This is a genomic window from Paraliobacillus zengyii, from assembly GCF_003268595.1.
Taxonomy (GTDB): Bacteria; Bacillota; Bacilli; order Bacillales; family Amphibacillaceae; genus Paraliobacillus_A; species Paraliobacillus_A zengyii.
The window spans coordinates 1,877,179-1,934,849 of record NZ_CP029797.1; the positions used below are offsets into that span (position 1 = coordinate 1,877,179).

At 34.3% G+C, this 57,671-nt stretch carries 56 protein-coding genes, 1 riboswitch and 1 other annotated feature (2 of these 58 only partly in view); of the genes, 48 read left to right on the forward strand and 8 right to left on the reverse strand.

Annotated features, from left to right (window positions below):
• Positions 1-488 carry the 5' portion of a glycerol-3-phosphate 1-O-acyltransferase PlsY gene (gene plsY, locus DM447_RS09495; RefSeq protein ID WP_112180997.1) on the reverse strand. Its footprint begins 97 nt before the window's first position, so 488 of the gene's 585 nt are visible here — the first part of the coding sequence; it begins with the start codon at positions 486-488; its stop codon lies beyond the left edge, outside the window.
• Between the two features lie 165 nt (positions 489-653).
• Between plsY and DM447_RS09500 the strand changes: the two genes are divergently transcribed.
• The 8 genes from DM447_RS09500 to DM447_RS18665 all read left to right on the forward strand — a co-directional run bounded on the left by DM447_RS09500 (position 654) and on the right by DM447_RS18665 (position 10,168).
• A complete protein-coding gene (locus DM447_RS09500) occupies positions 654-1,634 on the forward strand; it encodes an ABC transporter ATP-binding protein (protein ID WP_112180998.1) in 981 nt (326 codons plus the stop codon).
• Complete coding sequence (locus DM447_RS09505; RefSeq protein ID WP_112180999.1) at positions 1,634-3,160, forward strand: ABC transporter permease/substrate-binding protein; 1,527 nt, start codon at positions 1,634-1,636, stop codon at positions 3,158-3,160. The genes DM447_RS09500 and DM447_RS09505 overlap by 1 nt, the downstream gene beginning before the upstream one ends.
• A gap of 26 nt (positions 3,161-3,186) precedes the next feature.
• On the forward strand, positions 3,187-3,606 hold the full coding sequence (locus tag DM447_RS09510; protein WP_112182711.1) for a CoA-binding protein: 420 nt from the start codon (positions 3,187-3,189) through the stop codon (positions 3,604-3,606).
• A gap of 231 nt (positions 3,607-3,837) precedes the next feature.
• A complete protein-coding gene (gene parE, locus DM447_RS09515) occupies positions 3,838-5,790 on the forward strand; it encodes a DNA topoisomerase IV subunit B (protein WP_112181000.1) in 1,953 nt (650 codons plus the stop codon).
• A 15-nt stretch (positions 5,791-5,805) separates the two neighbouring features.
• A complete protein-coding gene (gene parC, locus DM447_RS09520; RefSeq protein WP_112181001.1) occupies positions 5,806-8,265 on the forward strand; it encodes a DNA topoisomerase IV subunit A in 2,460 nt (819 codons plus the stop codon).
• A gap of 170 nt (positions 8,266-8,435) precedes the next feature.
• Positions 8,436-8,897 (forward strand): flavin reductase family protein, encoded by a 462-nt coding sequence (locus DM447_RS09525; protein WP_112181002.1) that lies wholly within the window; start codon positions 8,436-8,438, stop codon positions 8,895-8,897.
• 19 nt (positions 8,898-8,916) lie between these two features.
• Positions 8,917-9,969, forward strand: coding sequence for a C45 family autoproteolytic acyltransferase/hydrolase (locus tag DM447_RS09530; RefSeq protein ID WP_112181003.1), 1,053 nt, complete (start codon positions 8,917-8,919; stop codon positions 9,967-9,969).
• Positions 9,970-10,039: 70 nt separating this feature from the next.
• Positions 10,040-10,168 carry a hypothetical protein gene (locus tag DM447_RS18665; RefSeq protein WP_255421347.1) on the forward strand — a complete coding sequence of 43 codons (129 nt, stop codon included), beginning with the start codon at positions 10,040-10,042 and terminating at the stop codon, positions 10,166-10,168.
• A 110-nt stretch (positions 10,169-10,278) separates the two neighbouring features.
• Here the strand turns inward: DM447_RS18665 and hisJ are convergent, their stop codons facing one another.
• Complete coding sequence (gene hisJ / locus DM447_RS09535) at positions 10,279-11,118, reverse strand: histidinol-phosphatase HisJ (RefSeq protein ID WP_112181004.1); 840 nt, start codon at positions 11,116-11,118, stop codon at positions 10,279-10,281.
• 159 nt (positions 11,119-11,277) lie between these two features.
• Here hisJ and DM447_RS09540 point away from each other — a divergent pair, with 159 nt between their 5' ends.
• The 22 genes from DM447_RS09540 to DM447_RS09640 all read left to right on the forward strand — a co-directional run bounded on the left by DM447_RS09540 (position 11,278) and on the right by DM447_RS09640 (position 27,300).
• Positions 11,278-12,405 (forward strand): ATP phosphoribosyltransferase regulatory subunit, encoded by a 1,128-nt coding sequence (locus DM447_RS09540; protein WP_112181005.1) that lies wholly within the window; start codon positions 11,278-11,280, stop codon positions 12,403-12,405.
• Positions 12,402-13,022 (forward strand): ATP phosphoribosyltransferase, encoded by a 621-nt coding sequence (gene hisG / locus DM447_RS09545; RefSeq protein WP_112181006.1) that lies wholly within the window; start codon positions 12,402-12,404, stop codon positions 13,020-13,022. Before DM447_RS09540 ends, hisG begins: the two co-directional genes overlap by 4 nt.
• Positions 13,019-14,302: a histidinol dehydrogenase gene (gene hisD / locus DM447_RS09550; RefSeq protein WP_112181007.1), complete on the forward strand. Its 1,284-nt coding sequence runs from the start codon at positions 13,019-13,021 to the stop codon at positions 14,300-14,302. The genes hisG and hisD overlap by 4 nt, the downstream gene beginning before the upstream one ends.
• Before the next feature lie 18 nt (positions 14,303-14,320).
• Positions 14,321-14,908 carry an imidazoleglycerol-phosphate dehydratase HisB gene (gene hisB, locus DM447_RS09555; RefSeq protein ID WP_112181008.1) on the forward strand — a complete coding sequence of 196 codons (588 nt, stop codon included), beginning with the start codon at positions 14,321-14,323 and terminating at the stop codon, positions 14,906-14,908.
• Complete coding sequence (hisH, locus tag DM447_RS09560; RefSeq protein ID WP_112181009.1) at positions 14,905-15,504, forward strand: imidazole glycerol phosphate synthase subunit HisH; 600 nt, start codon at positions 14,905-14,907, stop codon at positions 15,502-15,504. The genes hisB and hisH overlap by 4 nt, the downstream gene beginning before the upstream one ends.
• Complete coding sequence (hisA, locus tag DM447_RS09565; RefSeq protein ID WP_112181010.1) at positions 15,501-16,211, forward strand: 1-(5-phosphoribosyl)-5-[(5-phosphoribosylamino)methylideneamino]imidazole-4-carboxamide isomerase; 711 nt, start codon at positions 15,501-15,503, stop codon at positions 16,209-16,211. Before hisH ends, hisA begins: the two co-directional genes overlap by 4 nt.
• Positions 16,208-16,966 carry an imidazole glycerol phosphate synthase subunit HisF gene (gene hisF / locus DM447_RS09570; RefSeq protein ID WP_112181011.1) on the forward strand — a complete coding sequence of 253 codons (759 nt, stop codon included), beginning with the start codon at positions 16,208-16,210 and terminating at the stop codon, positions 16,964-16,966. Before hisA ends, hisF begins: the two co-directional genes overlap by 4 nt.
• Positions 16,956-17,615, forward strand: a complete 660-nt coding sequence (hisIE, locus tag DM447_RS09575) for a bifunctional phosphoribosyl-AMP cyclohydrolase/phosphoribosyl-ATP diphosphatase HisIE (protein WP_112181012.1) — start codon at positions 16,956-16,958, stop codon at positions 17,613-17,615. Before hisF ends, hisIE begins: the two co-directional genes overlap by 11 nt.
• Positions 17,616-17,776: 161 nt before the next feature.
• The gene (locus DM447_RS09580) at positions 17,777-18,601 is read left to right on the forward strand and encodes an amino acid ABC transporter substrate-binding protein (RefSeq protein WP_112181013.1); all 825 of its coding nucleotides are present in this window, start codon (positions 17,777-17,779) and stop codon (positions 18,599-18,601) included.
• Positions 18,585-19,289 carry an amino acid ABC transporter permease gene (locus DM447_RS09585; RefSeq protein WP_112181014.1) on the forward strand — a complete coding sequence of 235 codons (705 nt, stop codon included), beginning with the start codon at positions 18,585-18,587 and terminating at the stop codon, positions 19,287-19,289. Before DM447_RS09580 ends, DM447_RS09585 begins: the two co-directional genes overlap by 17 nt.
• Positions 19,290-19,302: 13 nt before the next feature.
• Positions 19,303-20,055: an amino acid ABC transporter ATP-binding protein gene (locus DM447_RS09590; RefSeq protein ID WP_112181015.1), complete on the forward strand. Its 753-nt coding sequence runs from the start codon at positions 19,303-19,305 to the stop codon at positions 20,053-20,055.
• A gap of 136 nt (positions 20,056-20,191) precedes the next feature.
• Entirely contained in the window at positions 20,192-21,187 is a 996-nt protein-coding gene (locus DM447_RS09595) for an LLM class flavin-dependent oxidoreductase (protein ID WP_112181016.1), read from the forward strand.
• A 53-nt stretch (positions 21,188-21,240) separates the two neighbouring features.
• Positions 21,241-21,498, forward strand: coding sequence for a hypothetical protein (locus tag DM447_RS09600; protein ID WP_112181017.1), 258 nt, complete (start codon positions 21,241-21,243; stop codon positions 21,496-21,498).
• A gap of 16 nt (positions 21,499-21,514) precedes the next feature.
• The gene (locus DM447_RS09605; protein WP_112181018.1) at positions 21,515-22,036 is read left to right on the forward strand and encodes a DinB family protein; all 522 of its coding nucleotides are present in this window, start codon (positions 21,515-21,517) and stop codon (positions 22,034-22,036) included.
• Positions 22,037-22,217: 181 nt separating this feature from the next.
• Positions 22,218-22,586: a nuclear transport factor 2 family protein gene (locus tag DM447_RS09610; RefSeq protein ID WP_112181019.1), complete on the forward strand. Its 369-nt coding sequence runs from the start codon at positions 22,218-22,220 to the stop codon at positions 22,584-22,586.
• Between the two features lie 163 nt (positions 22,587-22,749).
• Positions 22,750-23,313, forward strand: a complete 564-nt coding sequence (locus DM447_RS09615; RefSeq protein ID WP_112181020.1) for a hypothetical protein — start codon at positions 22,750-22,752, stop codon at positions 23,311-23,313.
• Between the two features lie 37 nt (positions 23,314-23,350).
• Complete coding sequence (locus tag DM447_RS09620) at positions 23,351-23,932, forward strand: copper resistance CopC family protein (protein ID WP_157967308.1); 582 nt, start codon at positions 23,351-23,353, stop codon at positions 23,930-23,932.
• A complete protein-coding gene (locus tag DM447_RS09625) occupies positions 23,929-25,014 on the forward strand; it encodes a copper resistance D family protein (RefSeq protein ID WP_112181022.1) in 1,086 nt (361 codons plus the stop codon). The genes DM447_RS09620 and DM447_RS09625 overlap by 4 nt, the downstream gene beginning before the upstream one ends.
• Before the next feature lie 34 nt (positions 25,015-25,048).
• Positions 25,049-25,411: a VOC family protein gene (locus DM447_RS09630; protein ID WP_112181023.1), complete on the forward strand. Its 363-nt coding sequence runs from the start codon at positions 25,049-25,051 to the stop codon at positions 25,409-25,411.
• 35 nt (positions 25,412-25,446) lie between these two features.
• Positions 25,447-25,581, forward strand: coding sequence for a hypothetical protein (locus DM447_RS18670; protein WP_255421346.1), 135 nt, complete (start codon positions 25,447-25,449; stop codon positions 25,579-25,581).
• Between the two features lie 230 nt (positions 25,582-25,811).
• Positions 25,812-27,002, forward strand: coding sequence for an MFS transporter (locus DM447_RS09635; protein ID WP_112182712.1), 1,191 nt, complete (start codon positions 25,812-25,814; stop codon positions 27,000-27,002).
• 16 nt (positions 27,003-27,018) lie between these two features.
• On the forward strand, positions 27,019-27,300 hold the full coding sequence (locus tag DM447_RS09640; protein ID WP_112181024.1) for a hypothetical protein: 282 nt from the start codon (positions 27,019-27,021) through the stop codon (positions 27,298-27,300).
• Positions 27,301-27,421: 121 nt separating this feature from the next.
• On the opposite strand, the gene DM447_RS09645 is transcribed toward DM447_RS09640, so the two are convergent.
• Positions 27,422-28,078 carry a YitT family protein gene (locus DM447_RS09645; RefSeq protein ID WP_112181025.1) on the reverse strand — a complete coding sequence of 219 codons (657 nt, stop codon included), beginning with the start codon at positions 28,076-28,078 and terminating at the stop codon, positions 27,422-27,424.
• Between the two features lie 184 nt (positions 28,079-28,262).
• A complete protein-coding gene (gene msrA / locus DM447_RS09650; RefSeq protein WP_112181026.1) occupies positions 28,263-28,790 on the reverse strand; it encodes a peptide-methionine (S)-S-oxide reductase MsrA in 528 nt (175 codons plus the stop codon).
• A 118-nt stretch (positions 28,791-28,908) separates the two neighbouring features.
• On the opposite strand from msrA, the gene DM447_RS09655 reads away from it, so the two are divergent.
• Entirely contained in the window at positions 28,909-29,049 is a 141-nt protein-coding gene (locus DM447_RS09655) for a small, acid-soluble spore protein L (RefSeq protein WP_369974615.1), read from the forward strand.
• 14 nt (positions 29,050-29,063) lie between these two features.
• On the opposite strand, the gene gltC is transcribed toward DM447_RS09655, so the two are convergent.
• Positions 29,064-29,957 (reverse strand): glutamate biosynthesis transcriptional regulator GltC, encoded by an 894-nt coding sequence (gene gltC, locus DM447_RS09660; RefSeq protein ID WP_112181027.1) that lies wholly within the window; start codon positions 29,955-29,957, stop codon positions 29,064-29,066.
• A 126-nt stretch (positions 29,958-30,083) separates the two neighbouring features.
• On the opposite strand from gltC, the gene gltB reads away from it, so the two are divergent.
• Positions 30,084-34,646, forward strand: coding sequence for a glutamate synthase large subunit (gene gltB / locus DM447_RS09665; protein WP_112181028.1), 4,563 nt, complete (start codon positions 30,084-30,086; stop codon positions 34,644-34,646).
• Positions 34,647-34,661: 15 nt separating this feature from the next.
• The gene (locus DM447_RS09670) at positions 34,662-36,158 is read left to right on the forward strand and encodes a glutamate synthase subunit beta (RefSeq protein WP_112181029.1); all 1,497 of its coding nucleotides are present in this window, start codon (positions 34,662-34,664) and stop codon (positions 36,156-36,158) included.
• A 53-nt stretch (positions 36,159-36,211) separates the two neighbouring features.
• Here DM447_RS09670 and DM447_RS09675 read toward each other — a convergent pair whose 3' ends face one another.
• Positions 36,212-36,616, reverse strand: coding sequence for a hypothetical protein (locus DM447_RS09675; protein WP_112181030.1), 405 nt, complete (start codon positions 36,614-36,616; stop codon positions 36,212-36,214).
• Between the two features lie 200 nt (positions 36,617-36,816).
• Here DM447_RS09675 and DM447_RS09680 point away from each other — a divergent pair, with 200 nt between their 5' ends.
• The 9 genes from DM447_RS09680 to DM447_RS09720 all read left to right on the forward strand — a co-directional run bounded on the left by DM447_RS09680 (position 36,817) and on the right by DM447_RS09720 (position 47,202).
• Positions 36,817-37,893 carry a branched-chain amino acid aminotransferase gene (locus DM447_RS09680; protein ID WP_112181031.1) on the forward strand — a complete coding sequence of 359 codons (1,077 nt, stop codon included), beginning with the start codon at positions 36,817-36,819 and terminating at the stop codon, positions 37,891-37,893.
• 48 nt (positions 37,894-37,941) lie between these two features.
• A complete protein-coding gene (locus DM447_RS09685; RefSeq protein WP_112181032.1) occupies positions 37,942-38,937 on the forward strand; it encodes an LLM class flavin-dependent oxidoreductase in 996 nt (331 codons plus the stop codon).
• Positions 38,938-39,014: 77 nt separating this feature from the next.
• Positions 39,015-39,230 (forward strand) — a binding site (T-box leader).
• A 60-nt stretch (positions 39,231-39,290) separates the two neighbouring features.
• Positions 39,291-40,406, forward strand: coding sequence for a glutamate 5-kinase (gene proB, locus DM447_RS09690; RefSeq protein ID WP_112181033.1), 1,116 nt, complete (start codon positions 39,291-39,293; stop codon positions 40,404-40,406).
• A 2-nt stretch (positions 40,407-40,408) separates the two neighbouring features.
• Positions 40,409-41,653: a glutamate-5-semialdehyde dehydrogenase gene (locus DM447_RS09695; protein ID WP_112181034.1), complete on the forward strand. Its 1,245-nt coding sequence runs from the start codon at positions 40,409-40,411 to the stop codon at positions 41,651-41,653.
• A gap of 90 nt (positions 41,654-41,743) precedes the next feature.
• Positions 41,744-42,670, forward strand: a complete 927-nt coding sequence (locus DM447_RS09700) for a manganese-dependent inorganic pyrophosphatase (RefSeq protein ID WP_112181035.1) — start codon at positions 41,744-41,746, stop codon at positions 42,668-42,670.
• 182 nt (positions 42,671-42,852) lie between these two features.
• Complete coding sequence (ilvA, locus tag DM447_RS09705; protein ID WP_112181036.1) at positions 42,853-44,112, forward strand: threonine ammonia-lyase IlvA; 1,260 nt, start codon at positions 42,853-42,855, stop codon at positions 44,110-44,112.
• A gap of 176 nt (positions 44,113-44,288) precedes the next feature.
• Positions 44,289-45,347, forward strand: coding sequence for an adenosine deaminase (add, locus tag DM447_RS09710; RefSeq protein WP_112181037.1), 1,059 nt, complete (start codon positions 44,289-44,291; stop codon positions 45,345-45,347).
• A 265-nt stretch (positions 45,348-45,612) separates the two neighbouring features.
• Positions 45,613-46,533, forward strand: a complete 921-nt coding sequence (cysK, locus tag DM447_RS09715; RefSeq protein ID WP_112181038.1) for a cysteine synthase A — start codon at positions 45,613-45,615, stop codon at positions 46,531-46,533.
• 15 nt (positions 46,534-46,548) lie between these two features.
• Positions 46,549-47,202 (forward strand): SDR family oxidoreductase, encoded by a 654-nt coding sequence (locus DM447_RS09720; RefSeq protein WP_112181039.1) that lies wholly within the window; start codon positions 46,549-46,551, stop codon positions 47,200-47,202.
• An 81-nt stretch (positions 47,203-47,283) separates the two neighbouring features.
• Here the strand turns inward: DM447_RS09720 and DM447_RS09725 are convergent, their stop codons facing one another.
• Entirely contained in the window at positions 47,284-47,721 is a 438-nt protein-coding gene (locus DM447_RS09725; RefSeq protein WP_112181040.1) for a YaiI/YqxD family protein, read from the reverse strand.
• 102 nt (positions 47,722-47,823) lie between these two features.
• Here DM447_RS09725 and DM447_RS09730 point away from each other — a divergent pair, with 102 nt between their 5' ends.
• Complete coding sequence (locus DM447_RS09730) at positions 47,824-48,690, forward strand: CvfB family protein (RefSeq protein WP_112181041.1); 867 nt, start codon at positions 47,824-47,826, stop codon at positions 48,688-48,690.
• A gap of 44 nt (positions 48,691-48,734) precedes the next feature.
• Here DM447_RS09730 and dapA read toward each other — a convergent pair whose 3' ends face one another.
• Positions 48,735-49,622: a 4-hydroxy-tetrahydrodipicolinate synthase gene (gene dapA, locus DM447_RS09735; RefSeq protein ID WP_112181042.1), complete on the reverse strand. Its 888-nt coding sequence runs from the start codon at positions 49,620-49,622 to the stop codon at positions 48,735-48,737.
• 149 nt (positions 49,623-49,771) lie between these two features.
• Positions 49,772-49,959: riboswitch (Lysine riboswitch) on the reverse strand.
• 230 nt (positions 49,960-50,189) lie between these two features.
• Between dapA and DM447_RS09740 the strand changes: the two genes are divergently transcribed.
• The 5 genes from DM447_RS09740 to DM447_RS09760 form a co-directional block, all read left to right on the forward strand.
• Positions 50,190-51,914, forward strand: coding sequence for a methyl-accepting chemotaxis protein (locus tag DM447_RS09740; protein WP_112181043.1), 1,725 nt, complete (start codon positions 50,190-50,192; stop codon positions 51,912-51,914).
• A 182-nt stretch (positions 51,915-52,096) separates the two neighbouring features.
• Positions 52,097-54,865 (forward strand): bifunctional diguanylate cyclase/phosphodiesterase, encoded by a 2,769-nt coding sequence (locus tag DM447_RS09745; RefSeq protein WP_112181044.1) that lies wholly within the window; start codon positions 52,097-52,099, stop codon positions 54,863-54,865.
• 147 nt (positions 54,866-55,012) lie between these two features.
• Positions 55,013-55,402, forward strand: a complete 390-nt coding sequence (locus DM447_RS09750; protein ID WP_112181045.1) for an IDEAL domain-containing protein — start codon at positions 55,013-55,015, stop codon at positions 55,400-55,402.
• Between the two features lie 147 nt (positions 55,403-55,549).
• A complete protein-coding gene (htpG, locus tag DM447_RS09755; RefSeq protein ID WP_112181046.1) occupies positions 55,550-57,430 on the forward strand; it encodes a molecular chaperone HtpG in 1,881 nt (626 codons plus the stop codon).
• Between the two features lie 179 nt (positions 57,431-57,609).
• Positions 57,610-57,671, forward strand: the 5' end (the start) of a protein-coding gene (locus DM447_RS09760) for a DEAD/DEAH box helicase (protein ID WP_112181047.1). 3,133 nt of this gene lie beyond the right edge of the window; the window shows 62 of its 3,195 coding nt (coding positions 1-62); it begins with the start codon at positions 57,610-57,612; the stop codon falls past the right edge of the window.

Here is a 57,671-nt window from a genome sequence, read left to right on the forward strand (position 1 = left end):
ATTACTAAACCATAATCTTCTATAAAAATAGAAGCCGTAATAGAAATTAGCCCTGTTATCATAGATGATAATGATACGTACTTACTTATGTACAATGTAAGAATAAAAGATAGTAATATAATACCGAATAATAATGGACTAAGTCCTAATAACATGCCTCCAGAGGTAGCAACAGCTTTGCCTCCTCTAAATCTAGCGAAAACAGGATACATATGTCCAATTACCGCAAAAACACCGATTATAAGAGGACTAATTTCGGTCAAATTAAAAATAATTGGTAATAAAGTAGCAATTGTTCCTTTAAAAATATCCCCAAGTGTCACGATAATGCCAGCCTTTTTACCTAATACGCGGAATGTATTTGTTCCACCTAAATTCCCACTTCCATGTTCACGTATATCGGTCTTGTAGCCAATTTTGCCAACTAATAGTCCGAATGGAACAGAGCCTATGAGATAAGCTAATATTGCCATTAATATATAAGTCATAATACTACTCCTTTTCCAATCAATCTATATACAGTATCGTTATTTTAACACGAATTCATGTATCCTTGTACAACTATTTAAATGCATATTCATGTAACTTTATTAAAAATGTTTGGTTTATCAAAAAAATGGGAATTGACTATATAATAATATGGAGGTGCACGTATGATTGAATTTGATCAGGTTACAAAAAGATTCCCTGATGGAACAGAAGCCGTAAAAGACTTCTCGCTATCTATTAAAGAAGGAGAATTATTAACATTAATAGGACCAAGTGGCTGTGGGAAAACAACCACTTTGAAGATGATTAACCGTTTGGTAAATGAAACAGAAGGTACGATAAAAATAGCAGGCAAGGATATTACTACATATGATTTACACCAGTTAAGATGGAATACTGGTTATGTAATACAACAAATTGCACTATTTCCTCACTTAACTATAGCAGAAAATATTGCAATAGTTCCAGAAATGAAAAAGTGGAAAAAAGACAGTATTTTATTACGAACCGAAGAACTTCTAAATATGGTCGGTTTAGATCCAAAGCAATTTATGAATCGAATGCCTTCTGAATTATCAGGTGGACAACAACAACGAATAGGTGTTGTACGTGCACTAGCTGCGGATCCAGATATTATTTTAATGGATGAACCGTTTAGTGCTTTAGACCCAATTAGTCGTGAACAATTGCAATTAGATATTCAATCATTACAACAAAAAATTAAAAAAACAATTGTATTTGTAACACATGACATGGATGAAGCATTAGCTATTTCTGACCGAATTTGTTTAATGAAAGATGGTAAAATTATTCAAATTGGTACGCCTAAAGATCTAATTCTACATCCAGCAAATGACTTTGCTAAAGAATTTATTGGTGATAAAAGATCGCCATGGCAAGAAATGATGGATACGGTTATCCAAACGATTAAATCGCTATCTGATCAATCCACTGTACAAACTGAAGGACTTGTTTCAATTAGACACGACCAACAAGTGATAGATGCAGTTAAACTGTTTGAGGAATCTGAGAGAACAGCGATTCAAGTTGTAAAAGAAAATGAAGTTATTGGAACAATAACCTATCAAGACATTTTTCGCTTTTTACGTGAACAAGTAAAAATGGAAAAAGGGGTGATTAAGTAATGGATAACTTTTTTGACGTATTTCAGGACAGAAAGGGAATGGTGTTCGAATTAATTCTTGAACATCTTCAGTTATCGATCGTATCTTTATTAATCGCCATTTTAGTTGCAGTTCCCTTAGGTTTATTATTAACACGCAAGCAAAAAATTGCTGAGCCAATTATAGGTGTAACAGCAGTATTACAAACAATCCCTAGTTTAGCAATCCTAGCATTTTTAATTCCTTTCCTAGGTATTGGACAAACCCCTGCTATCGTAGCACTCATTGTATATGGGTTACTACCTATTTTACGTAATACATATACGGGAATAAAAGAAGTTGATCCTGCTTTAAATGAAGCAGCTACAGGTATGGGTATGAGCTCATATAGACGCTTAATGAAAGTGGAATTACCAATTGCAATGCCCGTCATTATGGCAGGTATTCGCACATCAATGGTCTTAATCGTCGGAACAACTACAATAGCAGCATTAATTGGTGCCGGCGGGCTCGGTGAACTGATTCTACTAGGGATTGATCGTGGTGGAGATATAAACCTAATTATCTTAGGTGCTATCCCAGCTGCATTACTAGCAATTATTTTAGATTTAGTATTACGACTGTTTGAAAAAATATCAAAAAAATCAGCATTCACATCAATAATTATAATGGTCGTGCTTGCATTGGCATTAGTTTTTGTACCTTGGATTATAAATCAAGATCAAGAACCAGATTTAGTATTAGGTGGAAAGCTTGGTTCTGAACCATCCATCTTAATTAATATGTACGAGTTATTAATCGAAGACCAAACAGATTTAGATGTTGAACTAGAAACAGGACTAGGTAAAACGACATTTGTTTTTAGTGCATTACAAGAGGGAAGCATCGATATTTATCCAGAGTTCACTGGAACGTCGATTGTAACGCATTTAGAAGAGCAAGCAGTTAGTAACGATGCCGAAGAAGTATATGAACAGGCAAAAGAAGGTATGCTTTCAACATATAATATGGCTTATTTAGAACCAATGGCATTCAATAACACATACACATTATCAGCTAAGCAATCTTTCTTAGATGAAAATAATTTATCAACCATTGCAGATCTTCGTTCAATGGATGATGAAATAACAGCAGGTTTCACTTTGGAATTTAACGACCGTGAGGATGGTTATGTTGGAATTCAAGATGTCTATGATATCGAATTTGGTGAAGTGAAAACAATGGAACCTGGAGTACGACAAGAAGCAATACAAAATGATGAAGTAGATATAATAGACGCTTATTCTACATCATCCTATATGGTAGAATTAAATCTTGGATCTCTAGAAGATACAGAGAATTTATTCCCGCCTTATCAAGGCGCGCCTTTAATGCGACAAGAGACTTTAGAACAGTATCCGGAACTTGAAGAAATATTGAATCAATTAGCGGGCAAGATAACAGATGAAGAAATGAGAGAAATGAACTATCAAGTTGACTTTGAAGATAAAGCACCGGTTACAGTCGCTAGAGAGTATTTAGTAGCTGAAGGCTTATTAGCAGAGTAAAAACAGTGAAGAAAGTGAGTGGAAAAATGGATTATAAGCAGGCTGATAAAGAAACGATGAAAGACATTTTAGAGAATACAAAGACAATTGCAGTAGTTGGATTATCAGACAACCCAGAGAGAACATCATATCAGGTATCAAAGGCCATGCAAGCAAATGGCTATCGTATTATTCCGGTTAATCCAACTATTGAAGAATCACTAGGTGAAAAAGCTTATCCTTCTTTAGCTGATGTACCTGAACCATTTGATGTTATTAATGTATTTAGAAGATCTATATTTTTAAAAGATGTAGCAGATCAAGCGGTAAAAACAGATGCAAAAGTTTTCTGGGCACAGCAAGGTGTCTTCGATCAAGCCGCTTATGAAGACTTATCAAGTAAAGGTTTTACAGTTATTATGGATATGTGTATAAAAGTTGCGCATGCCATCACAATTGGTAAATAATATGAAAAAAATCTCTGTTTCGGCAGAGATTTTTTTCTGCTTTTTGATAAAAAAATCAATTGATTTTAAAAAAAACTAGATTTACATTATATAATCAATGCTATACTAGGAGAAATAAGCTTTACATAAACAAACGTCTGTTCTAAGATAATAGATGTATTATTCATTTGTGTTAGTGTATATGTTATAAACAAATTAGTTAGGAATGTAAGAGAAAGGGGCTTAATAAAAGTGAGTAAACAAACAACCTCTTATTCAGATGATTCGATTCAAGTATTAGAGGGACTAGAAGCTGTTCGAAAACGCCCAGGGATGTATATTGGTAGTACGGATGCAAGAGGGTTACACCACCTTGTATTTGAAATAGTAGACAATGCTGTAGATGAGGCATTAGCTGGTTTCGGTAACAAAATAATGGTTACGATACATAAGGATAATAGCATTTCTGTATTGGATGAAGGTCGTGGAATGCCGACGGGAACACATCGAAGTGGACGACCAACACCAGAAGTTATATTAACAGTCCTACATGCAGGTGGTAAGTTTGGTCAAGGTGGTTATAAAACATCTGGAGGATTGCACGGTGTAGGTGCATCGGTGGTTAATGCTTTATCAGAACGTTTAACTGTTACCATTTATCGTGATGGGCAAACATATAAACAAGAATTTAATAATGGCGGTATACCCACAAAGCCTTTACAAAACCAAGGGAAGACGAAAAAAACGGGAACATTAATTCACTTTAAACCTGATAAATCTATTTTTTCATCGACAACATATCAACAGGAAATGTTGGCAGAACGATTAAGAGAATCAGCCTTTTTGTTAAAAGGTTTGGAAATAGTTCTTCATGATGAGCGAAGTGAAAAAATTGAATCTTACTGCTATCCAGATGGATTAAAATCATTTGTAGAATATCTAAATGAAGAAAAAGATGTTTTACATCCGGTTGTATCATTCGAAGGTGAGAACCAAGATATGGAAGTAGATTTTGCTTTTCAATTCAATGATGGTTACGCTGAAAGTATGCTCTCATTTGTTAATAACGTAAGAACAAAAGATGGTGGAACACACGAATCAGGTGCTAGATCAGGTGTTACACGCGTATTTAATGAATATGCAAGAAAGACAAACTTGCTAAAAGAAAAAGATAAAAATTTAGAAGGAAACGATATAAGAGAAGGCTTTACTGCGATAATTTCGGTTCGGATCCAAGAAGCCAAATTACAATTTGAAGGACAAACAAAAGGCAAACTAGGAACATCAGAAGCTAGATCTGCAGTAGATGCAGTTGTATCTGAGAATATTTCTTATTTTATGGAGGAAAACCCTGATATAGCGCTAATGTTACTTAAAAAAGCTGTCCGAGCAAAAGAGGCTCGCGAAGCAGCGCGCAAAGCTAGGGAAGATGCACGTAGTGGTAAGAAAAAGAAACGAAGAGATTCATTACTAAGCGGTAAGTTAACACCAGCACAATCTAAAAATGCAGAAAAGAATGAACTGTATCTCGTAGAGGGTGATTCAGCTGGTGGATCCGCTAAACAAGGAAGAGACCGAAGATTCCAAGCTGTTCTGCCTCTTCGTGGAAAAGTAATTAATACTGAAAAAGCAAAACTTGCAGACGTACTGAAAAATGAAGAAATTTCAACCATTATTCATACAATAGGTGCTGGTGTAGGTGGCGATTTTAATATAGATGATGTACAGTACAATAAAATTGTAATCATGACCGATGCAGATACAGATGGTGCACATATTCAAGTATTACTACTTACATTCTTTTATCGATATATGCGACCTTTAATCGAATCTGGAAAAGTATTTATAGCTTTGCCACCGCTATATAAAGTTTCTAAAGGTAAAGGTAAGAAAGAAGTGGTTCATTATGCTTGGAACGAAGATGAAATGAAAAAAGTAATAAAAGAGTTGAAAACCGGTTATTTACTACAACGCTATAAAGGTTTAGGTGAGATGAATGCAGATCAACTATGGGAAACGACAATGCGTCCAGACACAAGAACGCTAATTCGTGTAACAATTGATGACTTAGCACGTGCAGAACGTCGTGTAACCACGTTAATGGGTGATAAAGTCGCACCTAGACGTAAATGGATTGAAACCAATGTTGCATTCGGTTTAGAAGAAGATTCAAATATAATGGATAATGAAAATATTCATTCCTAGTAGGGGGTAAGCTTTTTGGCTTCAACAGAGAAATTTCTTGATTTACCATTAGAAGATGTGATTGGAGACCGTTTTGGTCGATATAGTAAATATATTATTCAAGATCGTGCATTACCAGATGCACGAGATGGTTTAAAACCAGTTCAACGACGAATTTTGTTTGCTATGCATGAAGAGAAGAATACGTTTGATAAAGCTTTCCGGAAAGCGGCAAAAACAGTCGGTAACGTAATTGGTAATTATCATCCACATGGCGATAGTTCCGTTTATGAAGCAATGGTTAGATTAAGTCAAACTTGGAAGGTTAGAAACGTATTAGTAGAAATGCATGGTAACAACGGTAGTGTCGATGGTGATCCACCAGCCGCTATGCGTTATACCGAAGCAAGACTATCAAGTATTAGTTCTGAGTTATTACGTGATATAGATAAAGAAACCGTGGATTATATTCCGAACTTTGATGATACAATTGATGAACCTGTTGTATTACCAGCACGGTTTCCTAACCTATTAGTCAATGGTTCTACTGGGATATCAGCTGGTTATGCAACAGATATGCCACCACATAATCTAGATGAAGTAATTGATGCAGTTATTAAGAAAATTGAAAATCCAAACATTACAATAGAGCAAATAATGAAAATTATGAAAGGACCTGACTTTCCCACAGGTGGTATTATTCAAGGGGTAGAAGGTCTAAAATCTGCATATGAAACAGGTAAAGGTAAGATCATGGTTAGAGGTAGAGCAAAAGTTGAACCTTTACGTGGAAATAGAGAGCAAATCGTTATAGATGAGATACCTTATGAGGTAAACAAAGCAGTACTCGTAAAACGAATGGATGAATTACGACTTGATCGAAAAGTAGAAGGTATAGCAGAAGTTCGTGATGAGACAGACCGAACGGGGCTTCGAATCGTAATTGAACTGAAGAAAGATGCTGATAGCGAAGGAATTTTACATTTTTTATATAAGAGTACTGATTTACAAATTACGTATCATCTTAATATGGTTGCAATAAAAGATAAAACGCCAATGTTATTAAGTCTTACAGAATTACTTGACGCGTATATTGCGCATCAAAAAGAGGTTGTAACTAGACAATCCACATATGATTTAAGAAAAGCAAAAGAACGGGCACATATTGTAGAAGGTTTAATTAAAGCCATCTCCATTCTCGATGAATTAATTACTACGATTCGAGCTTCAAATGACAAACAAGATGCTAAAAGACGGATTCAGGATGCATACGGCTTTTCTAATGAGCAAGCAGAAGCAATTGTAAACTTACAATTATATCGTTTAACAAACACTGATATCACGTCTTTAGAAGAAGAAGCTGCAGTATTGCGTGCTAAAATTGAAGAACTAGAAGCAATTTTAGGAGATGAAAAGAAATTATTTTCTGTTATTAAAAATGATTTAAAACAAATTAAAAAGAAATATGCAACACCACGCATGACAAAGATTGAAAATAAGATTGAAGAGTTAAAGATTAATTTAGAAGTAATGGTTGCAAGTGAAGATGTATTAGTTTCCGTTACAAGAGACGGTTATTTAAAACGAACAAGCTTACGTTCCTATGCTGCTTCAAATGGGAAAGACTTGGCAATTAAAGATGAAGATCACTTGGTAGGTCTATTAGAGGTGAACACAACAGATACTGTCTTACTTTTCACTAATAAAGGAAGGTATATTTATGCGCCAGTTCACAAACTACCAGATATAAGATGGAAAGACCTTGGCCAACATATCTCAAATGTCGCAGCTATTGATAAAGGTGAAAATATAATAAGAGTCATACCAATTAGACAGTTTACTGAAGAAAGTTATTTAGTTTTCTTCACCAAAAACGGCATGATTAAACGTAGTGAATTGAGTTTATATGAGGCACAACGTTATTCAAAAGCCTTGGTAGCAATTAATTTAAAAGGTGATGACGAAGTGGTTAATGTTGCATTAACCACGGGAAATGACGAGGTATTTATTGCTACTGATCGTGGACTTGGATTATGGTACCCTGAATCAGAGGTAACGCCAGTCGGACAAAGAGCTGCAGGAGTAAAAGCTATCCAGCTTAAACAGGAGGAAAAAGTAGTCAATGGCGTTGTACTTGGTCAATCTAAGACAGGCATTAATATAGTAGTAATTACCCAAAGAGGTGCTGCAAAACGAATGACTTTAAATGATTTTGAATTGTCGTCACGCGCTAAACGCGGTCAAAGTATGTTACGCGAATTAAAGAAAAAGCCGCACCGCATCGTAGGATTTGTTTGTACGACCAAAGAAGATTCTGTACAATTCATGACCAATTCTGGTGTGAAACATCCATTATATCCAATGGAATTAAGTACAAGTGACCGATATAGCAATGGTTCATTTGTAATTGACACGGATATAGAAGGTGAAATTGTTGACGTGTGGAAACAAGCCAATTATGTAAAAGTGTTTGAAGCAGATGATTCAACTGATTAATCAGATATGATTTAAAGTTAGAAGCGAATTTAATCTATTTTTTCAGAAGCAAAACAACGTGAAATAACTGTTGTTTTGCTTTTTTATACTTATTAGGCAATTTAGTTTTTATTCAAGATAAGAAATGGTATGATTTTAACAGTTAGTATAGAGATAAAGGGGTTTTAAAAATGGAGAAACGATTATTTCGGGATGCAATGGGGAAATTTGCTACTGGTATTACAGTAGTATCAACAAATTACCAAAATGAAGTAAAAGGCATAACGGTTAATTCTTTCATGTCATTATCATTAGATCCAACATTAATAGCAATTTCTATTGATAAAACGGCATCAATGTATGACATTTTACAAGAGGCAAATACATTCGGTATTAGTGTTTTAAGTGAAAATCAAAAGGAAGAATCAATGATTTATGCAAATCAAAAAGAAGTAGACCAACCAGTTAAATTTACAGATCTAGCAGGAACTCCTGTATTAAATAATGCATTAGTTCAACTATCTTGTGAAAAAGAATCCGCTGTTGAAGCTGGTGACCACATGATTTTCATCGCAAAAGTCAATGATCTAAAAATAGCTGATGGGAATCCTTTATTGTATTTTAGTGGAAGCTATCAACAATTAGATAAGTAATACGAAGGAAAATAAACTTATGAGAAAATACTACGCAGATATAATTCAGTTTAGAGGTGACCACGAAGCATTTGGCTATGAACAAGGTAAATGGCTTCTTGGGTCACCCCTTTTTAAAATATACCAACAACAACATACTCGAACAAAAAGACCGCGTTTTGCCGTTAATACAGAAGAAGCAACGGACTGGTTAGCTGCTTTATTTCCTGCATTATTGAATGAATTAAAAGGAATATCCGCAGCAATTGGTTTTACAATAGAGCAAACAATAGAATTTTTTAGTGGTTATCAGCAAGAATGGAAACGATCAGGGTGTTCTATTTTAACAGGTCCCGACTTTTTAATTCGAAATTACGATTTTCATCCTAAAACATATGAAGGTCGTTTTGCTATCTATCAACCTCCTTCAGCAAAAGGATATGCAACGATTGGCGCGTCGCAACGTATAGTCGGTCGAGCCGATGGAATGAATGAAGTGGGTCTTACTGTTGGCTATAATTTTGTGAATCGTAGAAATCCTGGGAATGGTTTTATTCCAACAATTATTACAAGAATGTTATTGGAACAATGTGCTACTAACGAAGAAGCAATTTCTTTAATTAAAAAGGTTCCACATCGCCATTCCTTTAACTATGTAATCGCTGATAAATTAGGAAATTCACATGTTATAGAAGCTACTGCTCAAGCTATTCGTGTGAAGGAAAGCAAAATTAGTACGAATCATTTCGATATGTTACCAGAAGCAAATCGTTATCATTTGGCAGATTCAAGACGAAGATATGCAATACTTAAGAAACAACCTGTTTATTCAATTAGAAAAGAGCAAGCATTTCAGTTATTTAATAATATCGAAGAAGAGATTTTTTCTAAAAAATACAGTCAATCAGCTGGTACATTACACACATCACTTTATGATCAGAAGAATTTGGACGTTTATCTTGCTTTAGGTAATAACCGAAAGCCCACACCATTTTCATTTAAAAACTGGTTAGATGGTGAAAATACAACCATAAAAAAAGTTATAGGCGTAATCGATACGGATGAAAAAATGCCTTATATGGATGGTTTATAATCAACATAACCAATGTATAGTATCTTAACACCTTCGTATACTTACTATATGATATGGAGGTGTTATTATATTGCAAAAAGATATACAACAAATGAATGAATCAGACATAACTAACGAAGAGCAAGAAGGTATGAAAGAAACAGCAGAACAATTAAGAGATCAATTTATGGTTGGAACGATTGATCAAGTTAAATGGTGAAGAAAGATGCTTGACGAAGACCAAATCAAATAAGATTTGGTCTTTATTTCGCTCTCTATTAACAAATAGATCAAATTAGCCTATATATAAAACGCTAGCTGTTCGTTCAGCTAGCGTTTTCCTAATCTATTTGGAATGGATAATACAATATCTTTTGATAGAGCATCGAAACCTCTACCAATTGTTCTTGAAACATGGCTATCTGAACCTATTACAAAAGGAATGGATAGTTGATTAGCTTTTGTTATAACCGATTGATTTGGATAAATACGCATACAATGTTCTTTATAAAGACCTGCTGTATTCAAATCAAGTTGATATTCTTTTTCCTTGATTAAATATAATAGCTCGTCCGTTTGATAATCAAAAGAAGTTGTTGTAGGAAATAACTTCACAAATTTTTCAATTAAGGTTAGGTGCCCGATTCGTGTTGGTTTATATCTTCCCATGTCTTGTGTAATAGCTTGTTTTACGGTTTGATAATATTTTTTGTAAATTGCTTCAACTGAACCGAACAATCCAATAATACGAGCAAATTCTTCAACACTATAGTCGAGACAGACATATTTACCATTTGGGGCTTTTAACATATGGACAGATAGAATTGCGTCATCTATAAATGTGCCATATTGATTTAAGAATTTTTCTGTTTCTTCCTGATATCCTTCGATAAAATCAACTTCAAAGCCAATATAAATCGTGATTTTTTCTTGATATTTTAGTTTTAAACGATTTCCTTCTTTAAGATAACTTTTAACATCGTCAAGCTTCATCGCACTATCATTTGCCGGTGTTGGATCGGTAAAGTTAACCGGAAGTGGTGCATGTTCAGTAAAAGATATGTAATCGAGATCTTGCTCTATTGCTTTTAAAACATATTCCTCCATTAGATCCGAAGAACCATGGGGACAAAAGTTTGTATGTACATGAAAATCTCCGGTAACTTGCATTTGTCATTCCTCCCTTTCTTAATTCTATCTTAAATAGTATAGTTAAAAAAGAAAAGTTTTTTATTGACGAGAATAGGAACCACGTGATAGTGTATAAATAATCAGACACTTTACTTAAGTAAAGTGGTAACGCAATAAAGAAAATAGGATGTGTCTTATATGTTTTTACCAGCTGGAAGCCAAGATGAAATCGGAAAAAAGTTAGATAATCGATCAAAAGCGTATGAAATATTTCGAGATGTTGTAACGTCTCGAAATTATAAAGCAATTTCTACACCAGTTGTGGAATATGCAAATACGTTTACCAACGAACATGTTGGGATGAAGTTACATGCCATGTTGAAATGGTTTAATCGCGAAGGTGAAATAGAAGTACTCCGCGCTGATTGGACCACAGCAATCGCTCGAGCGCTAATCAATCAACATCCGAAACAATTAAAATGGTCGTATCAAGGATCAGTGTTCCGTAATGATAAAGATGGGATAGAAAGCAGACAAGCGGGTATTGAAATTATACGTACAACACCATTTCTAGGTGAGAGTGAAAGTTTATTTACTGCTGTTACTTATTTAAATGCATTAGAGATAAAGGATTATTTAATTGAACTAGGCCATACTGGCATATTTGATGAATTAACAACTCCCTTAGAATTAAACAAAGCAGAGGAAGATCAATTACGACAGGCAATGCATGATAAACGAAGAGATGTAGTCTATCAAATTGCAACAGATAAAGGACATCCAGTTATAGCTAATCAACTTACACAAGTGATTGAAGCATATGGTACGATTAATGAAATAGAGAAATATGAAACGATCTGGGCAAGTAACCCACGACTAGTAAAAATACTACATCATTTGAAGCAACTAGCTACAGTTCTCAAGGGACTAGGTATTGATGAAGTATTAGTAGATTTAGGCCGCGTTAAAAACTTACCGTATTACAGTGGTACGATGTTTAGAGGTTATTTAAAAGAGAATGGTGCTACATGTTTTTCTGGTGGTCGTTATGATAAGCTTTATGAACAATTTAATGAAAAAATTTCTGCAGTTGGTCTAGCATTTGATGTTGATGTGCTAGCAGACCAATTAAACAATGTAACGGAAAGAGAAAGCATCTGTATCATAGCATCAGAAGAATCACATGTATTTGCAGAGCGCTTACGAGCATCTTACTCAAATTACATTGTAGATATTCAATATACATTAATGGATGAACATGACTATGATAAAATTATAAGAATTATCACGGACAATAATAATGAATTTAGGGTGATAGAAGAATGAAACCATGTATTGCATTAACTAAAGGTCGATTAGAAGAGCAATTTCTCGCATTTTTTAAATCGCTAGATTATAATATTGAACCACTTGTTAATAAAGGCCGAAAATTGCGTGTGGAAACAGATGAATTTCAATTTATTTTTGCTAAAGGACCTGATGTAACAACATATGTGGAACACGGAATTGCTGATTTAGGCATTGTTGGTGGTGATATTTTAGCAGAATTTCAACCAGATGTTTTTGATTTATTACCATTACCATTTGGACAGTGTAGAATGGCAGTTGCTACGGAAAAAGGTAAAGTTTGGCCAGATCACAAGAAAAAAATCGCAAGTAAATATACTGGGATTACAAAAGAATATTTTCGTAATAAAGGTGAATCTGTAGAAATCATTAAATTAGAAGGTTCTGTTGAATTAGCTCCAATTTTAGGGTTGGCAGATGGAATTGTTGATATAGTAGAAACTGGAACGACATTAAAGGAAAATGGCTTAGTTGTTCAAGAAGAATTCTTTTCATTCAGTGCACGTTGCATTGCAAACCGCTCTTCATTAAAAATTAAAAGAGAGGCACTTGCTCCAATTATTCAAGCCTTCAAGCAAAAGGAGGAATTGGTATGATACCTATCTATCAGCCAACCAAATTCGAATCGGAATTTTTATCAAAAAAAGAAGAAAACGCAACAGATGAAAAAGTTTATCAAGTTGCAAAAGAAGTCATTGAAGAAATACGAGCAAATGGTGATGACGCTCTCAAAAAATATGTTGAAAAATTTGATCGTTCCGTACCAGAGCAGTGGGAAGTTACAAACGAGGAACGTGAAAATGCATGGAATAAAGTAGATCAAAAGACAATTGATGCACTTACAAGGGCAGCAGAAAATATTAGGGGCTTTCATTCGAAACAACTTCAATCCTCCAAATTTATGCAAGTAGATGGTGATATAATGTCTGGTCAATTATATCGAGCTATTGAACGAGTTGGTATTTATGTACCAGGTGGAACAGCGTGTTATCCGTCATCTGTACTAATGAATGCTATCCCGGCTGTGTTGGCAGGTGTAGAACAAGTTATCATGGTGACTCCTGCACGTGATGGGGAAGAAATCGCACCAATTTTATCTGTTGCGGCTGATATTGTAGGTGTGGATCGAATCTTTAAAATTGGTGGTATTCAAGCAATTGCTGCTTTGACATACGGAACGGAATCAATACCTACTGTAGATAAAATTGTCGGACCAGGTAATGCTTATGTAGCTGCTGCAAAATCACTCGTATATGGTGATGTAGGGATTGACATGATTGCTGGACCATCAGAGGTTGCGATTATTGCAGATGATACAGCAAATCCAGTTTATATCGCAGCTGATCTTATCGCACAATCAGAACATGATATTAATGCTCGATCATTTTTGTTCACAACGTCTAAAAATTTGTTAGAAGAGACAAACATAGAAGTGGAAAAACAATGTGCCGTTTTACCAAGAAAAGATATCGCATCTGCTTCTTTAAAAGAAAAAAGTGGATTAGTATTAGTTGATAATTTAGATCAAGCATTTCAATTATCGAATCGTTTAGCACCAGAGCATCTAGAAATCCAATTAGATAATCCACTTGAATATTTAGGCAAAATAAAAAATGCAGGTTCTGTATTTTTAGGTCATTATACACCTGAATCCCTTGGTGATTATTATGCTGGTCCAAATCATGTGCTTCCAACTTCAGGGACTGCAAGGTTCTCTTCTGGCTTATCTGTTGATGATTTTATCAAGAAAACAACATTCCTCTACTATTCAGAAAACGCATTAAAACAAGCATCAGAAGACGTGATGACGATTGCCAAAGAAGAATTTCTTGATGGTCATGCGAGAGCAGTTGAAAAAAGATTAAAGAAAAACTAGAAAAGGTCGGGATGCACAATGCGAACAGCTAGTAAACAACGAAAAACAAATGAAACAGTAATTGAAGTAGCTTGTAATTTAGATAATAGTCAAGAAGTAACTATATCTACTGGTGTTGGTTTCTTTGATCATATGCTAGAATTATTTGCCCGTCACGGTCGAATTGGACTTACTGTTAAAGCAAACGGTGATTTACATATTGACAGTCATCATACTGTTGAAGATGTCGGTATTGTACTAGGACAAGTGATTAAAGAGGCTTTAGGCGATAAGAAACAAATTAATCGATATGGTACAGCCTATGTGCCAATGGATGAAACACTCGGTTTTGTTTCGCTTGATATAAGTGGTAGGCCTTTTCTAGTCTTAGATGCGACATTTGAAAATCAAAAGCTAGGTAATTTTGATACGGAATTGGTGAGAGAATTCCTTCAAGCATTTGCATTTCAAGCAGGCATTACACTTCATGCGCGTATTTTATATGGGATAAATACGCATCACAAAGTAGAAGCACTATTTAAAGCACTCGGTAGAGCTTTAGCAGAAGCAATTCGAATTAATCCAGAAATCCTTGGCGTTAATTCTACAAAGGGGCTAATAGAATGATAGCTATAGTAGATTATGGGATGGGTAATATCGCGAGTGTTAAAACAGCATTGCACAATCTTGGTTATGATGTGATCGTTACGGATAATCCTACAGAGTTAGCTAAAAGTTCGCATATTATCCTACCTGGTGTTGGCTCCTTTCAAGCTGCTGTAGAAGAAATAGAGAAACGTAATCTAAAAGAAATACTGCAAACATTAGCAGAAAATAAGCCATTTCTTGGTATTTGTTTAGGTATGCAACTGTTATTTACAGAGGGATTAGAAGGCGGAAATACAAAGGGATTAGATTTAATTCCAGGTACAATAGAAAGAATAGACACGCCATACCTTTTACCTCATATCGGTTGGAACGCATTAGACATAATAAATGATCAACCTAATTTTCAATCTTTTCAAGATCAGCATGTTTACTTTGTTCATAGCTTTGCAGCAAAAACAGACAAACAATATATTGTTGCAACAGCAGAATATGGTCCAGATGTGACAGCAATTGTTAAGAGCGGTCTTACTTATGGGATTCAATTTCATCCAGAAAAAAGTGGAGAAGTTGGCGTGGCAATTTTAAAAGCATTTTTACAGGAGGTATCCCAATGAAAATATTACCAGCAATTGATTTAATAGATGGCAAGTGTGTTAGATTATACCAAGGTGACTTCAGTAAAACGACCGAAGTTGGATCTGATCCAATTACACAATTAAAAACGTTTATTACTAACGGTGCTGAGATTGTTCACATTGTTGATTTAGATGGAGCGCGTGATGGAGAAAAAGCGCGTCAATATCAATTAATAAGTGAATTATGTAAATTATCAACGATACCAATTCAAATAGGTGGCGGTATTAGAAGCATGGAAGCAATTGAAAAATTAATTGCTGCGGGAGCAGATCGATTAGTACTTGGTACAGCGGCAATTGAAGATCCGGATTTCTTAAAAGCTGCCTTAGCTAAATATGCTGAACATATCGTTGTTGGAATTGACGCGAAAGATGATAAAGTAGCGATTCATGGCTGGGAAACTGTATCAGAAATCGATTATCTTACATTTGCTAAACAAATGGAAAAGTTAGGTGTCCAAACGATTGTTTTTACTGATATTTCAAAAGATGGCACTATGACAGGACCTAATGTAAGAGCACTAGAAAAGTTACTCGCACATGTTTCCTGTAAGATCGTTGCATCAGGTGGTATAAGTAATAATCAAGACATCGAAGCTTTGGCCGCAATTGGCATAGAAGAAGCAATAGTTGGTAAGGCAATTTATCAAGGTACGGTTACGTTGAAAGGGGAAACGTCCGCATGATTGTAAAACGCATTATACCCTGTCTAGATGTCAAAGAAGGTAAAGTTGTGAAAGGTACAAATTTTGTATCCTTACGTGAATTAGGAGACCCAGTAGCAATGGCTGCTAGTTATTCCAAAGCGGGCGCTGATGAGATTATATTCCTTGATATTTCAGCAACGAACGAAGGACGTGATACAATGGTTGACATTGTGCGTCAAACAGCGCGAAATGTCTTTGTACCATTTACCGTTGGTGGTGGTGTGAGAACCATTGATGATGTTACCCGTTTATTAAAAGCAGGCGCTGATAAAGTTGGTATCAATTCAGCTGCAGTTAACAATCCTAATCTGATAACAACTGCTGGTGCTCGTTTTGGTGCGCAATGTATTGTCGTAGCAATTGACGCAAAGCTATTTGACGATGGATGGCATGTAATGACACACGGAGGAAGTAAAGATAGTGGTTTGGATGCAGTTGAATGGGCAAAAGAAGTGGAAAAACGTGGCGCTGGTGAAATATTGCTGACAAGTGTTGATACAGATGGTGTGAAGAACGGATTTGATTTGAAGCTGACAAAAGCAATTGTTGATGTTGTTCGTATCCCCGTTATTGCATCAGGTGGCGTTGGTCATCCAGATCATTTCCCAGAAGTATTCAAAGAAACAGATGTGTCGGCAGGTTTAGCTGCATCAATTTTTCATGAAAATACCTTTTCAATAGAAGAAGTGAAAGCTAGTTGTCAAGAAAAAGGAGTGCATATACGTGAAGCCTGACTTCTCTAAAGGATTAATTCCAGCTGTTATTACAGATAATCAAACAAAAGATGTGTTAATGCTCGCATTTATGAATGAAGAATCGTATCAAAAAACTTTGGAAACGAAAGAAACGTGGTTTTACTCTCGATCAAGACAATCATTATGGCACAAAGGGGCAACCTCTGGTAATACACAAACTGTTATTTCTATTAAACTTGATTGTGATCAAGACACACTCTTAATAGATGTTGTGCCAAATGGTCCAGCATGTCACACGGGGGAACGGACTTGTTTCTTTAACTCTATCTTTGAAGCTGAAAAAACAAATAAAAAACTAGTAGAGCCGTCTATTATTGATAAAGTAATGGCCGAAGTAGAAGAACGGAAAGAAACTCGCGTTGCTAACTCATACACGAACTATTTATTTGATAAAGGTATTGATAAAATAGCTAAAAAAGTAATTGAAGAAGCAGGAGAAGTGGTAATTGCAGCAAAAAATAGTGATAAAGAAGAAATTATTTTAGAAGTTAGTGATTTGTTGTACCACACCTTTGTTTTAATGAGTGATCAATCTGTTTCATTGGATGAAGTTAAAGAAGAATTAGAAAACCGTTTTTTCAAAAAAGGCAATAATAAAGGAGATCGTCCCGAAATTGAGAAGTGGTAAACACTTTTCAGTTTCTTTTTTTATATATAAGAAACGCATAATAAACTAAATTAAAGTAAAGATAGTAAAGACTATAACTGCAAAATCTTTTACTTTTTAATATGTATATGCTACGATTTCGTAGTAATATTATTCCGACAAAATAACTGGGGGTTAACAGCATGAGGAAATTAGTAACAGGAATAGTTATAATGAGTTTTATACTAGTATTAGCAGCATGTGGCACAAATGAAGAAGACACGTCAGATACTGATAATACTTCTACATCAGATGAGTCAGCAAGTCTATATGATGAAGTAATGGACAAGGGTGTTCTTACAGTAGGAACAGAGGGCACATACGCACCATTTACTTTTCATGATAACGATGGTGAATTAACGGGCTACGACGTTGAAGTCATTAGAGAAGTAGCTGAAAGAATGGGTGTTGAAGTAGAGTTCATGGAAACACAATGGGATTCTATGTTTGCTGGTTTGAATTCAGAACGTTTTGATTTAATTGCTAACCAAGTTGGTATTAATGAGGATCGCTTAGAGAGTTATGATTTTTCAAATCCTTATACGTATTCATCAGCTGTTGTTGTTGCACCAACAGATTCGGAGGATATAAATTCTTTTGAAGATTTAGAAGGATTAAGTTCAGCACAGTCGCTAACAAGTAACTTCGGTGAGATAGCTAAAGAAAATGGTGCTGAGATTGTAAGTGTGGAAGGTCTCGCACAATCAATTGAGTTATTGAAGACAGGACGTGCGGATGTTACAGTCAATGATAAACTTGCTGTTCTTGATTATTTAAATCAAGAAGGCGATGAAAGTGTTCAAATTGTTGCGGAAGAAGATAATGTTTCTGAAACGGCATTTGCGTTAAACCAAGGTAATGAGGAATTAGTTGAAGCGATTAATGAGCAATTAGAAGCGATGAGAGAAGACGGTACTTTAGCGGAGATTTCTGAAAGCTGGTTTGGTGAAGATGTTTCCTCTCAGTAATACATTGTTTACTATCACTGCAGATCTAGAAGGATGGGAGTTATTTCTAAACTCCCTTCTTCCTATGATTTTAGGTGCAATTAAATATACAATACCGCTTACGCTTATCTCGTTTTCAATAGGGTTGATATTAGCATTACTAACAGCAATTATGCGTCTATCTAAGTCATTTATTGTACGCAAACCAGCAGTTATATATGTTTCTGCAATCAGAGGAACGCCTTTACTTGTGCAATTATTTATAATCTTTTATGGGTTACCGAGTTTGAACTTAACAATTGATCCATATCCAAGTGCAATTATTGCATTTAGTTTAAACGTAGGTGCTTATGCATCAGAAATTATTCGTGCTTCTATTTTATCTATTTCAAAAGGGCAATGGGAAGCAGGTTACACCATAGGTATGACACAAAACACTGTGTTGAAACGGATTATTCTACCGCAAGCAACAAGGGTTTCCGTTCCTCCATTATCAAATACCTTTATTAGTTTAGTAAAAGATACATCACTTGCTTCACTAATACTTGTTACGGAACTTTTTCGAAGAGCGCAAGAAATCGCCGCAGTGACATATGATTTTATGTTGATCTATATTGAAGCTGCTATTCTTTATTGGGTAATTTGTTTTCTTTTATCCCTAGTTCAACAAGCAATAGAGAAACGTCTCGAACGTTATACAGCAACATAAAGGGGGGAAAGAAATGTTATTATCGGTTAAAGGTTTAGCTAAAGCGTTTGGTGAACTGGAAGTCTTGAAGGATATTGATGTAGAGATTAACAAGGGGAAGGTTATATCCATAATGGGTCCTTCTGGATCAGGAAAGACAACGATGTTACGTTGTCTAAATGGATTAGAACAACCCAATAGTGGTATCTTCACCTTTGATGATGGATTCACTCTTAATTTTAAGGATAAAATCAGCAACCAAGATGCATTGAAATTAAGACGTAAGTCCGGAATGGTATTCCAATCTTATAATCTTTTTCCACATAAAACAGCATTAGAAAATGTAACTGAGGGACCAATCATTGTTCAGAAGCGAAATAAGAAAGAAGTTAAGGAAATGGCAGAGGGTCTTTTAGAGAAGGTTGGTTTAAAGGAAAAGATGCACCTTTATCCACATCAACTTTCCGGTGGTCAACAACAACGTGTTGGCATAGCAAGAGCACTAGCAATTGAACCAGACTTAATGTTGTTTGATGAACCGACATCTGCACTAGACCCAGAATTAATTGGAGAAGTATTAACGGTTATTCGGGAGCTTGCAAATGAAAATTGGACAATGGTTATTGTAACACATGAAGTACAATTTGCTGAACAAGTTTCGGATGAAGTAATATTTATGGATGATGGCTATATTGTCGAACAAGGACCACCAAAAGAAGTTTTAAGAGCGCCAAAAGAAAAACGCACACAACAATTTTTAAACCGAATACTTAATCCTTCACAATAAGAAGAAGGAAAATGTCCAGAAATGGAGAAGTAATAGAATACTCCTCTAAGTCTGGATTTTTTATTAAACAAGCTATTTTGGTTTTGTAGTGTGTTCTTGTATACTAAAAGAAATTGAGCATGAAAGAAGGAAAACTATGCGATTAAGTGTGTTAGATCAAGTACCAATTTCACAAGACTCATCACCAGAAGAAGCATTAGATAATACAGTTAAGTTAGCAAAAATGACCGAAAATTTAGGCTATACACGATATTGGGTAGCTGAACACCATAACACAAACGGATTAGCAAGCTCTTCACCTGAAATATTGATGACACGTCTTGCTGGTGCGACTAGTTCTATTCGTATTGGTTCTGGTGGCGTTTTATTACCACAATATGCACCATTGAAAGTGGCGGAAAACTTTCGAATGTTAGAAGCTATGTATCCAAATAGAATTGATTTAGGTTTAGGCCGTTCACCAGGAGGTTCAAATGAAACACGATTAGCATTAACCGATCATATTAAAAAAAGTATGAGTTCATTTCCACGTCAATTAGAAGAGTTATACGGTTTTTTGCACGATGATTTACCTAAGAATCATCCATTTCACACTGTTAAAGCAAGTCCAAGAACGAAGACAAATCCGCCAATTTGGGTTCTAGGTTTATCTGAACGAGGAGCAACTAATGCTGCAAACATTGGTGCAGGGTTTACATATGGTCATTTCATTAATCCAACTAAAGGAAAAGAAACGATTGCAACTTATAAAGAAAAATTTAAACCGAATAAAAACTTTGATGAACCACATGTGGCTGTCTGTATCTTTGTGATTTGTTCACAGACAAAGGAAAAGGCAGAAGAGCTTGCCTTATCGCAAGATCTTTGGCTGTTGCGAGTAGAAAAAGGAATTGGAACGCGTGTGCCGTCAGTAGAAGAAGCAAAGAAAAAAGTTTATACAGAATCAGAACAAATGATAATTGATAAAAATAGAAAGAGATGTATCATTGGGACCCCTGAAACAGTTAAGAAACAATTAGAAGATATCCAAGTAAGTTATGGCTGCAATGAATTTATGATTATAACAAATATCTACTCATTTGAAGAAAAGGTGAATTCTTATCGGTTATTAGCCAAAACATTACTTAATTAACAATAAGATCATTATATAATAGATAAGATGAAAAAATAATGAGGAGGTGCAATATGACTAATATTAATAAATTTGGCCTGCTGTCTTTATTAATGGTTATTATCAATTTCATTTTCTTTATTTTTAATAGAGGACCAAATGCAAATATTACGCTTGCTATCAGTATATTTACGTTATTATCTGTTTTAGGTATAATTTTTGCTCTAATGTCTAAGAAGCGAATTGTAACAATTACAGGAATTCTCTTAAATGGATGTATATTTGTGTTTGCTATATTACTATTACTTGCTGTTGGAATAGGGTCACCTTAAGAAGTTGGGGGTAAACATGATTGATTACAGAATAGTTGAAAACGAAATTTATACTGGTAAAATTGGATCACTAGTTTCCATGCTTGAACATACGCGTGCTGTGACAATTGACGAAGTTACGAATCTAACCCAAAAGGAATTAGACTATTTGGTAGATAGTAGTTCGAATTCGATTGGTGCTCTTTTACATCATATTGCTGCGATTGAATTTGTACATCAAGTAATATCATTTGAAGAAAGAGATCTCAATGAAAGCGAATTTATGAAATGGAAGACTTCATTAGAACTTGGGGATAAAGCTAGAAGTGAAAAGAAAAACAAACCCGTTTCGTATTACCTTCATGAATTATCAGAGGTTAGAGAAAACACATTAAAACAGCTAAAATCAAAACATGATAGTTGGCTATTTGAAGAACATAAATGGCCGAATGACGTTCCTTATAATAATTATTATCTTTGGTTTCATGTTATGGAAGACGAAATAAATCATCGTGGTCAAATAAGATCTATTAAAAGATTGCTGTTGAATGATAAGTAGAATTGGACTTCAAAAAGGGAATTAATGTAATAATTCCCTTAGATGTTTCAAGATGCATTCTATTTCCAAAACATTAAATTTAGATAGTGCTGTCTAGAAGTCCTTTTTTCTTAATTTGATAGTTTCTTAATAAAAAATAGATGACTTTTTGAAAATATAGAGGTAGAAGGGATATGGTAAGATGACTAATAACTTAAAAGTGCAATTAAAAGCATTAGAGGAAAGTCATTTAAGTCTTGACGTTCGAAAAGATGTTAAAAAGCTAGATGAAATATTAGCTAATGATTTTATCGAAATAGGAAGTTCTGGTTATATGTTGGATAAAGCAGAATGCCTTAAAAATGGCGTCGTATTAGCAGAAATGTCCCTATATAATTATCAAGTTCATAGTTTAGCACCTGACGTTGTCCTAGCTACTTATTTAATACAAGATAATACAAGAAACCGAAATACACTTCGAAGTTCGATATGGAAGTATATAGATGGTAGATGGCAATTATATTTTCATCAAGGAACGATTACGGATCAAAAAACCTCAGATCAAGAATAAATCATTAAATTTAAATTGACTAAAAAAAGTGAAAAAGCTCTAAATTACTCATTAGTTATCATTCATTTCGCTATCATGTACAAATAAGAAATGGTAAGATAGAGATAATGACCTTTAATTGGTTAGGCTTAAATCAATAAGATAATTAAAAGTGAGGGGTTACATGAAAAATAATTTCTTAGACCAATTTTATACAGTTGATCCAGTTACGGGTGATTATATCATTGAGATTTCGATAAAGGATTATGATGAAGTATTTAATACTTGGGACTCCTCTGTTTATAATATAAGAGATCTAGATGCAAGCTTGAAAGCTTTCCTTGAAGAATTTTCGTTTGAGATTGACTCACGAAAAAATGTGAAGTTGAAGTTTGATATGTTAGATGAAAAAAAAGATGTTGAAATGGAAAAAAATATTATAAAAGGTATCCGAAACAATTTCAATTACAAGTATTATTTACTAAATAAACAGACAGTACAAAGTAGGAAAAAATCATTTATCTACATTATTGTTTCTGTTATGTTCACAATAGCATCAAGCTACATACAGTTTTCAGAAGAAAATAAGATTTTCCAAGATCTAGTTTCACTAAATTTAACAGTTGGTGGCTGGATATTTCTATGGGAAGCTTTTTCGATTCTCTTTATGCAAAGTGGTAATTTATCAAAGAGAAAAAAGCACTACAAAAGAATTATAGCTGCTCCAATTATCTTTAGATACCACTAAATATAAATAGAATTAAATTTAAAAAGGGGTGCGCAATTTGAAAGTCTATATTAATTTTTTAGCAGTAATTGTTTTATTATTAATTCCTGTCCAAGTGTTTGCTCACACGCATTTGGAAAGTTCTGATCCAGCTACAGATGAAGTGGTTTCTTCAGACAATCCAATAATTACATTAACATTTGATTCACCAGTCCAAGAACCAAATACAATTTCTATATCACAGAACAATGAAGAGATAACAATTACAGAAATCAATCATTCTCCTGAAAATGTAATAGAAGCAACATTACCTACTGATCTTGAAGACGGTGAGATCGTACTTTTTTATAGTATAATTGGTGAAGATGGGCATGTAATAGAAGATAGTCTTGTATTTACTTATGAAAAAGCAGACGATAATTCTAGTTCTACGGATGAAACACAATCTTCTGAAGAAGAGAGTATCGAGGCAGAAGAAGATGAAGTAGAAGAAAATAACATAGTGGAAGAGACAGAGCAGGCATCTATAGAAGAAACAGAAATTACTAATGAACAAAATGGATGGCTTTTGCCAGCTATTGCAGTAATTCTAATTGGGATTGCAATAAGTGTTTTTCTGATAAATAGGAAGAAAAAATGATTTATGCGGTAACAAATGGACTTTTATATGTGTGCTTTGCTATTTTGATTGGTGTGCATTTCCTATCCTTATTTCCTAAAGAAATGAGTATGAATATAAAAGTCAAAGATCGTCTTATGTTTGGTATAACACTTGTTATACCTATACTTGCAGTTATTCCTATTATTGATTTAGTAAACACGATTAGTAAATATCGAGACGATTACGGCTTCACCAGTTTTGTGTATGTTATAAAAGAAATAGAGATAGGAAGAGCATGGTTCATTTTGTTGCTCCTTTGTATTTTCCATCTTTTACTATTATTAATTCGAAAAAACGTACTTATATCTTCCGGAATCGGTATATTTCTACTGTTAGGTATAATCTTGACACAAAGTGTTGTTGGTCATGTAGCTAGTATGGCAAGCTATCCTGGTGCTCTAGCACACACGATCCATTTGCTTGCTGTTTGCTTTTGGGCAGGTACATTATTAGTTGTAAGTTGGTTAGCTAATGATGAAACAAATTGGCATGTTTTTATTAATTGGTTTTCCGCTATTGCTTTACTATGTCTTTTACTTGTTACGTTTACTGGCATATTTATGAGTTTCAGCTTAACAACAGGAACAATTGTTTCACCATGGCGTGTTTCATATGGTCAAGCTTTGCTAATCAAGCATTTATTATATGTCGCTTTATTACTGTTTGTTTTTATTAATGCTATACTTGTTCGCAAGAAAGCAAAGAAATCTGATTTTTCACCTAAACGATGGTGGCGAGCTGAAAGTGTGATTATTTTACTTATATTCTCTGTGACAGGCTTTATGAGTGAGCAAGAGCCACCGTTAAATACAGAGAAACTAGCTAATAGTGGTGATATCTCTATTTTATTTCGCATTTTTGCATCAGTTAATATGGGGGATAATGTATTATTTGCTCCTAATCTTATAAGTGTTTTTTTTATACTATTATCTGTTGTTTTTCTACTTTCAACAGTTTTAGTTTTTTGGTTCCATGAGAAAGTAATAAGTACTTTACTAATGAGTGGCCTTTCAGTATTCAGTATGTATGTTGGATTGATGTCCTCAGTTACAGTTCTCTAAATAATGATATACGTTAATAAGGAGGTAAATAGAAATGATTATAGGTTTAAATCATGTGCAAATTACTATACCAAAAAATGCAGAAGAATTAGGCAAGCATTTTTATTGTGATCTATTAGGGTTAAAAGAAAAAGAAAAGCCTGAATCACTAAAAGGCAGAGGTGGATTTTGGTTACAAGTCGGAAACATGGAATTACATGTTGGGACAGAAGATGGTATTGATAGATTAGCTACAAAAGCACATTTAGCATACCAAGTAGAGGATCTTGCACATTGGAGAAACATATTAGAAGAGAACAAAATTGATATCTCAGAATCCATCCCACTTCCTGGTTATGATCGATTTGAATTTCGAGATCCGTTTGGTAACCGGGTAGAGATGATACAAGCAATCTAAACAAAAAATCCCCTGATTTTAAGGAGTGAAATTGTTTGATAACTATACTATTATTATTTATAATCTTGGGTTTAGGTACAATTATTAGAAACTTAAATGAACAAACTAAACAAAACAAAAAGATCATACAAATTCTTGAAGATAAACAAAATCAGAATGAAAATATATAATAGAATAAACGATGAAGAATAAGCAGTTGAGCTATAGCTCAACTGCTTATTTTAGTTTTTTAATAGCTCTAGCTATTTGTTTAAATATTTCACTTAAAAGAATAAGTCTTATTCTTTTAGGAAAGATAATGGTGAAGTAGTATTACGACAGGCTAAATAGAGAGGAGCTTAAGTAATTGGCTAAATCGAATAAGTTAGTGATAGTAGCAATAAGCTCCATTCCATTAATTATGACACTTGGTAACTCAATGTTAATTCCAATTTTACCAAAAATGCAAGAGGAATTAGGTTTAAGTTCATTTCAAGTTAGCCTAACAATAACAATATTTTCTGTAACAGCCGCTATTTTCATTCCCATATTAGGTTATTTTTCCGATCGATTCTCCCGTAAAGCTATAATTGTTCCTTCTTTAATATTATATGGGTTAGGTGGTCTATTAGCGGGTGCTGCGGCAGCATGGTTTAGCGGTAGTGCTTTCATTTGGATTCTGATCGGAAGAGCAATGCAAGGGATAGGAGCTGCTGGAACGACACCGATAGCAATGGCTCTAACAGGCGACTTGTTTAAAGGCAATGAGCAAAGTAGAGTTTTAGGCTTAGTTGAAGCATCAAATGGACTTGGAAAAGTCTTGTCACCAATAGTGGGATCATTATTAGCTATATTAGTTTGGTATGCTCCTTTTTGGGGATTTCCGATCTTTTGTATTGTATCGGTCTTGCTAACCGCTATTTTTATTAAAGAAACAAAGAAAAAACAAGCTCCACCGACAATCGGTAATTATATAAAGGGATTATTTTCCGTTTTCAAAAAGGATGGTAGATGGCTATTTACATCTTATTTAGCAGGTGCAACTTGTTTGTTTACCTTATTTGGAATTCTCTTTTATATATCGGATATTCTAGAAACGAAGCATAATATTGATGGTGTTCTTAAAGGAGCAATATTAGCTATTCCATTGCTATTTATGATGACTACATCTTATATTACGGGTAGTAAAATAGGGAAAAATCTAAAAGTAATGAAACGTTTAATAATCTTTGGTTTATTATTCATGACGATTTCGTTTGCTACATTAACATTGGTTAAAAATTTAATCCCCTTTTTTTCTATACTTATTATAAGTAGTATTGGAACTGGCCTGGTTCTTCCTTGTTTAAATAGTTTAATTACTGGTTCAGTTGGTAAAGCGAGAAGAGGGTTTGTAACATCGCTTTATGGCTCGGTTCGATTTCTCGGAGTAGCGGCAGGACCACCAATATACGGTTGGTTAATGGGCATATCTAGAACGTGGATGTTTTTAAGTACCGCTAGTTTAACATTTATTGTTGCTTTTCTTTGTTTAATTTTCATTCATGTAAAGAATGCTACTAAAGATAAAAATTCTGAGTCATTGTTTCAAAAAGTGCACATAACAGAATAAAAAAGGAGTGCTTAGCATGCAAATATATTTCACACCAGAACTTTTAAAGGAAGATGCACAAGTATTAAATATTGTAGATGATAAAAAGAACGCAGTTGGTTATATGGCTTTTTTGATTGAGGAAAAGAAAATGTACATTTATGGTTTACTTGAATCAGAAGGTGTTGAAGAGGATTTCAAGGACTTAATTGAACCTTATATACAAGGACTTACTAAGTTAAAGCCTGACCTTGAAGTATTATCATATTTATCTGTTGGTGGGAAAAAGATAGAAATAGAACGAGAAGGAGAAGAATAATAAAAGTATTTAAATATAGGTAAATATCATATCCTAGCTAACTTTTATGACAGTTAGGATATATTTTATAATAGGAATATTTATGTTTTCCCTTAAATTAATAAGCTTAAAGTGAACAAAATTATTTTTTTCGCCAACTTAAAATTGGAGTGATACTTGGTATTGTTTTTAAATTATAAACAACATTAATGATTCCTGTAGAGATAAACTGTACAAATATGGCTTGGAATACAATAATAAAGTGGATAATTGATCCTGTTACAATAAAGATCAGCCCATTAAATAAAAGAAGTGTTGTTCCAGGAGAAAAGTCTCGATACGTAGCAAAAATTAAAGCAATGACACCAATACCTCCATTTGATACCTGTTGTCTCAAAAGAATCCCAATTCCTATACCTAACATACAGGAGCCTAATAGTAAATCAGCCCATATATTAGAATAATGTAAAAATATATCCGCACTAAATATTTGAACGGTTATAGATGTAATGATGATACCAAATATAGTTCCTGCTGTACTAGTATTTCCTAACCAATAAATAGCTAAAATGATTAATGAAAAGTTAACAAACCAAAGTGCAAAACTAATTGGTATGTTAAACCAATAATTTAATAGAACAGCAATACCTGCTGCACCTCCAGAGGGAATGGAGTGGGGGAATAGAAATATAGCCATCGCAATTCCTTGAATAAATGCTCCACAAGAAATAATTACATAATGAATTATATGATCTTTAAAATGTATTTCAGATGATTCACTGTTGCTTCTATTTACCATTATGTATAGGCCTTCTTTCTATTAAATACTTTTTTAAAAAGTACACTGTCTTTTTGATAGTATGTTTTGCTTGTCCTAATATAGTATTATTAAAAGGCTGAAATATGTGAATATAGATGTATATTAAATAAAAACAAAAAAGAGGCCAGAACAAGTTTTACCTTGTTCTGGCCCCTTAAATATATTATTTCCAGTTTTCTTCAATGAAATTGTCTCTTCCGGATTTAGCGCGATCTTCTAGGTATTCTTTTTCGTTCTTTTTATAAAAGTCTTGATGGTAACTTTCTGCAGTATAGAAGGATTTAGCTGGTAAAATTTCAGTTGCAATTGTTTTTTTGAACTTCCCACTAGTATTTAATTTTTCTTTTGAAGCTTCTGCTATTTTTTTTTGTTCACTATTGTGATAAAAGATTGCCGTTCGATATTGTGGTCCCCGATCGTGAAATTGTCCTTCAGGATCTGTTGGATCAATTTGTGGCCAATAAAGATCAACAATTTGTTGGTAATCAATCAAGGTAGGATCATAAGTTATTTGAACTGCTTCATAGTGACCAGTTTCTCCACCTTTAACATCTTCGTAACTAGGATTTTCTAGTGCGCCTCCGGTATAGCCTGAAATGACTTGATGAACACCATCCCATTGATCAAAAGGCTTTACCATACACCAGAAACATCCACCAGCAAAAGTTGCTATTTCTTGTCTATCTGTCATTCTAATTCCCCCAGTAAAAATCATGTGTGATCTAAATTTAGCTGATTTAGCTCTGAATGTCCATTATAAAGAATAACAATCATTTTTATAAGCAAAATAATTGTATGGAGGTGATTATTTGAAACGGCAAACTAAGCAAAAAGGTAATAATGGAATGAATTCAGGTATAAATCCACAAGGTTATTCCGAAGATAAGGCAGACCAAGAACCAAAATCACAACTTGAACAAAAAGCTAAACATTCACATACAAAAAGATAATAGTTTCAACCATTTTAATCTAATTTTTTAAAATGGTTAATAACAAATTGATAAAAAACTGTTTCAGAAGGAGCAAGATTACGATGTTTTGGTGTTATAATTCCAACTGTTCTGCACAATTGTGGATTACTTATTGCAATTTTAGATGTGAATGTAGTGTTCACTTCACTAAAAGCACTTTCCGGTAGGAGAGTAATCCCCATACCAGCAGCAACAAGTCCTTTGATAGCATCAAGATCTTCTCCTTCTGAAGTTACATTAGGTTCGAAACCTGCTTCTTTACAACCATCAATTGCCAATTTCTCGAAGATATATCCTTTTGGAAATAACACAAACGGGTCCTGTTTTAATTCTGTTAAATAAATACTTTTTCGATTTGCCATCGGATGATCTTTTGGAACTAAGGCATATAAATCCTCAGAAAACAAAATATCCCCTGTTATATCAGGATCATTAGTAGGTACTGGTCCAAGAAAAGCCACATCAATCTCTCTGCTTTTAACTGATTCTATCAGAAAATTATAAGACCCCTGACGAAGCTGAAAGGTAATCTTAGGATGTCTCTTTTTAAACACTGCTAACACATTAGGTAATAAATTACTTGCTAAACTTGTAGGGAATCCAATTTTAATCGAACCTCGTTCTGGATCGATATATTCATCCACCTGCTTTTTAGCATGGTCAATTGCTTTCATAGCTATTTTAGTGTGATGAAGAAAGGTTCTCCCGATTGGGGTTAGTTTAACATTACGACCTGTTCGATCAAAAAGTTGTACCGTTAATTCCGCCTCTAAATTAGCAATCTGTCTACTTATTGCAGATTGAGCAATGTGTAAGTGGAGGGCTGCTTCTGACACATGTTCTCTTTCAGCAACTTCCATAAAATAACGTAATTGGCGTAATTCCATTTGATTCCTCCTAACATATATCAAAATCAGATCGTTCTTATCTATATTATATATTGTTTGGATTGATAAATAAACCTACAATAGAAATAGACACTTTAAAAGAATTCGTAAATGGGGGCGAAAGATTTGAGTTATAGTAAAATGCCTGAAGCGCAAGGTTTATATCGTCCTGAGTTTGAACATGACGCATGTGGAATTGGGTTGTATGCGCACATTAAGGGAATGCGCACACATGAGATTGTCCAAAAAGGATTACAAATGTTATGCCAGTTAGACCACCGTGGTGGACAAGGTAGTGATCCTGACACAGGTGATGGCGCTGGGTTAATGGTACAAATACCAGATAATTATTTTCGAAAGGTTTGTGATTTCACTTTACCTGAAGAAGGTCGTTATGGTGTTGGGATGGTATTCTTCTCTAAAGATGATCAAGAAAGACAACACATTGAAACCAAAATTAATGAATTAATTGAACAAGAGGGTCAACTGTTGTTGGGTTGGAGAAGTGCACCAACAGATGTCAGAAAAATCGGAATAAATGCGCAAGATACAGCACCTGTTGTAAGACAAGTTTTTATAGGTGCAGCTTCAACAATTACTGATGATTTGGCTTTTGAACGTAAATTATTTATCATTCGCAAACAAGCGGAAAATTGGGCGAAAGAACAAGCGTACCGATTTTATTTTGCGAGTCTTTCAAATAGAACGATTGTATATAAAGGCCTGCTTACACCAAGTCAGGTAGATCAGTTTTATCTAGAGTTACAGGATGAAGATTTTGTTTCTGCATTCTCACTTGTACACTCACGTTTTAGTACAAATACGTTTCCAAGTTGGGAACGCGCGCATCCAAACCGTTATTTAATTCACAATGGTGAAATCAACACAATGCGTGGCAATATGAATTGGATGCGAGCACGTGAACAACAATTTGTTTCGGAAGCATTTGGTGATGATTTAGATAAATTATTACCGATATTGAATGCAGAGGGTAGTGATTCTTCTGTATTAGATAACGCATTAGAGTTTTTTACGTTAGCTGGACGAAAGCCTGCACATGCTGCAATGATGCTGATTCCAGAACCATGGAAAAAGAATCCACACATGCCTGCTGATAAGCGTGCATTTTATGAGTACCACAGTTGTTTAATGGAACAATGGGATGGTCCAACATCGATCACATTTACTAACGGTAAACAAATTGGTGCAATTTTAGACCGTAATGGTTTGAGACCTGCCCGTTACTATGTAACAAAAGATGATTATATTGTTTATTCATCAGAGGTTGGCGTAATTGACATTCCAGAAGAAAACGTTCTATATAAAGATAGATTAAGTCCTGGGAAAATGCTTTTAATTGATTTAGAAGAGGGACGTATTATTGCAGATGAAGAAATTAAAAATGAAATAGTAAGCGAACAGCCATATCAAAAATGGTTAGATGATAATCTTGTTACATTAAGTGGTGAATTGGTTGAGAAAGACGATAAACCAATTGATCAGTTAACTATACGCCAGAAAGCTTTTGGTTATACAACAGAAGATATTGAAAAGTATCTATTACCGATAATTACAGAAGGAAAAGATCCGATTGGTGCAATGGGTACGGATACACCACTTGCAGTTCTATCTAATCGTGCACAATCACTATTTAATTACTTTAAACAGTTATTTGCGCAGGTAACGAATCCGCCAATTGATGCATATCGGGAGCAAATTGTAACTTCAACGATGACGTTATTAGGGCCTGAAGGAAACATACTAGAGCCAACTGAAGCAAATAGCCATCGTATTCAATTGGAAACACCTGTATTGTCGAATAGTCAGCTAACGCAATTTAAAAATAATGTGTATCCAGATTTTAAGAGTAAGGTGATTGACTCATTATTTACAGATGATTTGCAAACTGGATTAGAGGCAGTTTTTGCAAAAGCAGACCAGGCTATTAAAGATGGCGTAAATATATTGATTCTATCAGACCGAAATATGGATGAAAAAAATATTGCAATACCTATTTTACTAGCAGCAAGTGGCTTACATCAGCATCTAGTTAGACAAGGTAGTAGAACAAAAACGAGTTTACTAGTTGAGTCTGGAGAAACTAGAGAAGTACATCATTTTGCAGCATTAATTGGTTTTGGTGTTGATGCGATAACACCATATTTAGCTTATGAAACGTACCGAAATGAAATTGCTAATGATAATCTAGCTGTTACGTACGAGGATGCAGTCGGCGGTTATATTAATAACGTAACTGAAGGCGTTATTAAAGTTATGTCTAAAATGGGGATATCTACTGTCCAAAGTTATCGTGGAGCTCAGATTTTTGAAGCGTTAGGTATTAGTAATAAAGTCATTGATCAACATTTTACTGGAACTGCATCACAAATTGATGGAATTGGTTTAGATACAATTGCTGAAGAAGCAAAAATCCGTCATCAAAATGGGTATGGTAAAGCAGTTGATGATACATTAGAGCCAGGTAGTGATTTTCAGTGGAGACAAACAGGTGAACATCACGCGTATAACCCGACAACGATTCATAAACTTCAATGGGCAACAAGACGTGGAGATTATCAATTGTTTAAGGAATTCTCTAAAGCAGCTGACGAGGAGCGTTTAGGTTTCTTGCGTAATCTGCTTACGTTTAAAACCGAAAATTCAATTTCTATCGATGAAGTTGAGTCAGTCGACTCTATTGTGAAACGCTTTAAAACTGGTGCCATGTCATTTGGTTCGATTAGTCAAGAAGCACATGAGTCTTTAGCTATTGCAATGAACCGTTTAGGTGGTAAGAGCAATAGTGGTGAAGGTGGCGAGGATGCAAACCGTTATATTGTTGATGAAAACGGAGACTTCCGTCGAAGTGCAATAAAGCAAATTGCTTCAGGTCGTTTTGGCGCAAAAAGTCACTATATGGTGAATGCTGATGAATTACAAATCAAAATGGCACAAGGTGCAAAACCTGGAGAAGGCGGGCAATTACCTGGTAAGAAAGTTTACCCATGGGTTGCAAATGTACGTGGTTCTACCCCAGGTGTTGATTTAATATCACCTCCACCACATCATGATATTTATTCGATTGAAGATTTAGCACAACTAATTCATGATTTAAAAAATGGAAATCGTGATGCTCGTATTAGTGTTAAACTTGTATCTCGTGCTGGTGTCGGTACAATTGCTGCTGGTGTAGCAAAAGGAAGCGCAGATGTTATATCAGTAGTTGGCTATGATGGTGGCACTGGTGCGTCTCCTAAAACAAGTATTAAGCATGCTGGATTACCTTGGGAGATTGGATTATCAGAAGCACATCAAACATTGATTTTAAATGGCTTACGTGAACGTATTGTTCTAGAAACAGATGGAAAATTATTAACTGGTAAAGATGTAGTAATGGCAGCGTTACTTGGTGCAGAAGAATATGGCTTTGCAACAGCACCTTTAGTTGTATTAGGTTGTGTTATGATGCGTGTTTGTCATATGGACACTTGCCCAGTTGGTGTTGCGACACAGAACCCAGAATTACGTAAAAAGTTCACTGGTGACCCAGATCATGTAGTAAACTTCATGCGATTCATTGCTGAAGAAGTGCGTGAAATCATGGCAACACTTGGGTTTAAAACTGTCAATGAAATGATTGGCCGTACTGATGTCCTAGAGATTAGTGAGCGTGCAAAAACACATTGGAAAGCAAAATATTTAGATTTATCTAGATTGCTTTATCAACCGAAAAATACTGGTAGTGCACGTTATAATAAAACAAAACAAGACCATAAAATTGATAAATCATTAGATATTACGAATATACTACCAGTTGTTCAAACTGCTATAGATACAGGCAAGAAAGTAAATGTTTCTTTCCCTATTAGAAATATTAATCGAGTAGCTGGAACAATAGTCGGTAGTGAGATTTCTAAAATGTATGGAGAAGAAGGTTTGCCTGACGACACGATAACGATTAACTTTACCGGTTCTGCTGGTCAAAGCTTTGGTGCATTTGTGCCAAGAGGTATGACACTTAATTTAACAGGTGATGCAAATGACTATGTTGGTAAAGGTTTATCTGGTGGAAAGCTTACAGTACGTGTACCAAAAGAATCTAGTATTACAGCAAGCCAAAATGTAATTGCTGGTAATGTTTGTTTCTATGGTGCAACAAGTGGCGAAGCATATATTAATGGCTATGCTGGTGAACGTTTTGCTGTTCGTAATAGTGGAGCAACAATTGTAGTTGAAGGTATCGGGGACCATGGTTGTGAATATATGACAGGTGGTAAAGTTGTTATTCTCGGTGAAGTAGGTAAGAACTTCGGCGCAGGTATGTCTGGTGGTATTGCGTATGTATTAGCTGATGATAAAGAGAAATTCGAACAATTAAGTAATATGGAATTAATAGAATTTGAAACACTTCAATCAGAAGAAGAGATTGATAACCTAAAAACAATTATTAATGACCAATATCTTTATACTAACAGCAGTCGAGCAAAAGAAGTATTAGATGATTGGGAAAATAGTGTACAGAAGTTTGTCAAAGTAATTCCAAAAGACTATAAATTAATGCTACAAACTATCCAATCTTATGTAGAATCAGGCGAATCAGATGACGATGCTAAGATGAGTGCATTTCTAGCTAAAAAGGAAAACCGTATTGTCTTAAATGACGAACGCAAAAAAATGATCGTTCAGTAGAAAGGAGATATGAATATGGGTAAAGCAACAGGTTTTATGGAAATAGAACGGGAAGAAGCAGTTGATCGTGATCCTGTAGAACGTGTAAAGGATTGGAAAGAATATTCTGCTCCTTTCACTGATGAGGTCGCTGAAAGACAAGGGGAAAGATGTATGGATTGTGGTACACCTTTCTGTCATATCGGTATGGAAGTTGGTAATGCTACATCCGGTTGTCCGGTTTATAATTTAATACCTGAATGGAATGATTTAGTTTATAAAGGCAAATGGAAAGATGCATTAGATCGCTTATTAAAAACAAATAACTTTCCTGAATTCACTGGGCGCGTTTGTCCAGCCCCATGTGAGGGGTCTTGTACAGTTGCAATTTCAGAGCCTGCAATTGCAATCAAAAATATCGAGCAAGCTATTATTGACAAAGGGTTTGAAAAGGGTTGGATTAAGCCTCGAATACCAGAAGAACGTACAGGTAAAACAGTTGCAATTATTGGTTCAGGACCTGCGGGAATGGCAGCAGCAGATCAATTAAATCAAGCTGGTCATTCTGTAACAATGTATGAACGTGCTGATCGTGCCGGTGGATTATTAATGTATGGTATTCCAAATATGAAGCTAGAAAAAGACGTTGTAACACGAAGAATTAAATTACTAGAACAAGAAGGGGTAGAGATTGTTCTAAATACAGAAGTCGGTAAAGATATAACTGCCGATGAATTAAAAGAACAATATGATTCCGTTATTGTATGTACAGGTGCACAAAAACCGCGTGACCTAATTGTTGAAGGTCGTGAATCAAGCGGTATTCATTTAGCAATGGATTATTTAACTACTGCTACTAAAAAGGTATTGGATGATAAAACAGTAGTCCCAGCTACTTTAAATGCAGCAGATAAAGATGTTATTGTTATTGGGGGCGGTGATACGGGTGCTGATTGTGTAGCAACAGCACTACGTCAAGGTGCAAAATCAATTGCACAATTTGGCATTAACCCAGCTCTACCATTAAAACGTACATCAGATAATATGTGGCCAGAATATCCACAGGTATTCAGTTTAGAATATGCGCATAAAGAAGCAAAAGAAGCATTTGGCGAAGATATTCGTGAGTACTCTGTTTTAACTAAGAAAGCTGTTACAGATGAAAATGGTCAATTGAAAGAATTACACACAGTAGAAATGATTAAAACAAGAGATGAGAATGGTATGTTCGTTTACCAGGAAACACCTGGTACTGAAAAAGTTTGGCCTGCGGAATTAGTTGTTATCGCAATCGGTTTTGAAGGTCCAGAACAACCATTATTAAAACAATTTGGCATTGAAACAAATAGAAACAAGATTGATGCTACTTATGGTGAATTCGATACAAATATCGAAGGTGTATTTGCTGCTGGAGATTCTAGAAGAGGGCCGAGTTTGATTGTGTGGGCAATTAATGAAGGTCGTGAAGTTGCTTATGCAGTAGACAACTATTTAATGGGGGCGACAAGCTTACCAACTGTATTGGCTGTATAAAATTAAAAAAGATCACTGTGAACCCTTATAAAGGCCTTCACAGTGAGCTTTTTTTAATGTTTTCTCTTTTTATACCATTTTGTTATGAGATAAGCAATGATTGCAAGAGACGCATAGACAAAAAAGAAAACCAGAAATCCCCATAGACCTATTACAGCATCTGCAAACTCCATATTACCTCTATTAGTGATAGCTTGTTGTATTTCTATAGCAAAAACAAGCACAATCATTAGCGTAAATGTATAAACAAATGAAAATATAGACGTACTCCATTTAAATGCAGCTAGAAGTTTAAAAAAGAAATAAACAAAAAAGTAAGCGAAAATTCCAATAAATCCTATAATCCAAAAATGTAACTGTTTATCCGTTAAAGAAAAGCCTAATTCTCGAAAAAGTACAATTAAAATATCGTGGCCTGTATTTACTATTTCGGCTAACCACGTAATTATTTCACGCATTAATTCACCTCTTCACTAATTGAACTGTAAAAAATGCTTAGTATGATCATATCATATTAAGCATCAGATGAGCTTATTTTTAAAGTTTAGAAAATAGTTTGAATATTTTTAATACAAATAGGTTGTCTAAATTGATCATTTAGTAATAAAATAGAGTTTATACTATTAGATTTAGAATATATTGCAGGGGGACTAGAAATATGACACAACAATCGATATCTATTACTAAAACAACAATACATAAAGAGAAGCCCGTATCTGATCAATTAGAATTTGGCCGCGTATTTACGGATTATATGTTTATTGTAGATTATCAAGAAGGCAAAGGTTGGTATGATCCAAGAATTGTGCCATACCAACCAGTTTCGTTAGATCCAGCATCTATGGTATTTCATTATGGTCAAACTGTATTTGAAGGACTTAAAGCTTATTTAACAGATAAAGGCGAGGTTAACTTATTTAGACCAGAGAAGAATATGGAAAGATTAAATCGATCAAATGAACGTATGTGCATTCCAGCAATTGACAAAGAATTAACACTTGAAGCGATTAAACAATTAGTAAGTCTTGAAAAAGACTGGGTTCCAAACGCACCAGGTACTTCGTTATATATTCGTCCTTTCGTTATTTCAACAGAACCTTACCTAGGTGTTGCACCATCAAAAACATATAAACTAATGATTATTTTATCACCAGTAGGCGCTTATTATAAAGAAGGTATTAATCCAATCAAAATCGCAGTAGAAAGTGAATTTGTTCGTGCTGTAAAAGGTGGAACAGGTGAGGCAAAGACAGCAGGTAATTATGCGTCTAGCTTAAAGGCACAGGAAATTGTTGCTAGTAAAGGCTATGCACAAGTGCTTTGGTTAGATGGTCTAGAAAAGAACTACATTGAAGAAGTTGGTAGTATGAATGTGTTTTTTAAAATTGCCGGAGAAGTTGTTACACCAGCCTTAAATGGTAGTATATTAGAAGGTGTAACAAGAAATTCTGTTCTGGAGTTATTAAAGCATTGGAATATTCCCGTATCTGAACGTAAAATTTCAATGGACCAAATCTATCAAGCTTATCAAGCTGGAACTTTAGAAGAAGCTTTTGGAGCAGGTACCGCAGCAGTTATTTCACCAATTGGTGAATTAGCTTGGCAAGGGGAAAGTCTAAAGATAAATAATGGCGTGACGGGTGATGTTTCCAAACGCTTATACGATACATTAACAGGTATTCAATACGGAAGAGAAGAAGATCCATTTAATTGGATTAGTAAATTAAACGAGTAAAAGCACCCACTTGGGTGTTTTTTTCTTAATAGAAGGAGATCCGATTAGATGAGATTAAGTATATTAGATCAGTCACCACTTCTTGAACAGGTAACATCATCAGAGGCGCTTGTTGAGTCAGTGAAATTAGCTCAAGTTGCAGAGGCGTATGGCTATCATCGATTTTGGTTAACAGAACATCATGGCATTAACACGCTTGCCAGTTCTGCTCCAGAAGTTGTATTAAGTTATATTGGTAGTAATACCAAGAAAATACGATTAGGTGCTGGTGCAATATTGCTGCCGCATTATAAACCTTTAAAAGTCGCAGAAACATTTCATACTTTAGCTACGTTGTTTCCAGATCGAATTGATTTAGGAATTGGACGCGCGCCGGGAGGATCTGCTCAAGCATCTATTGCATTATCAGGTAATTATTTGGAAAATGTAAAACAAACACCAGATAAGATAAGGGAATTACTCCATTTTATAAAGCAAGATTTTCCTAACGACCACATCTATCATTCAGTAATTCCTATGCCATTGCCAGAAGTACAACCTGAAATTTGGTTGCTAGGAACAAGCGATAAGAGTGCGAAATTGGCCGGCGATTTAGGAATCAAGTATGCTTTTGGTGAATTCATGAGTGAAAATAAGGGTCCAGAAATAACAAATAAATACAAAACGAATTTTTCTGAAAATAAGCAAGCTGAACATGCTTATACATTAGTGACAGTTCAAGCTATTTGTTTAGAAACTGAAGAAGAGGCTTCACAAGAAGCTTTTTCTCATAGTCTAAACCAAATTGAGAGCACATTAAATAAAAAAATTGAGAATAGGTCACTTGATCAATTTGAGGAAAGATTTAAACAGTTAAGTCCTACAGAACAAGAATTAGTGCACCAAGCAAAAGAAAAAATTGTTTATGGTACACCCAAACAAGTGAAAAATCAATTAGAAATGATTCAAAATAACTACCAAGCGGATGAATTAATGATCATTACAAACACAAAAAGTTACGCGACTCGTTTAAAGTCATTTCAGCTAATAGCTGAGGCATTCTAAAAATCAACTGATTTTTCTGACAAAAGTAGTTGACATTTTTATTTTACTACAGCATAATATGATGTAATTAGATAATTCGGAAGACGAAGAAGAGGATTAGTAAATTGTTATCATATGATAAGAGAAGGGGATTCATCGGCTGAAAGGTCCCTGCATAATCGATACTTTTGAACCTACCTTGGAGTTGTTAAGCAAATACCTTAACCGCCTCCTAGCGTTATAGGATGAGATGGGCAAGTATAAAACTTGTCAATATAAGGTGGTACCGCGGAAAAACTTTTTCCGTCCTTTACAATAAAAATGTAATGGATGGAAAGAGTTTTTTTATTTTTATACAGAGAAGGCGACTAATAATGGCAAATAAACGAGTGGTTGTGAAGATAGGGAGTAGTTCATTAACAGAAAAAGACGGGCGATTAAGCCTGTTTAAACTAAAAGGTCACGCAGATGCCATCGCTCGATTAGTTCAGGCAGGAATGGAAGTGGTACTTATTTCCTCAGGTGCTGTTTCAGCTGGTTTTGGAAACTTAGGCTATTCTAGTAAACCTGTAACTGTTTCAGGTAAACAGGCAGCTGCTGCAGTCGGTCAAGGGCTATTAATTGAAGCGTATAATGATGCATTTAAAAAGTATGACATGGTTTGTGCTCAATTATTATTAACGAGAGATGTATTTGTTAATCAGGAGCAATTCAGCAATGTATATCAAACAATTACAGAATTATTAAAGAGATCAGTTATTCCAATAATAAATGAAAATGACTCTGTTGCAATTGATGAATTGACTTTCGGTGATAATGACATGTTATCTGCACTAGTTAGCGGTTTAGTAAATGCAGATTATTTAATTCTTCTTACTGATATTAATGGGATTTACGACGCAAACCCAAATCAAGATCCATTGGCTAAAAAATATCATTATCTTGATTCGATTTCAGATGATTTGATCAAGCAAACGAGTGAAACATCTAGTTCTAAAGTGGGAACAGGCGGAATGAAATCAAAACTATTAGCAGCACAGACGTCACTTTCTTTAGGTGTCGATGCATTTGTTGGTCTTGGTGAAGGTGAAGAAAAATTTTTGAATATCATTGATGGCAATGGTGATGGTACCTATATCGGGAATCACCAAACATATCATATTCGCAAACAAAAACAATGGATTGCATTTCATTCGAATATATCAGGACAAATAGAAATTGATAAAGGTGCACAACAGGCAATTATATTAAAAGGAAAAAGCCTTTTACCAGTTGGTATTAAAGAAGTCATTAATACCTTTGAAGCAGGAGAAGTGGTTGAATTAATTTATCAAAATAATGTGGTAGCAAAAGGACAGGTTAGCTATTCTTCAGATGAGCTTTTTAAAGTAAAAGGTTTAGGAAGTATAGAAGCGATGAAAATAACGAATAGAAAGCGACCAGAAGTGATTCATCGAAATAAACTAGTACTAACTTTACAGGGGGTATAAAAATGTTCGATTTAATCGAAGTTGCAAAACAAGCAAAAGAGACGTGCCTATCATTATCAAATGCAACAACAGAAGAAAAAAATACTGCATTACAGTTGATAGCAAAAGAACTTATTGAACAACAGGAGTTCATCATTACTGAAAATAAAAGAGATATTGCATCCTCACAGAAAAATGGCGTAACAGAATCAATTATCGACCGTTTACGATTAGACAAGATTCGAATTGAGGAAATGTCTCATGCATTAGAGCAATTAGTTATACTAGAAGATCCAATTGGCGTTACTTTAGAAGATTGGAAACGTCCTAATGGTCTTATGATTAAGAAAGTTTCCGTTCCGATTGGGGTGATTGGAATAATTTATGAAGCTAGACCAAATGTTACAGTTGACGCAGCAAGTCTGTGTTTGAAAACAGGTAATGCTGTCTTATTAAGAGGAAGCTCCTCAGCTATTCATTCAAATAAAGCAATTGTTTCCGTTATTCAAACTGCACTAGCAAAATCCGATCTACCCGTACATGCTGTACAATTAATCGAAGATACAAGTCGTGAGACAGCTGAAAAAATGTTTCGTTTAAATGATTATTTGGACGTTTTAATCCCAAGAGGTAGTAAAAATTTAATTGATACAGTTGTAAATAAATCTTCTGTACCAGTACTCGAAACAGGTGCTGGTAATTGTCATCTATTTATTGACGAAACTGCTAATCCGGAAATGAGTGTGCAAATAGCAATTAATGCAAAGACACAACGCCCCTCTGTTTGTAATGCTATTGAAACTATACTTGTTCATGAGAATTGGTTTAAAGAGCATGGCGATTTATTAATTAATGCACTTCGTGATCATGATGTCGAAATACGGGCTGATGCTAAAGTAATATGGACACATTTTGAATTACCATTAGCAACTGAAGAGGATTGGGAAACAGAATTTTTAGATAAAATTGTTGCGCTAAAAACCGTATCAAGTGTAGATGAGGCGATTGCACATATAAATTGGTACAGTACGAAACATTCAGAATCAATTATTACTGAAAATAGCAATCACGTTGTAAAATTTATGAATCAAATTGACGCTGCATGTGTTTACCATAATGCTTCGACGCGCTTTACCGACGGTTTTGAATTTGGTTTTGGTGCTGAGATTGGAATTAGCACCCAAAAATTACATGCTCGTGGACCAATGGGATTAAAAGCATTAACATCAACAAAATATACTTTATATGGTGATGGACAAATTAAATGATTTTACGTGAAAGATTGTTTGTTTTGCGTTACAATAGATTATGGATTTATGTAACGCAGTATTATTTAACAATAAAGGGAGTGTAGTAGAATGTCGAAATCATTAATTTTTGGACATAAAAGTCCAGATACTGACACAATTACAGCAGCAATTGCGTATGCTTATTTAAAAAAACAACTAGGTGAAGATGTTGAAGCAGTCCGTTTAGGAGCAATTAATAACGAAACACAATTTGCGTTAGATCATTTTAAAGTAGAAGCTCCAAGACAAGTTGATACAGTGGCTAACGAAGTTGATTCTGTTATATTAGTTGATCATAATGAACGTCAACAAAGTGCAGATGACATTGAGCATGTACAAGTAAAAGAAGTGATTGATCATCACCGTATTGCAAACTTTCAGACAAGTGATCCTGTTTATTATCGTGCTGAGCCAGTTGGCTGTACTGCAACTATTTTGAATAAAATTTATAAAGAAAAGCATGTCGAAATCCCTAAAGAAATAGCAGGATTAATGGTGTCAGCAATTATATCGGACTCTTTATTGTTTAAATCACCAACATGCACGAATGAAGATATCGAAGCTGCACGAGAACTTGCAGACATAGCAGATATAAACCTTGATACATATGGACTAGAAATGCTTAAAGCTGGAGCAGATTTAAGTCAAAAATCAACTGCAGAGTTAATCACACTAGATGCAAAAGAATTTGAAATGGGTTCTTATAAAGTAGAAGTAGCTCAAGTAAATACAGTTGATATAACTGAGGTTTTAGTGAAACAACAAGAATTAGAAGCAGTTATTACGAATACAATAAATTCAAAAAAGCTTGATCTATTTGTGTTTGTAATTACGGACATACTTAATAATGATTCTGTGATTCTATCACTAGGTAAAATGGCAACTAGTGTTGAGAAAGCATTTGATGTTAGATTAGAAAATAATCAAGCCTTATTAAAAGGTGTTGTTTCTCGTAAGAAACAAATAGTGCCACAATTAACAGAAACATTAGGATAACAAAAAGGAAAGGCAGCTATAGAAATGAAATAGTTGTCTTTTCTAATATAGAATAACAAATAAAAAATTAATTAGTTTTTACCTGGTGCAACAAACAAGCATTCAGGGGAAAGTTTAAACTTGATTTGTCATTTTTTCTGACATATCAAACCTAAAATTTTTCAGAAAGGATCCTATTAATTATGAGTACTGAAGTTAATGCAATTCAAATTAAAGATATTCTCATTGCACAGAAAATGTTAAAGGACGTTGTTCGAAATACGCCATTACAAAAGGATGCGATCCTTTCCGAAAAGTACGAATGTAATGTCTATTTAAAACGGGAAGATTTACAAGAGGTGCGATCTTTTAAAATTAGAGGCGCCTATAATTTAATGAAAAGTTTGAATGAAGATGAGTTAAAGAATGGTGTTGTTTGTGCAAGCGCGGGTAATCATGCGCAAGGTGTAGCCTATTCATGTAAGGCACTAGGTGTAAAAGGTAAAATATTTATGCCTACTACAACTCCGAGACAAAAAGTTAAACGTGTCGCTTTTTTTGGTAACTCTTATGTTGAAACTGTCCTAGTTGGCGATACTTTTGACGATGCATATAAGGAAGCAAAAGCTTATTGTGATGAACATAACATGTCATTTATCCATCCTTTTGATGATTATCGGACAATTGCAGGACAGGGCACACTAGGATTAGAAATACTCGATAATATGCAAGAACCAATTTCGCATATGTTTATGTCAGTTGGTGGCGGTGGGTTAATCTCTGGTGTAGGTTCTTATGTGAAGAGTATTAGTCCTAATACGAAGATTATTGGTGTTGAACCAGCAGGTGCGCCATCGATGCAAACATCGCTAAAGCATAATAAGGTGGTACGTTTAGACAAAGTTGATAAATTTGTTGATGGTGCTAGCGTACAACAAGTTGGTAATCTGACATTCGAAATAGCAAAAGAAGTAATCGATGATATTTCAATTGTACCAGAGGGTAAAGTATGTACGACACTGTTAAATCTGTATAATGATAATGCTATTGTTGCAGAGCCTGCTGGTGCTATGCCAGTAGCAGCTTTGGATGAATATAAAGATGAGATCAAAGGGAAGAATGTTGTTTGTATTATAAGTGGTGGAAATAATGACATAGACAGGATGCAAGATATTAAAGAAAGATCCTTGATTTATGAAGGCTATAAACATTACTTTATCGTTAATTTCCCGCAACGTGCAGGTGCTTTAAGAGAATTTTTAAGTGAAGTTCTTGGTGAAACAGATGACATTACACGTTTTGAATATACCAAAAAAAATAACCGTGATAAAGGTCCTGTTTTAGTAGGAGTAGAATTAAAGGATCGGCTCGATTATTATCCATTAATAGAACGAATGGAACAGAATGGATTTACTTATATTGAAATTAATAAAGATCAAGACTTATTTCACTTATTAATTTGAGTTTAAAACATTTAAAACAGGCAGGTAGCTGCTTGTTTTCTTGTTCTTAGCGATATAATTTATACTATCTAACATAAATAATAAATAACCATGTGAGGATAACTAACAAAACACTAGTAATCACGCATCACTTTTATTAACATAGGAGTAATATATTAATAAAAGGAGAGGGTACAATGATTACAGAAGAAACGATGCGTGTTATAAAAAGGTTGCCTAAAGTTGACTTGCATGTTCATTTAGATGGTAGTGTAAACCCACAGACTGTACTCGAATTAGCAAAAAAACAGCAAGTAAGATTACCTAAAACAACACTTACTGAATTAAAGCCCTATCTTGAAGTAAATGACGCTTGTTCGGATTTGTCTGAATATTTGAATAAATTTAATCTAGTTGCAAAGGTTCTTCATACCAAAGAAGCGTTGGAACGTGTTGCATATGAATTAGTCGCTCGTGCTAAAGAACAAAATTACAAGTATATTGAAGTACGGTTTGGACCTCAATTGCATCGTGCTAACGGATTAAGTGTTTCGGAAGTCATTGAGTCTGTTATTAAAGGATTAACAAAAGGTGAGCTAACGTATCGTGTAAAAGCCAGAGCAATAGCATGTTGCATGCGTCACCAACCTACAGATATGAATAAAGAGGTTATAAAGTCTGCTGGAACCTTTTTAGGAAAAGGTCTTGTTGGTGTCGATCTAGCTGGTGATGAGTCTGCATACCCAACTTATTTGTTTAGAGAAGTATTTGAGTTAGCTAATCACTATGAATTACCTGTAACGATTCATGCTGGTGAAGCATCTGGTTCTGAAAATATAAAAGAAGCTATTTTAAATCTAGGTGCCAGTCGTATTGGCCATGGTGTTCGACTAAAAGATGACGAAAAATTATTTAACAAAATTGTTAAACAACAAATACCTTTAGAAATGTGTCCAATCAGTAATATACAGACGAAAGCTGCTGATAGTTGGGAAACGTATCCGATTAGGGATTATTTTGATCGAGGTGTAAAAGTTACGGTGCATACTGATAATATAACAGTATCTAATACGACGTTATCAAAAGAATTCGCTATTTTAATGGAACATTTTAACTTTTCAATAATAGAACTAAATCAATTAACAATGAATGCAATTGATGCTTCCTTTCTTGACTTTGACGAAAAGATGGATCTTAAAAATAGCTGTATACAAGAATATAAACGAATAGATGAAATGCTGCAATTAGTTGTTTAAATGTACAGTATCCCTAATTCAATTAGTAAACCTTATTTTATTAAGGTTACTAGTTGTTTTTTTTGCTCTTTTTTATGTAACCTTAATAAAATAAAGTTACGGTTCATTTTATATCTACTTTATAGAGCTTATTATTATGAAATGAGTCTGCTGTTGTGAATTCAATTATTGGCTAAAATATGTTTGGATTGATATAATAACGCAGTAAATAGGTCAGATTAATAATACATTTAAATGAAGATTTTTTTGAAAGGGGTTAAATGAAATGCGTGTTGTAAATAATATGACGGAATTAATTGGAGATACACCAATTGTTAAATTAAATCGAGTGGTACCTGATGGAGCAGCGGACGTTTATGTAAAACTTGAAATGTTCAATCCTTCTAAAAGCGTTAAAGATCGTGCAGCGTATAATATGATTAAAGTCGCAGAACAAGAAGGAAAGATACAATCTGGAGCAACAATTATCGAACCGACAAGTGGCAACACTGGAATTGGATTAGCGATGACAGCTGCAGCTAAAGGCTATAAAGCTATTCTAGTAATGCCAGACAATATGACCAAAGAACGCATTAACATTTTAAAAGCGTATGGCGCAAAAGTTGTGTTAACACCTAGTGATGAGAAAATGCCTGGTGCTATTAAAAAGGCAAAAGCATTACACGAGAAAACACCAAACAGTTTTATGCCACAACAGTTTGAAAATACTGCGAATCCAGACATTCATCGGACAACAACTGCCCCAGAGATCTATCGGCAAATGAGTGGGAATTTAGATGCCTTCGTTGCAACAGCTGGTACTGGTGGAACAATTACTGGTACTGGTGAAGGCCTAAAGGCGCTACTTCCGAATATACATATTACTGTTGTTGAACCTAAAGGATCGCCTGTTTTATCTGGTGGGAAACCCGGTAAGCATAAACTTGTTGGGACTAGTCCAGGATTTATTCCTGACATATTGAACACAACGATTTACGATGAAATTATGGCAATAGAAGATGAAGACGCTATTTCCATGTTTAAACAAATGGGCACAAGGGAAGGTATATTTATAGGCCCATCAGGTGCAGCTGCAGTTTATGCTGCAATTGATGTTGCAAAACGTCTCGGAAAAGGTAAAAAAGTAGTCTGTATTGCACCAGATACAGGAGAACGTTATTTAAGCATGAATTTATTTGAACAATAAGAAAGGATGAGTTAAATGAAAGTAGCAGTTATAGGAGCAAACGGACAAATAGGACAACATACCATAAAAAAACTACAAGAAGATAAAAATCATGAAGCAATTGCTATTGTTCGCAAAAAAGAACAACAAGAAAGTTTTGAAAACCAAGGTGTAACGAGCAAATTAGCGAACCTTGAAGATAGTGTTGATTCAATAGTTGAAGCAATTAAAGGCGCTGATGCAGTAGTTTTTACAGCAGGTTCTGGAGCAAAAACTGGTCCTGACAAAACGTTAACAATTGATCTTGATGGTGCAATTAAAACTGTAGAAGCAGCAGAAAAAGCTGGAATCAAAAAATATATAATGATTAGTGCATTTCAAGCAAATAATCGTGAAATGTTTAATGCAGCAGAAGGAATGAAACCTTATTATGTTGCGAAACATTATGCAGATGAATTCTTGAAGTTAAGTAAATTAGATTATACGATTATTAGACCAGGTGGCCTGTTAAACGATGCAGGTACAGGTAAAGTAAAAGTAGGCGATAATAATATAGAAGCTGGATCTATACCACGAGAAGACGTAGCAACTACAATTATTACTGCATTAGATAAAACGAATTTAAAAAATAAATCCTTTGATCTCGTTAGCGGTGATCAATTAATAACTGATGCATTAACTAAAATTTAAGTCTTTGCAACTAGCGAATTGAATAGAATGGTTTATGGTTAACAGAACAACTCGGTATCAAAGTGACCGAGTTGTTCTGTTTTATGTAAGAAGTTCTTTAAATATACGGTGAAATTTAGCTCTGTCTTCATTACTAAATGCTTTAGGTCCTTTTGTTCGGTATCCACTTTTTCGAGCTTGTGCACTTTGATAGCGTGTTTCTAATAAAAAGTCTATATTCTCTAAAGAATAAAGGAAACCCTTATGATGAATAACAGTAGCATGTTTTTCTAAGGCTAGTGATGCTAGTCCATAGTCTTGGGTAATCAAAATATCTTTTGAAGCAAGCATCGACATAATACGATAATCAGCTGCTTCTTTATCTGAATCAACATATACAGAAGTCACACCAATTGGGTCATCTTGAGTTGAGAAATGTGCATAGCTTTTGACTAAAAAAACTTCAATAGTATGTTTTTTTGCCTCTTTTATAATGATATCTTTAACAGGGCAAGCATCCGCATCTACATAAATTTTCATTAATTATCACCTTTTTCTAATTGTTTGTTTAAATCTATTTTACCAAAGATCATCATCGGTTATAATATGAAGGAGTAATTTATTTAAGGAAGAGGGCAAAGAATGGGATTATTAAAAGCAGGAGAAGTTTTAGAATTAGAAGTTGTTCGTAAAATTGAAACAGGTTACGTACTAACTGATGGATCAGAAGAAGTATTATTACATGCAAATGAAGTTGAACATACACTAGAAGTGGCAGATAAACTTGAGGTGTTTTTATATCACGATAAGAAGGACAATTTGATCGGTACAACTTCAATTCCTTCAGTTCGTCCAGATGTATTTGATTGGGCAGAAGTAACCGAAGTGGTTCCTAATTTAGGTGTGTTTGTTGATATTGGTACCACGAAACATACACTAGTCTCAAAAGATGATTTGCCACTTTTTCAATCAGTTTGGCCAAAAGTAGGCGATGAATTATATGTTACATTATCAAATGATAAAAAAGGAAGATTGTTAGCCAATCCAGTTTCTGAATCTGATTTTGGTGACAATTGGGACCGCGCTCCAGAAGATTTGCGAAATAAAACGATATATGGCAGAGTATTTCGTACAGATAAAGAGGGAGCGGTTATCATAACGGAAGAGAGTTATCGTGGTTTTATACATCATACGGAGCGGAAAGTTGAACCACGTTTAGGTGAATGGGTGAAGGGACGTGTGATCGCTGTAAAGGAAGATGGAACATTAAATGTGTCACTACTCCCTAAAAGAAAAGAAGCAAGAATTACAGATGCTCAGATGATACTTAACCTTTTAAAAGAAAATGGTGGTGAATTACCATTTACCGATAAAAGTGATCCTGAAGCAATTAAACAGAAATTTGATATTAGTAAAGCCGCATTTAAACGAGCCGTAGGAAAACTAATGAAAGAAGCAAAAATTTTACAAGATGATAGTAAAATTAGTATCAGGAAGACAGAAGAATAAGCTAAAACGCCAAATCTGCTTTAACGGATTTGGCGTTTCTAATGTTAACCAACATGTGCTTTTTTCATAAAGTAAAGAGCATGTTCCAAACGTTGTCTTTCTTCTTGATTTAAAGGAATCAACGGTAAACGAACAGAACCAACGTTAACACCGATCATGGCAAGACCTTCTTTTACTGCCGTCGGATTTGGTGCCATAAAAAGTGTTTTCATAATTGGCAAAATGTTTTGATGGATTAAAGCTGCTTGTTGAGCTTCACCATTTATGTGATGCTCAATCATAGCTTTCATTTCATTTCCGATTATATGAGAGGAAACAGATACAATACCATATCCACCAATTGCTAGAACAGGTAAGGTTAAACCATCGTCTCCACTATACAATACAAATGAATCAGGTGTTTCTCTAATTATTGTTGTCATAGCTTCTAAATCACCACTAGCTTCTTTTATAGAAGTTATATTTTCAATTTCAGCTAGACGGATAACCGTTTCTGTCGTTAGACCAACAACACTACGACCAGGTATATTGTATAGCATCACAGGTAAGTTAGTAGCATTTGCTATTGCAAGAAAATGTTGATACATTCCTTCCTGGGATGGTTTGTTGTAATACGGTGTTACAAGCATGACACCATCTACACCAATTGTTTCTGCTTGTTTCGTTAGAGCAATAGATTCTCGAGTGTTATTTGATCCAGTACCCGCTATAACTGGAACTCTTTTATTAACATGTTTAACAACGAACTGTATAAAAGAAAGTTTCTCTTCTTTTGATAAGGTTGGAGATTCTCCTGTTGTTCCTGTAATAACTAAACCATCTGTTCCATTTGAAAGTAGATGATAAATTAATTTTTCTGTTTTTACATAATCAATATTTCCGTTCTGATCAAACGGTGTTACTAAAGCTGTTAATAGTCGACCAAATTGCATGGTCCCCACCTCTATTCATAAAATTTTGTTTCGGGTTAACCTTTTGTTCACAAGGATGAATAGAGGGTATCTCATCATAATGTAAATAAAAAAAAAAAAAAACAGCAACGAAGGGCCTCGTTGCTGCATCATGATTTATTCATTATGATGCGTGAGATAGCCCTCCATATAGCAAACAATTAGCTATATGACAGTACTGCATTTATTAAATACAATACCAATGAACAAGATCGATGAGTTTCTGTTCACTTCGGCAAATCACCCTTTTTGTTACAGTCAATAGCCGCTCATCAGCTTCTTGTAACATACTTATGATCATTGCACCTCTATGCTCACTTCAATTTCTTATTGAAGTAAAGTTATTATATTAGCTCAACTATATCAAATATATAATACAGTTGCAATGACAATGGGAGATTTATTATCAGGAAATTTAAAAGTAAGCGAAATATAATAGGTATTTTGTCACATTGCAGTTGTCAGTTTGATACTTTATAGGCTATTATTATTATAATCGCAACTTTTATAAGGTTTATATAAAAAAGAAGAGACTTGGGGGATTTACATATGAAAAGATGGAGAAATATGTCGATAAGTTCAAAGTATGGTTTTACGTTTTTTGTAGCCTTTTTGTTAATAGTTATTTCTACCGCAATTGTTACGAAATTATTATTTAATGTTAGCGAAAATGTTGATGCATTAGATCGTCGTGGTGATCGAGCAGTGAAAGTTACTGAAATGGGTTCCTTAATTAGAGCAAAAAGTATTCAAGTTGTAAATTATGCGAATAACGGTGAATCAACTTATGTGGACGAATATGAATCGTTAAGAGAAGCATTTAACACGTTAGAAGCAGATATTTCCAGCCAAATGGATACGACAGAATTGGCCAATCTTTTTGATCAAGTTGTTGTTAATGACCAAGCGATGAATGATTTATTTTTAACTGATATAGTAGAAGCGATGGGAACAGGAAATCGTGCTATGGCAAATAGTTATACGAATCAAACGAATGAAATACGGTTAGAAACGTTAGATTTATTGGATCAAATCCGTGTGGTTGTAAATGCTGAAAGAAGTGAAGCAGTTACGAATACAAGAGAGAGTCAGTTATCTGCATTGATTATATTAATAAGTTCAATAGTTTTTTCAATAATAGTGAGTGTGATTTTACTATTCTTTGTAAACAGAGCAGTTACAACTAATCTAGGTAAAGTTGTCGCTGTAAGTGATCAAATCTCAAATGGTAATCTAAATGTTAAAAAAATCAATTACGATAGTAAAGATGAAATTGGTGTATTAGCATCTTCAATTGATATAATGGCTGAAAACTTGCGTACAATTATTGAGAAAGTAAGTTCTATATCTGGTACGGTGACCTCACAAAGTGATTCGTTAAGTCATTTTGCTTCTGAGGTACGATCAGGATCAGAACAAATTGCTTCAACTATGCAAGAACTTGCTTCAGGTTCAGAATCACAAGCAAATCATGCTGGTTCTCTTGCAACAATGATGGAAGCTTTTCAGTCAAAAGTAAATGCAGCAGATAAGAATGGGACAAGTATTTCTGAATCATCCTTACACATGTTAAATTTAACAGAGTCTGGTTCAGAATCGATGCAAAATTCAATTGTACAAATGACTGTTATTGACCGTATTGTACAAGATGCAGTTAAAAAAGTACAAGGATTAGACAGTCAATCTCAACAAATAACTAAATTAGTATCTGTTATTCAAGATATTGCAGAACAAACAAATTTATTAGCTTTAAATGCTGCAATTGAAGCAGCTAGAGCCGGTGAACATGGTAAAGGTTTTGCCGTCGTAGCAGATGAAGTGCGTAAGTTGGCAGAACAAGTCTCAACATCTGTATCGGATATCACACCAATCGTACAATCGATTCAAACAGAATCCAGTAGCGTTGCGAATTCTTTACAGAATGGCTACCAAGAAGTTGAAAAAGGTACCGATCAAATCAGAACGACAGGTGAAACTTTTAACACGTTACAACAATCGATTAAAGAAGTGACAGCCAGTATAAATGCAGTAAAAGAGAATATGACAACACTTGTTAAAAGTAGTAATGAAATGAATCATTCTATTGAAGAGGTAGCTTCCATATCTGAAGAGTCAGCAGCTGGTATTGAAGAAACTGCTGCTTCGTCACAGCAAACAAATAGTGCTATGGAAGAAGTGGAGAGTAGCTCAAATCAATTAGCGTCACTAGCAAATGAATTAAATGAAGTAGTACGTGAATTTGATTTAACTAATAACAATAAAAATAATGGATAAATAAGATGATTGTTTATTATGTCGAAAAATGTTGAATAAAAACTATTCACCGTTTATAATAGACTTAAGAAATGTACAAAAAGACTACTCTTTAGAGTAGTCTTTTTTTCGTAATATAAGTTTAACCAACAGTAATACTATCGTGTAAGAGTAGCTAACAAGACAAGAAATGGAGTACAAAAATGAAAACATTAACATTTTGGAGATCAAAAAGATTTTGGCAGATTCTAGGTTTAAATAGTCTTATAATTATTGGTCTTTTTGTTTTGTTGACTTTTACATCGCAAAAATTGCTTAATGATTATGCTGAAACTAATTATAAAAATATGATGAACGGTTCCACTATAAGGTTAAACAGTCAAGTAACTAATATGATACAGGAGCTAAACTATATAGGTGAAAACATTCAGAAAGATAGTGGTGCTAATAGTACCACAGAAGAAGAGATGGTTCGTTATTTGAAAGAAATAGCGACATTTGCCTCCTTGATAGATGGAGGTTCAGTAGTTGATGTTGATGGCACGGTCTTAGCACATTATCCAGAGCATTATTCTTTAACAAACACACAGTCTAATACATTCTCTGATGAAGAAGACATTTCGTTTAAAAAATTCACGAATTCTAGCGGGAATAAGTTGATGCAGGTAACGGTACCTATCTTTAAAGATGATAAAGTTTATCGTAATTATAAATTGATTATCGATGTAGCTAGAAATCCGATGTTTCAAACTTTATTTTCTACACTAGAATTCACAAAAAATAGTTATGTAGCAGTTTATGATTCAGATGGAAAGTCTATATTTGAACATAATAAACTTGATAGTCAAATTTCGATTTCATCTTTTCAAATTAATCGGCAGATGCTAACAGATATGTCGCCCGGATTTAAACAAGTATATTATCAAGCAAATCAGGAAGATAAATCTTATTTTGTTTCCCAACAGCTAATTAGTGGATTAAATTGGTCTGTCTTAATGGCTATTCCAGAAGAGGAAATTAACATTGCCTCACAAGAGTTGAATAAGGTTTTAATACCTGTTTTCCTTATCTTGTCTATTATCCTATTCTTCACTATTACAATCATGATGCACCGTAACTTACAGCCAATAAATCGCCTATTTCATGCCGTAGAGAAAGTTAGTGAGGGTGATTATACACATCGTATTAAGCAAGTTGATCCAACTTCAGACATAGGAACGATTAGTGCAAAATTTAATGTAATGGTACACGAGTTAGAAAAATATCGTACAGATGTAAAACAAAAGACTGTCGAGTTGAAACAACAAAAGAATTTTCTGAATCGAATAATTAATTTTAATCCTAGTGCTATTTATACGATGAATTGGGAAGGTAAGTTTACTTTAATAAATAAAGAATTCGCTTCTTTATATAGCTTAACCCCTGACGATATTATAGGAAAAAAAGAACAAGACTTCAATCCAAATGCAGAGGAGGCTTGGCGTTATTTAAAAGTGAATCGTGAAATCATGATGACTAATGAAGCGAAAGAAACAGAAGATTATCTTATCGACCATAATGGTGATAAAAGATGGTTTCACATTGGTAAAGTACCAATTGTCGGTAATATAGGCGAACAGTTACAATTACTATGTGTAGCAACAGAGATAACGGAGATGAAAAAACAAGAAGAACTTATTAAATATCAAGCATTTCACGATGAACTAACGAAACTTCCAAACCGAAAACTATTTATTGAAACAATAGATTCAGAAATTAGCTATGCGCAAGAACACGATACGAAAATTGCACTATTCTTTCTAGATCTAGATCGATTTAAGTATATTAATGATACATTCGGCCATGATGCAGGCGATTCTTTATTAAAGACTGTTGGACAACGTCTACAGAGCATTCTAAAAGATGCAGACAAAGTTTTCCGTTTTGGTGGTGATGAATTTACTATTTTAGCAACGCAACTTAATGATAAACAGGAAGCAGCGGATATCGCTAAAGAAATTTTATCTATCCTAACAAAACCTTATCAATTTAATGAACATAGATTTATTATTACAGCAAGTCTCGGGATTAGTATCTACCCAATTGATGCTACTGGGGTTAATGCACTTACAAAATATGCAGATACTGCAATGTATCAATCAAAACAACAAGGTAAAAATACATTCCGATTTTATACAGAAGATATGGAAAATGAAGTAGCTGAAAAATTAAAACTAGAAATGGACCTGTATCAAGCAAACGAGCGCAATGAGTTATTTATGCATTATCAACCAATTATAAATACTAATTCAGGTAAAATGACTGGCGTAGAAGCATTGTTACGCTGGGAACACAAAGAACTTGGATTGATTACTCCTGCAGAATTCATTCCAATTGCTGAAGAGACGGGTTTAATACATGAAATTGGAGAGTCAGCGTTACGTATCGCATGTATGCAAATGAAGAAATGGAATGATAAATTAGATAAGCCGTTATTCCTATCTGTCAATCTATCACCTGTGCAATTACAAGATCAAGAAATTGTTACGAAGATATGCAAAATATTAGAAGAGACCAACTTTAATCCAGAACTTTTGACATTAGAAATTACCGAATCAACAATTATGAAAAATAAAAATAAAGAAATTCGTCTTATTAAGCAACTAAGAAAGTTAGGCTGCAAAATTGCAATTGATGATTTCGGAACGGGCTACTCATCATTAAATGTAATAAAACATTTACCAATAGATACGTTAAAAATTGATCGATCATTTATTCAGAACTTACTAATTGACGAAATAGACGATGCCGTGCTGACTGCCGTATTTGAAATGGCAGCAAAGCTTAAGTTGATCGTTATTGCAGAGGGAATTGAGACAGAAGAACAGTTTGAATATGTTAAACAAAAACACTGTCACTATGTACAAGGTTTTCTCTTTAGCCAACCATTAGAAGCCGAACAAATTGATATATTCAGAAATGACAATCAATAGGATCAATTGCCAATGCGAAATCGTTGACATTTCTGCAATTTAAAAATAAAATGAACAGTAACTATTTAATTAATAACCCATTTAGAACTACGCATTTGTTATTAAATAGTAATAAGCTTTTTTACTTTAATAAGGTGGTGGCAATGCATGGAAACGAATCATACAAATCAAGTTAAAATTGGTGACTGGGTTCGAGCTAAATCAAGTAAAGGTGAGCTAATTCATGGTTTTGTTGAAAAAAATGCATTAGATCACAATATTATTCAATTACGTGTTGTAGCAAGTGATAACAAAATGCTTATGGGTCATAGTATTCAAATTAATAAGATTAAACTAAATAAATTGGATATGACAGTATCTAAGACTGAGAAACAATTACGTCAATTAATTGATATTGCATTAGAAACAAAAGATGAAGCTTGGTTTCTTGATTTAACAAAACAACTACAATATGTAAAAAAAACAAAAAAACAAGCTTACATTAAAGCATACCAGTCAAAACCTAATTCTACTCAAGAAGATTTTCGTTCGAATTAAGATAAGCAAAGACATCCTTTTCCTATGGATTGGATGTCTTTTTTTGTGGCTATTTTATTGACATGATTTCTGTTATATGGTAAATAAGTAATGTTAGCACTCGTTAGTTAAGACTGCTATTTTAAAATTTGAAAGGGGTATCGATATATGAGTAAGCAACAATTTGAAGCTGAATCAAAAAGACTATTAGAAATGATGATTAATTCTATTTATTCAAAGCGTGAGGTATTTATTAGAGAATTGATCTCTAACGCGAGTGATGCGATTGATAAAATGTATTATAAAGCCCTAACGGACGATTCGATCACATTTAATCAAGATGACTATTACATAAAAGTGGCTACGGATAAAATCAAACGTCAACTAACTATTACAGATACTGGCATTGGTATGACGAAGGAAGAATTAGAGAACAACTTAGGTGTGATTGCCAAGAGTGGATCATTAGCATTCAAAAAAGATAATGAAGTAAAAGATGGACATGATATTATCGGACAATTTGGTGTTGGTTTCTACGCTGCATTTATGGTTGCAGATGTTGTTACAGTATGGACAAAAGCATTAGGTAGTGAACAAGCATATAAATGGCACTCCGAAGGCGCTGATGGTTATTCGATAGAATTAGCCGAGAAAGATACTGTTGGAACTACTATCACATTAGATATAAAAGAGAGTACAGAAGAAGATGACTTCGAAAGCTTCTTAGATGAAAATGAATTGAAAACGATAATTAAAAAGTACTCTGATTTTATCCGTTATCCAATTAAAATGGATATCATTGAAGAGCAATTAAAAGCAGATGACGAAGATGAAACAGAAGAAGTTGTTGAAGAACAAACAGTAAACAGTATGATACCAATTTGGAAAAAGAACAAAAATGAGCTAAAAACAGAAGATTATGAACAGTTTTACGCTGATAAACATTATGGGTTTGATAAACCGCTACAACATATTCATGTTAGTGTAGATGGGAATATTCGTTATGAAGCGATTTTATATATTCCGGAAAACATGCCATATAATTACTACTCTGCAGAATACGAAAAAGGTCTAGAATTATATTCAAATGGTGTATTAATCATGAATAAATGTGCAGATTTACTACCAGATTACTTTAGTTTTGTCCAAGGGCTTGTGGATTCAGAAGATTTATCACTTAATATCTCTCGTGAGATGTTACAACATGATCGTCAATTAAAATTAATTGAGAAAAATATTACGAAGAAAATAAAAACAGAATTGCAAAAAATGTTACGAAATGATCGAGAAAAATACGAAAAATTTTATACCTCATTTGGACGCCAGTTAAAATATGGTGTATATAGCGACTTTGGTCAAAATAAAGATATCTTACAAGATTTATTATTATTCCATTCTTCTAAAGAAAAGAAACTCGTTACTCTAGAAGAATATGTAGAGAGAATGCCAGAAGATCAAACGTTTATATATTATGCTTCAGGTCAAACAAATGAGCGAATTGAAAGACTGCCACAAACTGAAATGGTCTTAGATAAAGGCTATGAGATTTTATACTTTACAGATGACGTTGATGAATTTGCAATCAAAATGATTATGAATTATCAAGGCAAAGAATTTAAATCAGTATCAAGTGGTGATTTAGGATTTGATTCAGATGACACAGAAACAAATACAGAAGAAGAAACAAAAGCTAATCATGATTTATTAGATCATATGAAGACTGTATTATCTGGTAAAGTAAAAGATGTTCGAGTATCTAAACGATTAAAAACTCATCCGGTTTGTTTAAGTAATGATGGTGAAATTTCAATTGAGATGGAGAAAATTTTAAGTATGATGCCTGATAACCAAGAAGTGAAGGCTGATAAAATCTTAGAAATTAATATTCATCACGATGTATTTGAATCATTAAAAGATGCATTTGTTAAAGACAAGGATAAAGTAGATGTATATACAAACATTTTGTATAACCAAGCATTATTAATTGAGGGACTAGCTGTAGAAGACCCGATTGCTTTTACCAATGATATCTGGAAAGCTTTAGCTTAATTTTATATAAAAACAACCTCTTCTTTTTTAGAAGAGGTTGTTTTTATGTTTTATTTGGAAGCATTTGCATATGGAAGGCGAGACTAGTTGCTTACGTACGCTTTGTTATTTATTATATTTATGTGCTGATGTGATACAATTCCACTAGTGGATTTTTCTTCATAGGAGTGACTAAACAATTGAATTTAAAATTAGACCGTAAAATTATAGAAGCTAGATGCGGTGAACTTTCCTATAAAAG

Excerpts from the sequence above, each read along its gene's own strand:
- DM447_RS09500 (WP_112180998.1), top strand. The coding sequence starts at position 654 with ATGATTGAATTTGATCAGGTTACAAAAAGATTCCCTGATGGAACAGAA.
- DM447_RS09505 (WP_112180999.1), top strand. The coding sequence starts at position 1,634 with ATGGATAACTTTTTTGACGTATTTCAGGACAGAAAGGGAATGGTGTTC.
- DM447_RS09510 (WP_112182711.1), top strand. The coding sequence starts at position 3,187 with ATGGATTATAAGCAGGCTGATAAAGAAACGATGAAAGACATTTTAGAG.
- DM447_RS09525 (WP_112181002.1), top strand. The coding sequence starts at position 8,436 with ATGGAGAAACGATTATTTCGGGATGCAATGGGGAAATTTGCTACTGGT.
- DM447_RS09530 (WP_112181003.1), top strand. The coding sequence starts at position 8,917 with ATGAGAAAATACTACGCAGATATAATTCAGTTTAGAGGTGACCACGAA.
- hisJ (WP_112181004.1), bottom strand. The coding sequence starts at position 11,118 with ATGCAAGTTACCGGAGATTTTCATGTACATACAAACTTTTGTCCCCAT.
- DM447_RS09540 (WP_112181005.1), top strand. The coding sequence starts at position 11,278 with ATGTTTTTACCAGCTGGAAGCCAAGATGAAATCGGAAAAAAGTTAGAT.
- hisG (WP_112181006.1), top strand. The coding sequence starts at position 12,402 with ATGAAACCATGTATTGCATTAACTAAAGGTCGATTAGAAGAGCAATTT.
- hisD (WP_112181007.1), top strand. The coding sequence starts at position 13,019 with ATGATACCTATCTATCAGCCAACCAAATTCGAATCGGAATTTTTATCA.
- hisB (WP_112181008.1), top strand. The coding sequence starts at position 14,321 with ATGCGAACAGCTAGTAAACAACGAAAAACAAATGAAACAGTAATTGAA.
- hisH (WP_112181009.1), top strand. The coding sequence starts at position 14,905 with ATGATAGCTATAGTAGATTATGGGATGGGTAATATCGCGAGTGTTAAA.
- hisA (WP_112181010.1), top strand. The coding sequence starts at position 15,501 with ATGAAAATATTACCAGCAATTGATTTAATAGATGGCAAGTGTGTTAGA.
- hisF (WP_112181011.1), top strand. The coding sequence starts at position 16,208 with ATGATTGTAAAACGCATTATACCCTGTCTAGATGTCAAAGAAGGTAAA.
- DM447_RS09580 (WP_112181013.1), top strand. The coding sequence starts at position 17,777 with ATGAGGAAATTAGTAACAGGAATAGTTATAATGAGTTTTATACTAGTA.
- DM447_RS09585 (WP_112181014.1), top strand. The coding sequence starts at position 18,585 with ATGTTTCCTCTCAGTAATACATTGTTTACTATCACTGCAGATCTAGAA.
- DM447_RS09590 (WP_112181015.1), top strand. The coding sequence starts at position 19,303 with ATGTTATTATCGGTTAAAGGTTTAGCTAAAGCGTTTGGTGAACTGGAA.
- DM447_RS09595 (WP_112181016.1), top strand. The coding sequence starts at position 20,192 with ATGCGATTAAGTGTGTTAGATCAAGTACCAATTTCACAAGACTCATCA.
- DM447_RS09600 (WP_112181017.1), top strand. The coding sequence starts at position 21,241 with ATGACTAATATTAATAAATTTGGCCTGCTGTCTTTATTAATGGTTATT.
- DM447_RS09605 (WP_112181018.1), top strand. The coding sequence starts at position 21,515 with ATGATTGATTACAGAATAGTTGAAAACGAAATTTATACTGGTAAAATT.
- DM447_RS09610 (WP_112181019.1), top strand. The coding sequence starts at position 22,218 with ATGACTAATAACTTAAAAGTGCAATTAAAAGCATTAGAGGAAAGTCAT.
- DM447_RS09615 (WP_112181020.1), top strand. The coding sequence starts at position 22,750 with ATGAAAAATAATTTCTTAGACCAATTTTATACAGTTGATCCAGTTACG.
- DM447_RS09625 (WP_112181022.1), top strand. The coding sequence starts at position 23,929 with ATGATTTATGCGGTAACAAATGGACTTTTATATGTGTGCTTTGCTATT.
- DM447_RS09630 (WP_112181023.1), top strand. The coding sequence starts at position 25,049 with ATGATTATAGGTTTAAATCATGTGCAAATTACTATACCAAAAAATGCA.
- DM447_RS09635 (WP_112182712.1), top strand. The coding sequence starts at position 25,812 with ATGACACTTGGTAACTCAATGTTAATTCCAATTTTACCAAAAATGCAA.
- DM447_RS09640 (WP_112181024.1), top strand. The coding sequence starts at position 27,019 with ATGCAAATATATTTCACACCAGAACTTTTAAAGGAAGATGCACAAGTA.
- DM447_RS09645 (WP_112181025.1), bottom strand. The coding sequence starts at position 28,078 with ATGGTAAATAGAAGCAACAGTGAATCATCTGAAATACATTTTAAAGAT.
- msrA (WP_112181026.1), bottom strand. The coding sequence starts at position 28,790 with ATGACAGATAGACAAGAAATAGCAACTTTTGCTGGTGGATGTTTCTGG.
- gltC (WP_112181027.1), bottom strand. The coding sequence starts at position 29,957 with ATGGAATTACGCCAATTACGTTATTTTATGGAAGTTGCTGAAAGAGAA.
- DM447_RS09670 (WP_112181029.1), top strand. The coding sequence starts at position 34,662 with ATGGGTAAAGCAACAGGTTTTATGGAAATAGAACGGGAAGAAGCAGTT.
- DM447_RS09675 (WP_112181030.1), bottom strand. The coding sequence starts at position 36,616 with ATGCGTGAAATAATTACGTGGTTAGCCGAAATAGTAAATACAGGCCAC.
- DM447_RS09680 (WP_112181031.1), top strand. The coding sequence starts at position 36,817 with ATGACACAACAATCGATATCTATTACTAAAACAACAATACATAAAGAG.
- DM447_RS09685 (WP_112181032.1), top strand. The coding sequence starts at position 37,942 with ATGAGATTAAGTATATTAGATCAGTCACCACTTCTTGAACAGGTAACA.
- proB (WP_112181033.1), top strand. The coding sequence starts at position 39,291 with ATGGCAAATAAACGAGTGGTTGTGAAGATAGGGAGTAGTTCATTAACA.
- DM447_RS09695 (WP_112181034.1), top strand. The coding sequence starts at position 40,409 with ATGTTCGATTTAATCGAAGTTGCAAAACAAGCAAAAGAGACGTGCCTA.
- DM447_RS09700 (WP_112181035.1), top strand. The coding sequence starts at position 41,744 with ATGTCGAAATCATTAATTTTTGGACATAAAAGTCCAGATACTGACACA.
- ilvA (WP_112181036.1), top strand. The coding sequence starts at position 42,853 with ATGAGTACTGAAGTTAATGCAATTCAAATTAAAGATATTCTCATTGCA.
- add (WP_112181037.1), top strand. The coding sequence starts at position 44,289 with ATGATTACAGAAGAAACGATGCGTGTTATAAAAAGGTTGCCTAAAGTT.
- cysK (WP_112181038.1), top strand. The coding sequence starts at position 45,613 with ATGCGTGTTGTAAATAATATGACGGAATTAATTGGAGATACACCAATT.
- DM447_RS09720 (WP_112181039.1), top strand. The coding sequence starts at position 46,549 with ATGAAAGTAGCAGTTATAGGAGCAAACGGACAAATAGGACAACATACC.
- DM447_RS09725 (WP_112181040.1), bottom strand. The coding sequence starts at position 47,721 with ATGAAAATTTATGTAGATGCGGATGCTTGCCCTGTTAAAGATATCATT.
- DM447_RS09730 (WP_112181041.1), top strand. The coding sequence starts at position 47,824 with ATGGGATTATTAAAAGCAGGAGAAGTTTTAGAATTAGAAGTTGTTCGT.
- dapA (WP_112181042.1), bottom strand. The coding sequence starts at position 49,622 with ATGCAATTTGGTCGACTATTAACAGCTTTAGTAACACCGTTTGATCAG.
- DM447_RS09740 (WP_112181043.1), top strand. The coding sequence starts at position 50,190 with ATGAAAAGATGGAGAAATATGTCGATAAGTTCAAAGTATGGTTTTACG.
- DM447_RS09745 (WP_112181044.1), top strand. The coding sequence starts at position 52,097 with ATGAAAACATTAACATTTTGGAGATCAAAAAGATTTTGGCAGATTCTA.
- DM447_RS09750 (WP_112181045.1), top strand. The coding sequence starts at position 55,013 with ATGGAAACGAATCATACAAATCAAGTTAAAATTGGTGACTGGGTTCGA.
- htpG (WP_112181046.1), top strand. The coding sequence starts at position 55,550 with ATGAGTAAGCAACAATTTGAAGCTGAATCAAAAAGACTATTAGAAATG.